Consider the following 41,930-nt stretch of genomic DNA (forward strand, 5'->3'; position numbering starts at 1 on the left):
CGCGGTGGCCCCCCGCGGGGGGCCCCCCCCCGTGCCCCGCCCACCCGACGGGTCCGTCAGTCGTTGGCGTGCAGGGCGGCGTTCAGCTCGATGCCCCGGCCGGTGCGCGGCCGCGCCTCCAACCCGCCGGTGACCGAGTTACGCCAGAACAGCAGGCCGTCGACGCCGGACAGCTCCCGGGCCTTGACCACCCGGCCGTCGGGGAGCGTGATCTTCGACGCGGCGGTGATGTAGCAGCCGGCCTCGACCACACAGTCGTCGCCGAGCGAGATCCCGACGCCGGCGTTCGCGCCGACCAGGCTCCGCTCGCCGATGCTGATCCTGTCGGTGCCGCCGCCGGAGAGGGTGCCCATGATCGACGCCCCGCCGCCGATGTCGGAGCCGTCGCCGACCAGCACGCCCTGCACGATCCGCCCCTCGACCATCGAGGTGCCGACGGTGCCGGCGTTGAAGTTCACGAAACCCTCGTGCATCACGGTGGTGCCGGCGGCCAGGTGCGCGCCCAGGCGGACCCGGTCGGCGTCGGCGATCCGCACCCCCGCGGGGACCACGTAGTCGGTCATCCGGGGGAACTTGTCCACCCCGTACACCGCCAGGTGCCGGCCGGCGGCCCGCTCGATCACCCGCAGCTCGTCCACCCGCTCCGGAGGGCAGGGCCCGGCGGACGTCCAGGCCACGTTGGCCAGCTTGCCGAAGATGCCGTCCAGGTTGAGCTGGTTGGGCTGCACCAGGCGGTGCGAGAGCAGGTGCAACCGGAGGTACGCGTCGGACGCGTCCTTGATCGGGTCGTCCAGCGACCCGATCACGGTGACCACCTGCACGGTACGCAGACCGGGCAGGGCCCGGTCACCGAGCGCGGCCGGTGGCAGGTCGAGCACGTCCGCCTTGTTCTCGCCGGCGATCAACGGCAGCTCGCCCAGGCCCAGCTTGCCGGTCGGGTACCAGGTATCGAGCACCTGCTCGTCTGCGGTGACCGTAGCCAGGCCGATGCCCCAGGCGGAATCTGCGGACGTCACTGTTACACCTCTCGGTCACGGCCGGGTCGACCTCGGCTCGCTCCTCGCGCTGACAGACCTGAAGGTACCGTGCGAACCATGGAGAACCCGCTGACCCCCGAGGTCCTCGCCGATCCGGTGCAGCTGACCCGCGCTCTGGTCGACATAGAGTCCGTGTCCCTCAACGAGAAGGCGATCGCCGACTGTGTCGAGGAGGTGCTGCGGGGCGTACCGCACCTGACCACCCACCGGCACGGCAACACGGTGATGGCGCGTACCGACCTCGGTCGGTCGCAGCGCGTCGTGTTGGCCGGGCACCTCGACACGGTGCCGCTGAACAACAACTTCCCGTCGACCATGCGTGGCGACCTGATGTACGGCTGCGGCACCTCGGACATGAAGTCCGGCACCGCGTACGCGCTGCACCTGGCGGTGACCCTGCCCAACCCGCGCTACGACGTGACGTACTTCTTCTACGAGGCGGAGGAGATCGAGTCCCGGTACAACGGCCTCAACCTCGTCGCCCAGGCGTTCCCGGAGTGGCTGCAGGCGGACTTCGCGGTACTGCTGGAGCCGACGTACGGCATCGTCGAGGCGGGCTGCCAGGGCACCATGCGCTCGGTGGTAACCACGACCGGCGTACGCGCCCACTCGGCCCGCTCCTGGCACGGGGTGAACGCCATCCACGCCGCCGGTGAGGTGCTGCGGCGCCTCCAGACGTACGAGGCGCGCCGGGTCACCATCGACGGCTGCGACTACCGCGAGGGCATGAACGCGGTGCGGATCAACGGCGGCGTGGCCGGCAACGTGGTCCCCGATCACTGTGAGGTCGAGGTCAACTACCGGTTCGCCCCGGATCGCACCCCGGCCGAGGCGGAGGCGCACCTGCGTGAGGTGTTCGATGGCTTCGAGGTGACGGTGACCGACACGGCTGCCGGTGCCGCGCCCGGGCTCGACGCGGCCCCGGCGAAGGAGTTCCTGGCGGCCGTCGGCGCCGCGCCGATCGGCAAGCTGGGCTGGACGGATGTGGCCCGGTTCGCGGCGATGGGCATCCCCGCGCTGAACTTCGGCCCCGGCGACCCGAACCTCGCCCACCACCCCGACGAGCACGTCGAGATCAGCAAGATCCGCGACGGCGCGGCAACCCTGCACCGCTGGCTGGCCCCAGCCTGACCCGCCCCGCGCCGGTGATCAAGAGGTTTGCGTCAGCCTGGCCCGTTGTCGGCGACGCAAACCTCTTGATCGGCTCCGGATGATGTGGGGGAGGTGGGGATTGGGTTCTGCTGGCGGGTGCGGCGGCGTTCGGCCACCACGTCTTGGATCCGTCGCTGCATCTGGCGACGGATCCGGATCATCTCGCTGTTGCTGATCACGCTGTCTCCTCCCCCGAAGGCGCGCGCCGGGGCATACCCGGTATGTGAATAGTAAGACGTACGGGAGAGCCGAATAGTTGCCCATGATCCCGAACTATTTCTCTGCGTCTGCGCCCCGCGTACCCGGCCGGTGCTGCTCCACTACGGTTGGCCCATGAGCCAGAGCAACGGGCGGGAGGCCGGTCGCGGTCCGGGACAGGAGCGGCACCGCGGTGCGGTCACCCTTCGCAGGGGGTCGATCCCGAGCAGCACCGCGGACCAGCGGTTGCTGGATTCACGGGGGCGGGGCGACTGGAAGACCAAGGACGCCTGGCGCGCGCTGCGCATCCTCGCCGAGTTCGTCGAGGGTTTCGACACCCTCGCCGACGTGCCGTCGGCGGTCAGCGTCTTCGGCTCCGCGCGCAGCGCGCCGGACAGCGCCGAGTGTCAGTTGGCCGAGCGGTTGGGCGGCGCGTTGGCCCGAGCCGGCTACGCGGTGATCACCGGAGGTGGGCCCGGGGTGATGGAGGCCGCCAACCGCGGTGCCAGCGAGGCCGGTGGGCTCTCCGTGGGGCTCGGCATCGAGCTTCCGTTCGAGCAGGGCATCAACGACTGGGTCGACCTGGCCATCGACTTCCGCTACTTCTTCGCCCGCAAGACGATGTTCGTCAAGTACGCCCAGGCGTTCGTCGTGCTGCCCGGTGGGTTCGGCACCATGGACGAGCTGTTCGAGGCGCTCACCCTTGTGCAGACCGGCAAGGTCACCCGCTTCCCGGTGGTGCTGATGGGGGTCGCCTACTGGCAGGGCCTGTTGGATTGGCTGCGCGACACGATGGCCGCCACCGGCAAGATCGGGCCGGTCGACCTGGACCTCATCTGCCTCACCGACGACGTCAACGAGGCGGTCAAGTACATCGTCGAGGCGGAGGCCGCGCTCTCCGCCGAGCAGGAGGCGGTCCGGGAGGAAGCCGTCGCCCGCACCGGCGCAGCCCAGCAGACCGCCGCCGAACAGGCCGCCGAGCAGCCCCGGGATCAGGACTGATGGCGGCGATCTGCGTCTTCTGCGCCTCCTCTCGTACCCTCGATCAGCGCTGGTTGGACCTGGCCGCCGAGACCGGCGCGGAGCTGGCCCGGCGCGGGCACACGCTGGTCAGCGGTGGTGGCTGCGTCGGCATGATGGGCGCGCTGGTGGACGGTGCCCGATCCGTCGGTGGGCGCACCGTCGGCGTGATCCCGCAGTCGCTTGTCGATCTGGAGGTCGCCGACCTGGCCTCGGACGAGCTGCTGGTGACCGACTCGATGGCCAGCCGCAAGACCCTGATGATCGACAAGTCGGACGCCTTCCTCACCCTGCCCGGCGGGCTGGGCACCCTGGACGAGCTGTTCGAGGTCTGGACCACCGCCACCCTCGCCCTGCACACCAAGCCGATGGTGTTGATCGACACCGACGGGTTCTACCGCCCGCTGCTGGACTGGCTTGACACGCTGGCCGACCAGACCTTCCTGAAGCCGGCCGGCCGTGACCTCCTGACGGTCGCCAGCACCGTCCCCGAGGCCCTGAACATCCTGGAATCCCACCTAACCTGACCACCACGCCCCGCCCGGCCCCATCCACCCGCGTCGATCATGAAGTTAGCGACGCCGCTGTCGGCGTGTCGCGCCGCTAACTTCATGATCGACCGGGGTGGATGGGGTGCGGTGTGGGGTTGGGGGTGGGGTTTGGGTGGGTGTCGTATGGGTCTGATGGGATGAGCTGATGCAGGCGTACCGGTTGGTGCGGCGGCCCGGAGGGTCGGCGCGGGGGGACGGGGCGACGGCTGACCGTGCTTCCGTGCCTGCCAGCGGCGGCACGGCCGGGGGCGTTGTCGGCGCGTCGGATGGGTCCGACGGCGTGGCCGGGCCCGAGCTGGCGACCGGCGGCAGCGGCTGGCGGGTCGATCGGGTGCAGGCCGAGGTGGTCGGGCACACCGACGGCCCGATGCTCGTGCTCGGTGGCCCGGGCACCGGCAAGACCAGCACGCTCGTCGAGGCGGTCGCCGCCCGGGTGGCCGAGGGCGTCGACCCCGAACGGATCCTCGTGCTGACCTTCGGCCGCCGAGGCGCCACCGCGCTGCGACAGCGCATCGAGGCCCGGATCGCGCAGGACGGCCACCGGGTGCTGCGCGAGCCGCTGGTGCGCACCTTCCCGGCGTACGCCTTCGGGCTGCTCCGCCGGGCCGCCGCCGAGCGGGGCGAACCGTCGCCCCGGCTGCTCACCGGCCCCGAGCAGGATCTGATCATCCGTGAGCTGCTGGACGTGGTGGGCGAGGAGCCCGAGGACGACCCGATCGGCTGGCCAACCGACCTGCGCCCCGCCCTGCGGACCAGGGCGTTCGCTGGCCAGCTGCGCGACCTGCTCATGCGCGCCGCCGAGCGCGGCGTGGGCCCGGTCGACCTGGCCCGGCTGGGTGAGAAGCTCGGCCGCGCCGACTGGCCGGCCGCCGCCCGCTTCCTCCGGGAGTACGTCGCCGTGCTCGCGCTGCGCGACGTCAGCAACCGGGGCTCCATCGCGTACGACCCGGCGGAGCTGGTCCGGGCGGCCACCGGGCTGCTGCGCGACGACGAGGAGTTGCTGGCCGCCGAGCGCCGTCGGCTCGCGCACGTCTACCTCGACGAGATGGCCGACACCGACCCCGCCCAGCTGGAGTTGCTCTCGGTCATCGCGGGCGGGGGCAAGTCCCTGGTCGCGTTCGCCGACCCGGACTCCTCCACGTACGCCTTCCGGGGCGCCGATCCGGCCGGGGTGGCGACGTTCCCGCACCGCTTCCGGACGGCTTCCGGTGCGCCGGCCGCGCAGGTGCTGCTGACCACCTCCTACCGGGCCGGGCCGGATCTACTCGCGGCGATCGCCCGGCTGGGTCGCCGGTTGCGGGGTCCGGCCGCGCACCGTCGGCTGCACCCTCTGCCGGACGCGCCACCCGGCGTGGTCGAGGTGCACACGTTCCGGTCGGCGACCAGCGAGGCCGCCTGGCTGGCCCACGCGCTGCGCTCGGCCCACCTGCTCGACGGCGTGCCCTGGTCACGGATGGCGGTGCTGGTGCGGTCGACCGCGTTGCAGCTGCCCACCCTGCGACGGGCCCTGCACGCCGCCGGCGTACCCACCGTGGTGCACGGGGAGGACCTGCCCCTGCACCTGCAACCGGCGGTCGCGCCGCTGCTGCTCCTGCTGCGCTGCGCGCTGGAGCCGGAACGACTCGACGAGGAGGCGGCCGTCGCGCTGCTGCACTCGCCGCTGGGTGGGGCCGACCCGCTGGCCGAGCGGCGGCTGCGGCAGGGCCTGCGTGCGCTCGCGTTGGCCGGCGGTGACCGACGCCCCTCCGGGGAGCTGATCGTCGAGGCGTTGCGCGATCCGGCAGAGCTGGCGGGCATCGAACGGCGCTGGGCGGAGCCGGCGCAGACGGTGGCCGGGCTGCTGGCCACCGCCCGGGATGCCGCCGCCCGGCCGGGTTCGACGGCCGAGGACGTGCTCTGGGCCGTCTGGAACGCCAGTGGTCTCGCCGAGCGGTGGGCCGGCGCGATCAACCAGGGGCGCCCGGAGGCCGGCGAGGGCGACCTGGCTCGGCGACGGCGGGCCGAGGCCGCCGACCGCGACCTGGACGCCGTGCTGGTCCTCTTCGACGCGGCGGCCCGGTTCACCGACCGACTGCCGGGCGCGCGGGCCGAGGTCTTCCTCGACCACGTGCTCGCCCAGGACCTGCCGGCCGACACCATCGCCCCGACCGCCGACCGGGGTGCGGCGGTACGTCTGCTCACCGCGCACGCCGCGAAGGGCCTGGAATGGGACCTGGTCGCGGTCGCTGGGGTACAGGAGGGGATCTGGCCGGACCTGCGGCTACGCGGCAGCCTGCTCGGCTCCGAGCGACTGGTCGACGTGCTGGCCGGCCGGTCGGTCGACGGCGCGACGGCGGCGAACGTGGTGGGTCAGACCTCGGCGTTGCTGGACGAGGAACGCAGGCTCTTCCACGTCGCCATCAGCCGGGCCCGGCACCGGCTGCTGGTCAGCGCCGTGGCGTCGGCCGCTGTCGGCGGTGACGATCACGAGGAGCAGCCGAGCCGGTTCCTGCACGAGCTGGGCCCGAGCACCCCACCCACGCCGCCGAGCAGGTCCGGGCCGCCGCCTGGTCCGCCGAGCACGTCCGGGCCGCCGCCCGGTCCGCCGAGCACCCCCGGGCCGCAGCCCGGTCTGCCGAGCACGTCCGGTCCGCCGCCCGGTCCGCGCAGTGAGCCGTCCTCCGGCGGCACCGGAGGCGGTGCGGCGGGCGAGAGCGGCGACGAGGAGCCGGACCGCCCTGGGGCACTGCCGGTGACCCGTCCACCACGGGCGCTCACCCTGCCGGCGTTGGTCGCGGAACTGCGTACCGCCATCACCGACCCGGCCGCCCCGGCGGCCCGGCAGCGCGCCGCGGCGGCCGAACTGGCCCGGCTCGCCGCCGCCGGGGTGCCCGGTGCGCACCCCGACGACTGGTGGGGGCTGCGCGTGCTCTCCGACGACCGGCCGCTCGTCGACGACGGCGAACCGGTGCGGGTCACCCCGTCGGCCATGGAGAGCGCGCTGCGGTGCAGCCTCCGCTGGCTGCTGGAACGGCACGGCGGCAGCGGCCCGACAAGCACCGCGCAGGGGGTGGGCAACCTGGTGCACGCCGCCGCGATGCTCGCCGAGGACGCCACCGCCGACCGGGGCGCGTTGCTCGACTACGTGGCCGCCCGGTTCGACGCGATCGAGCTGGCGGCCCGGTGGATGGCCGGGCCGGAGCGGGAACGCGCCGAGGCGATGGTCGACAAGTTGCTGCGCTGGCTGGCCACCAACCCGCGTCGGTTGCTCGCCATCGAGCACGAGTTCGCCGTCCGCCTGGATGACCCGAATCGGCCCGTCGAGCTGGCCGGTCGGGTCGACCGGCTGGAGGTCGACGAGGCCGGGCGGCTCGTGGTGATCGACCTGAAGACCGGCAAGTCCACAGCTGTCACCGGCAGCGACCTGGCGGAACACCCACAGCTGGGCGCCTACCAGGCGGCGGTGGAGGCGGGGGCGTTCGCCGAGTTCGGTGACGAGTCCGGGGGCGCCGCGCTGGTGCAGCTCGGGACCTCGGCCAAGGATGCCAGGGAGCAGAATCAGCCGGCGGCCAGCGAGGGGCCGGCGGCCGGTTGGGCGACCGCGCTGGTCCGGCGGACCGCCGATACGATGGCAGCCGCCACGTTCGCCGCGGTGGCCAACTCGAAGTGCCGGGTCTGCCCGGTGCGCACCAGCTGCCCGGTCTCCGGGCAGGGCCGCCAGGTCGTCGAGCCGCCCACCGTCCGGCGCACCCGTGAGGGCGAGGAGTGAGCTTGCGAGCCCCGCAGTCACGAACTGAGATGGGCACCGTGAGGGCGAGGAGTGCGCCGGTGTTGGGAACCGAGACGGCACGGTGAGTCAGCCCACCCTCTTCGGCGCGAGTCCCGCGCCGACGCCCCGGCTCGCGGACTCCGGCCCCCGGTACACACCTGTGGAGCTGGCCAAGCTGCTGCGGTTGCCGGCGCCCACCCGGGAGCAGGCCGCGATCATCGCCGCCCCGGTGGAGCCGCTGCTTGTGGTCGCGGGCGCCGGGTCGGGCAAGACCGAGACGATGGCCGCGCGGGTGGTCTGGCTGGTGGCCAACTCGTACGTGCGGCCGGAGCAGATCCTCGGGCTGACCTTCACCCGCAAGGCGGCCGGCGAGCTGGCCCATCGCGTACGGGCCCGGCTCGACCAGTTGATCCGCCGCCTCGGCCGGCAGGGACGGGACCCGCTGGACGATCCGCTCGCGGGTGAGCCCACCGTCTCCACCTACCACTCGTACGCGGGGCGGATCGTCACCGAGCACGGGCTGCGGGCCGGCTACGAGCCGTCCACCCGACTGCTCACCGAGGCGTCCCGCTGGCAGTTGGTCGACCTGCTGGTGCGCAACTACGACGGTGACATGTCCGAGGTGGACCGGATGCCGAGCACCATCACCGACGCGGTGTTGGCGCTCGCCGGGGAGTTGGACGAGCATCTGGTCGCGCCGGACGACCTGGCGGCCTGGACTGGTCGGTTCTTCGCCGAGGTGCAGTCCCGGCCGGGTCGGGTGTACGCCGACGTGCGCAAGGCGCTCACCCTCCAGCAGACCCGGTTGCGTCTCCTGCCGCTGGTGCGGGCGTACGCCCGGCGCAAGGAGGACTTCGAGGCGATGGACTTCGCCGACCAGCTCGCGCGGGCGGCCCGGGTGGCCCGGGACCACCCGGGGGTCGGTGTGATCGAGCGGGACCGCTTCCGGGTGGTGCTGCTCGACGAGTACCAGGACACCAGCCACGCCCAGGTGGTGTTGCTCAATGCCCTGTTCGGTGGGGGGCACCCGGTGACCGCGGTGGGTGACCCGTGCCAGTCCATCTACGGCTGGCGGGGGGCCAGCGCGGGCACCCTGGACCGGTTCCCCACCGAGTTCGCCCGCGCCGACGGTGAGCCGGCCCCGGCGCTGGGGCTCACCACGAGTTGGCGCAACCGTCCGGAGATCCTCCGGGTGGCGAACGCGCTCTCCACCCCGCTGCGGGCGGCGGGCGCCCGGGTGCCGGAGCTGCGCTCCGCGCTGACCGTCCGGGACCCGATCCCGCATCGCAGCCCGAGCGGTGCGGCCGGCGGTACGGTGCACTGCGCGATGCTGCCCACGTACGCCGACGAGGCCGACTGGATCGCCGACAGCGTGCTCGCCGCCTGGCGCGGGGCGGCCGGGATGCCGGGCGCGGCCCCGGAGCACATCCCGGTGGCGCGGCGCCCGACGACCGCCGTGCTGGTTCGGGTCCGCAGTCAGATCCCGGCGATCGAGTCGGCGCTGCGTGAGCGCGGCCTTCCGGTCGAGGTGGTCGGGCTGGGCGGCCTGCTGGACACCCCCGAGGTACGCGACGTGGTCTGCACGCTGCGGGTGCTGGCCGACCCGACCGACGGCGCCGCGCTGCTGCGGTTGCTCACCGGCGCCCGTTGGCGGATCGGGCCGCGTGACCTGGTGGCGTTGCACCGGCGGGCTCGGGCCATCGCGAACGCCCGGCGACAGGTGGCCGCCGACGACGCCGCCGAGATCAGCCCCGACCTGTTGGACGAGGCGACCCTGGTGGAGGCGTTGGCCGACCTCGGGCCGGCGCAGGCGTACTCGGCGGAGGGTTTCGCGCGGCTGCGCGCGTACGGCCGGGAGATGGCGCTGCTGCGCTACCGACTGGATCAGGCGCTGCCGGACCTGATCGCGGACATCGAGCGGACCATCGGCCTGGACGTGGAGGTCGCGGTGCGGGCCGGCCGGGACGGCGCCGGCGACGCGGGCCTGGCCCGCGGGCATCTGGACGCGCTCGGCGACGTGGCGGCCCGGTTCAGCGGGGAGACGCCCGGCGCGACCCTGTCCGGCTTCCTGTCCTACCTGGCCGCCGCCGAGGACGAGGAGCGTGGTCTCGCCCCGGGCGAGGTCGAGGTGGTGGAGGGCGCGGTGCAGGTGGTGACCGCGCACGCGGCCAAGGGCCTGGAGTGGGACGTGGTGTCGGTGGCCGGGCTCAGCCGTGGGCTGTGGCCGGGGCCGGTGCGCAACTCCGACCACTGGCTGGGTGGGCTGGGCGTGCTGCCGTTCCCGCTGCGTGGCGACGCCGACGGGCTGCCGGAGTTGGCGCTCGACGAGGCGGGGGACCAGCGGGCCGTGGCGCGGGCGTTGACCGACTTCACCGATGCGTGGCGGGCTCACGACGAGCGGGAGGAACGCCGGCTGACGTACGTGGCGGTGACCCGACCGCGTCGGCTGCTGCTCTGCTCCGGCTACTGGTGGGGGGAGGGCACGAAGCGACCGCGGGGTCCGTCGGTCTTCCTGCGTGAGGTGTACGACGCCTGCCTCGACGGCGGGCCGGGGCACCTTGTCGACGCGTGGGCGCCGGAGCCGACCCCCGACGCGACGAACCCCACGGCCGAGGTGGTGCTCCGCGCGGAGTGGCCGGCCGACCCGCTGGGCGGTCGCCGGCCGGCGTTGGCCGAGGCGGCCGGGTTGGTACGTCGCCTGATGGCCGACGGTCCGGCGGCGGTGCTCTCCGGGCCGGTCGGGCCGGTGCTTCCCGGGCCGGCGCCGGCGCACGGGTCGGAGGTCGAGTCGGTCGAGCCGGAGGTGGATCCGGAGGTGGATCCGGAGGTGGTGCGCTGGCAGCGCGAGGCGGACCTGCTGTTGGCGGAGCGTGCCGAGCTGACTCGGCTCTCTGGTGCGGTCGAGGTGGCTCTGCCCGGGGCGCTGAGCGTCACCCAGCTGGTCGCGTTGCGGCGCGATCCGGCGGCGCTGGCCCGTACGCTGCGTCGCCCGGTGCCGGCCGAACCCAACCCGTACGCCCGTCGAGGCACCGCCTTCCACGCCTGGTTGGAGCAGCGCTTCGGCGCCGACCGCCTGTTGGACCTGGACGAGTTGCCGGGCGCGGCCGACGCCGATGCCGCACCCGACGAGGCTCTGGTCGAGCTTCAGGAGCGATTCCTGGCCAGCGAGTGGGCCGACCGGTCACCGGTGGAGGTGGAGGTGCCGTTCGCCACGGTGATCGCTTCAGTGGTGGTGCGGGGGCGGATGGACGCGGTCTTCGCCCGGCCGGGTGGTCGGTTCGACGTGGTCGACTGGAAGACCGGCGCGCAGCCCACCGGGCCGGCGGCCGAGGTGGCCGCCGTGCAGCTGGCCGTGTACCGGCTGGCCTGGGCGGAGTTGGCCGGGGTGCCGGTCGACCGGGTGGGCGCGGCGTTCCACTACGTTCGGCACGGGGTGACCGTTCGGCCCGCCGACCTGCTGGATGTGACGGGCCTCACGGCCATGATCGCCCAGTTGCCCGAGGATTCTGCCCAACATTGACCACTGCGGGAAAAACCGTGGTAGGTTGACCGGGTTGCAGTTTTGGTTACCAGAGACTCTGTGTGCGCCTGGCGGGATTGTGGCCCCAGGCGCTCTTTGTTGTGTCCGGAGTTCTCCGGGCGGGGCGACCAGAAGCGACAGGCGATTCGCGCATCCCCGCGCGGAGCGCTCCTCTTCGGGCACGCAACAAGTGCGTGTCCGACGTTCCGTCAAGGAGACGAAACACATGGCTATTGGCACCGTGAAGTGGTTCAACGCTGACAAGGGCTTCGGCTTCATCACCCCGGACGGCGGCGGCGCCGACGTCTTCGCCCACTTCTCGGCGATCCAGTCCTCCGGCTACCGGAGCCTGGACGAGAACCAGCGGGTCGAGTTCGAGGTGACCCAGGGCCAGAAGGGCCCGCAGGCGGAGAACATCCGCCCGCTCTGATCTTCGGATCGGTCAGCATTGCCTGTCGCGCCCTCCGGGTGTGACGGTGACGGGACCGGCCCGCCCCGCTGCCGCCTGCCTACGCGGGCGGCGGCCCGGCGGCGGGCCGGCCTGTACTCCCTTTCGGTTCGTGCTTGTGAGTCCTGGCGGCCTTTTTCCGCTGGTGACAGCGCCGACTTCGGCGCCCTCCCTCGACACGTGCCGCGTCGAGGAAAGGCCTCCGCATGACCACAGTTATTCCGTCTTTCGCTCATACCGGTCTGGCACCGGCGCTGCTCACCGCGTTGACCGCGCAGGGCATCACCGAGCCGTTCCCGATCCAGTCGGCGACGCTGCCCGACTCGCTCGCCGGCCGGGACGTGCTGGGCCGGGGTCGTACCGGCTCCGGCAAGACCCTCGCCTTCGGGCTTCCGCTGCTGTCCCGCACCGCCGGCCGTAAGGCGCGGCCGGGTCGCCCGCTGGCCCTGGTGCTGGTGCCGACCCGCGAACTGGCCCAGCAGGTCACCACCGCCCTGGCTCCGTACGCCCGCGCCGTCGGGCTGCGCTGCGCCACAGTCGTGGGCGGGCTGTCATTGCAGCGGCAGGCGGACGCCCTGCGCGCCGGCGCCGAGGTGGTCGTCGCCACCCCCGGCCGGCTGCACGACCTGATCAACCGTGGCGACGCCCGACTCGACCAGGTCGAGATCACCGTGCTCGACGAGGCCGACCAGATGGCCGACATGGGGTTCCTGCCCCAGGTCACCAAGCTGCTGGAGCAGGTCGCGCCGCAGGGGCAGCGGATGCTCTTCTCCGCGACCCTGGACGGCGGCGTGGACCGGTTGGTCCGCCGCTTCCTGAGCAACCCGGTCACCCACTCGGTGGACCCGGGCACCGCGACGGTCACCGCGATGACCCACCACGTGCTGCACGTCGACGCCGTGGACAAGCCCGACGCGTTGACCCGGATCGCCGCCCGTGAGGGCCGCACCATCCTGTTCATGGGCACCAAGCACCGCGCCGACCGGCTGGCCCGCCAACTGCTCTCCAAGGGCGTACGCGCGGCCGCGCTGCACGGCGGCAAGTCCCAGCCGCAGCGCACCCGGATCCTGGAGCAGTTCCGCAACGGTCAGGTGACCGCCCTGGTCGCCACCGACGTGGCGGCCCGTGGCATCCACGTGGACGGCCTGGACATGGTGGTCAACGTGGACCCGCCGGCCGAGGCGAAGGACTACCTGCACCGGGGCGGCCGTACCGCCCGGGCCGGCGAGTCCGGCTCCGTGGTCACCCTGGTCCTGCCCGAGCAGCGCCGGGACGTGTCCCGGCTGATGGCCACCGCGGGCATCCGGCCGGAGTCGGTTCAGGTACGCCCGGGTGACGGGGCGCTGGCCCGGGTGACCGGTGCCCGCGAGCCGTCAGGTGTGCCGGTGACCATCGTCGCTCCGCCGGCGCCCGCCTCTCGGGTACGCACCTCCGGTGGCTCGGCCGCCGACGGTGGCGCCCGGCCGGCACACCGCGCGTCGGGCCGCTCCCGCCGCCCGCGTCGCCCCCGTACCGTCTGATCTTCTGCGCGTCGACCGTCCCGTCCCGCTTCCGCGGGGCGGGACGGTTTCGTCTGCGCGATGTGCCGGGCCGGTCGGCTGTCCGTGCGGCCCGAGCGGTCAGCCGGCCGCGCCGGTCGGCTCACTCTTCTGAGTCGGTAATCAGCCTCCGCTGGGTCGGCTGGCCGACTGCGCCCCGACCGGTCGTGGTCGAGGCTGACCGACGGGGGAAAGTCGGGCGGGGGGCCCGGCACGGAAGGGGTGACCATGGCGGGCGAAGCCGGCTCGGGCGCACTGCGTGAACTGATCCTGGTGGTCGCGGTCGCGCTCGCCGGGTTGTTGCTCGCCATGGTCGCGGCCTTCGCACCCTGGCACGCCACTCCGGCGGGTAACGCTCCCGCCGGCCTGGTGGAGTTGCACAGTCCCGGTGACCCGGGCCCCGGCCCGGCCGCCGCACACGTGGGCTGAGCAGTGACCGGCCTGTCGGCGCCGGCGGAGGGGCAGGCCCGGTCAGGGGCGGTACGAGATGTGGTCGGGTCGGCGGGGCGCCGGCCCGACCACACCGCCTTCGCCGTTCAAGAAGTGGTGGGGGCGTCAGTGAGCAGGTTGGCCAGTGTGGTGCTGTCGACCACCGTGGCGATCGCCCCGTGCACCGCCAGCCAGACGTCGGTGAGCCCCGCGGCCACTCCGTGATAGCCCGCCCGCTCGGCCGGCAGACCGCGCACCGTCGTGAGCGTGCCGCCGACCGCGCGCAACACGTCGCCGACGGTGATCTCGTCGGCTGGGCGGGTCAACGCGTACCCGCCGTCGGCGCCGCGATGGCTGTGCAGCAGGCCGGCCCGGCGCAGGTCTAGCAGGATGCCCTGCAGGAAGCTGAGCGGGATGTCCTGCACCTCGGCCAGGCTTGCCGCCTTGACCAGCTCACCGCCGTTGTCGCCGTCGCCACCACCACTGGCGGCGGCGACGGCGAGCATCGCCCGGAGCGCGTAGTCGCTGCGTGCGGAGACGTACACGGGTCAGCTGCCCACCTGGTCGAGCACGCCCCAGCGCCGCCGGATCGCCTTGTCCGCCGCGCCGAACGCGGCGTCCACGACCAGGCCGACGACCAGGATGACGATCATGGTGGAGAGCAGCCAGGGCGCGTCGGACAGCTCCCGGGAGTAGGTGAGCTGGGCGCCGAGCGACGTCTGTGAGATGCCGACCACGAGCAGCTCACCGGCCATCAGGCTGCGCCAGGAGAAGGCCCACCCCTGCTTCAGCCCGGCGACGATCGCCGGCAGGGCGGCCGGCGCGATGACGTACCGGTAGAGGTTGAGCCCGCGGGCACCCAGGTTGCGGCCGGCGCGCTTCAGCAGTGGCGGTACGTAGTCCACCCCGGAGATCACCCCGTTGGCGATGGACGGTGCCGCGCCGAGTACCACCACGAAGAAGATCGCCTTCTCGCTCAGCTCGAAGAGCAGGATAGCCAGCGGGAACCAGGCGATCGACGGCATGGTCTGCAACGCGGTGATCATCGAGCCGATGGCGGCGCGCAGCACCGTGGACCGGGCCACCGCCAGGCCCAGCAGCAGGCCGACGGCGACCGAGAAGACGTACCCGAGGGCGGCCCGGCGGAGCGTCGTGACGAGGCCCTCCCAGAGCTGCGGGCCCTGGGCCTGCTCGACCAGCTCGCGGCCCACCTCCAGCGGCCCCGGCAGCGAGTACGGCGGCTTCCAACCCGAGAGGACGACGAGCTGCCAGGCGGCGATGGCGATGGCCAGTGCGGCGAGCTTGGGCCAGGTGGCCGCCCAGATCCGGGCGCCCCGGGATACCTCCTTGTCCCGGCCCGCGATCTCCAGCGCGTCGAGGCCGGTGATCTCCGCGTCGCTGCGCGCCGAACTGGTCAGGGTGTCATTGGCCATGACGGCCCACCTCCGTACGGAGCCGCTCGGTGACCTCGGCGGCGATGGCGGCGACCTCGGGGGAGTCGATCCGGCGGGGGCGCGGGATGTCCACCTCGGTGGAGTAGATGATCCGACCGGGTCGGCTGGAGAGCAGGATGATCCGGTCGGCCAGCCGGGCCGCCTCGCGGACGTTGTGCGTCACGAAGAGCACCGAGAGCTTGCGTTCGGACCAGATCCGTTCCAGCTCGTCGTGCAGGATGTCCCGGGTCATCGCGTCCAGCGCGCCGAACGGCTCGTCCATCAGCAGCACCGGTGTGTCCAGCGCCAGCGTGCGGGCCAGCGCGACGCGCTGCCGCATCCCGCCGGAGAGCTCGTGTGGGCGCTTGCGGCCGAAGTCGGCCAGGTGCACCGTCCGCAGCAGCTCGGCCACCCGCTCGCGGCGTTGGGCCCGGGGGAGCCTGCGCAGCTTGAGGGGCACCTCCACGTTGGCGTCGACGGTCAGCCACGGAAAGAGCGCCGGCTCCTGGAACATCAGGCCCGGGTTGACGTCACCGGCCAGGGTGATCTGCCCACCGCTGACCCGGTCCAGCCCGGCCACCAGGTTGAGCAGCGTGCTCTTGCCGCAGCCGGACGCACCGACCAGACAGACGAACTCGCCGGGCGCGACGTCCAACGAGACGCCGTCCAGGGCCAGGACGGCGTTCGGCCCGCGTCCGTACACCTTGGTCACGCCGGAGAGCGCGACCGCGGTGGTCGCGCTCTGCGGCGTCGTCGTGGTCGACGTCATGGCTGGACGACCTCGGGCTTGCCCTGCGCCTTGAGCGCGTTGTTGAGGTACTTCAGGTCGTACAGGCCCTTGAGGTCCACCGGCTCGGTCAGTCCCACGTCGACGGCGTGGTCGAGCCCGGCCTTGAGGGAGGACGAGATCGGGTCGTTGGTGAACTCCAACGTCGGCCACGCCTGCTTGATCAGCTTCAGGTCCAGCGGCTTGCCGGTGATCTTGCCGATCGCGTCGGAGATCGCCTGCTGCGCCTCGTCGGGCTTGCTGTTGACGAACTCGTTGGCGGCCACCTGGCCGTCGACCAGCTTCTGCACCACGTCCGGGTGTGCCTTGAGGAACTTCGTGCTGACCAACAGGTTGGTGATGACGAACTTCTTGTCCGGCCACAGGTCGCGCTCGTCGACCAGCACCTTGCCGCCGGCGTTGACCAGGCGGGAGACGAACGGCTCGGGCACCCAGGCGCCGTCGATCGCGCCGCTGTTGAACGTCTCGACGGTCTGGGCGTTCTCCTGCGGCACGATCTTGACGTCACCACCACCCTCCTTGGTGGTGGTGAGGCCCTGCTGCTTGAGCCAGTAACGGATCGCCACGTCCTGGGTGTTGCCCAGCTGTGGGGTGGAGATCTTCTTGCCCTTCAGGTCCGGCACGCCGGTGATGCCGGGCTTGACCACCAGGGCCACTCCGCCGGAGGCCGCGCCGGAGATGACCCGGACGGCCTCACCCTTGGACTTGGAGAAGGCGTTCACGGTCGGGTTCGGACCGATGTAGGTGGCGTCCAGCGCACCGGAGAAGACCGCCTCGATGGCGGCCGGGCCGGCGTTGAAGGTCTTCGGGTCCAGCTTGACGTCGGTGCCGAGCTTCTCCGCGAAGATGCCCTTTTCCACGCCGACGACGGCCGGCGCGTGGGTGATGTTGGGAAAGTAGCCGAGGCGCAGCGTCACCGGGCCGGAGCTGTCGCCCGCGCCCTCGCTGTCGTCGCCGCACGCGGCGGTGCTGCCCAGGGTCGCCGCGCCGACCACGGCGAGGGTGGCCAGGGTGACCAACCGGCGCAGGGGGAGCCGTCTCATCGTCCATCCAATCCGCAGTATTCCTACTTACTTGGTAGGAAGACTGGGCCAGGCTGCGGGCAGCGTCAAGAGCCATCCACATGGCGGGATGACGAGTCTCATTCATGTCGGTATTTCCTACCAGCTTGCTAGGGTAATCGGCATTCGGTCACCGGCAGAGAGGCGACTTCGCGATGACCTTCCACTGGTTCCTGCCCACCTCCGGCGACGGCGACCAGGTCGGTGCGGCCACCGTCACCGCGGGGGCCGCGAGGCATGACCGGGCCGCGACGGTGGCCTATCTGGCCGAGGTCGGTCGGGCCGCCGAGGCGAACGGGTTCACCGCCGTCCTCACGCCGGTGGGCGCCGGCTGCCCCGACCCGTGGATCATCTGCGCGGCCGTCGCCCAGCACACCGAGCGGCTCGGGATGCTTGTCGCGGTCCGGGCCGGTTTCGCCCTGCCCACCCTGATCGCCCAGCAGGCCGAGGCGTTCCAGGCCATCTCCGGTGGCCGGTTGTCGCTCAACATCGTCACCGGAGGCGACCCGGCCGAGCAGCGGGCGTACGGCGACTTCCTCGGCCACGACGACCGCTACGCGCGCACCTGTGAGTTCGTCGAGGTGCTTCGCCGCGCCTGGGCCGGCGGGCCGTTCGACTACGCCGGCAGGCACTACCGGGTCGACGGCGGGGGCCTGGCCACCCCGCTCGCCACGCCGCCGCCTGTCTACTTCGGCGGCGCGTCCCCGACTGCCGAGGCGGTGGCCGCCCGTCAGGCCGACGTGTACCTGATGTGGGGTGAACCACCGACGTCTATCGCGGCCCGGGTCGCCCGGGTCCGGGCGCTCGCCGCCGAGCAGGGCCGTACCCTGCGCACCGGCCTGCGGCTGCACGTCATCGCCCGGCCGACAAGCGCCGAGGCGTGGGCCGAGGCCGACCGGCTGCTGGCCGGGATGAGCCCGGAGCGGATCGCCGCCGCGCAGGCCCGGTTCCGCCGGATGGACTCGGTGGGCCAGGCCCGGATGGCCGCGCTGAACGCCGGCCGCACCGACGGGCTCACCGTCGCACCGAACCTCTGGGCCGGCGTCGGCCTGGTCCGCGAGGGCGCCGGCACCGCGCTGGTCGGCAGCTACGCCGAGGTCGCGGCCCGAATCGACGAGTACGCCGCGCTCGGCGTCGACGAGTTCATCCTCTCCGGCTGGCCCCACCGTGAGGAGGCCGAGCGGGTCGGCGCCGAGGTGCTGCCCCTGGTGACGGCCCCGGTCGCGGCGGCTCCGGGAAGGTCGCGGGTGGCGGCGGTGTCGACGCGCTAGGGTCGACTCCGTGGCGGCGCGGAGATCCAGAATTCCAGCGACGAAGTATCCGGTCGAGCGGTTCACCCTCGACAACGGCCTGCGGGTGGTGCTCACCCCCGATCGCAGTGCCCCGGTGATCGGGGTGGCGGTGGTCTACGACGTCGGCATCCGCTCGGAGCCGGAGGGGCGCACCGGCTTCGCCCACCTCTTCGAGCACCTGATGTTCCAGGGCTCGGAAAACCTGGAGAAGCTGGCCCACTTCCGGCACGTGCAGGGGGCGGGTGGCACCTTCAACGGCTCCACCCACCTGGACTACACCGACTACTTCGAAACGCTGCCGAGCAACGCGCTGGAACGCGCGCTGTTCCTGGAGGCGGATCGGATGCGTGGCCCCCGGCTGACCGAGGAGAACCTGCGCAACCAGGTCGACGTGGTCAAGGAGGAGATCCGGGTCAACGTCCTCAACCGGCCGTACGGCGGCTTCCCCTGGCTGACCCTGCCGCCGGTCATGTTCGACACCTTCCCGAACGCCCACGACGGCTACGGCTCCTTCGACGACCTGGAGTCGGCGACCGTCGCCGACGCCGCGGACTTCTTCCGCCGCTACTACGCCAGCGGCAACGCCGTGTTGGCCGTCAGCGGCGACATCGACGTGGCCGAGGCGACCGAACTGGTCACCCGGCACTTCGGCGACGTGCCGGCCCGACCGGCACCGCAACGGCCCGACTTCACCGAGCCCGACCTGAGCGCCGAGCGGCGCACCTCGTACACCGATGCCCTGGCGCCGCTGCCCGCGGTGGCCGGCGCCTGGCGTGTGCCCGACCCGGTCACCGACTTCGCCGGCTACCTGCCGTACGTGGTGCTGGCCGAGGTGCTCACCGACGGCGACGCGTCGCGACTGGTCGAGCGGCTGGTGCAGCGGGACCGCACGGTGACCAGCCTCGGCGGCTACCTCGGTTTCATGGGCGACCCGTTCGACGTCCGCGATCCCACCGCGCTGCTGTTGCAGGCGCATCTGCCGCCCGGGGGCGACGTGGACAAGGTGCTGCGCACCATCGACGAGGAACTGGACCGGCTGGCGGCCGACGGGCTGACCGACGGTGAGCTGGCCCGCACCCAGGCCCGGATGGCGACCCACCTGCTGCGGGACACCGACGCGGTGCTCGGTCGGGCACTCCGGATGGCCGTGCTGGAGCAGCAACGCGGCGAACCGGGCCTGCTCAACGAGCTGCCCCGGCTGGTCGGCGAGGTCACCGAGGAGCAGGTCCGGGCCGCCGCGGCCACCCTGCGCCCGGAGCGTCGCGCCGCCATCGAGGTCATTGCCGGAGGGGCCCGATGACTACTACCACCACCACCGCTCCGGCCGGGCCGCGTACGCTGCCGCCGCTTGGTCCGACCCGCAAGCTCAAGGTGCCCAAGCAGGCCGAACGCACGCTGCGCAACGGCCTCACGGTGATCGCCGTACGCCGGCCCGCCGTGCCCCTTGTCGAACTGCGGCTCTGGGTGCCGTTCGGCCGGGTTCACCTGGCCCGCGGCGCGATGCTCTCGCAGACCATGCTCTCCGGCACCGAGTCGATGACCAGTGTGCAGATCGCCGCCGAGTTGCAGAAGGTGGGCGGCGGGCTCTCCGCGGGCGTCGACCCGGACCGGCTGATGCTCTCCGGCGCCGGCCTGGTCACCGGTCTCGACCGGATGCTGGAGCTGCTGGCCGAGGTGTTGACCGGCGCCAGCTACCCCAGTGACGAGGTGGCCACCGAGCGGGACCGGCTGGTCGACCGGATCCAGGTGGCGCAGAGTCAGCCGGCGCACCTGGCCCGGGAGGCGCTGCTGAAGCGGATCTACGGCCGGCACCCGTACGCGACGCAGACGCCGGAGCCCGGCCAGATCCGTGCCGTCCGGCCGGCGGCGTTGCGCACCCTGCACGCGGAGCGGGTCCATCCGGCCGGCGCGCAGTTGGTGCTGGTCGGTGACGTGCAGCCGGAGAAGGCACTGGACGCGGCCGAGCGGGCGCTCGCTGGCTGGTCGGGTGCCGGGCGTACGGCCGAACTGCCCGCGGCCCCGCCGCTGGAGCCGGGGCCGCTGCTGCTGGTCGACCGGCCGGGCTCGGTGCAGTCCTCGCTGCGGATCGCGCTGCCGGCGGTGCCGCGCACCGACCCTGACCATGCCCCGCTGCAACTGGCCAACCTGATCTTCGGCGGCTACTTCTCCTCCCGGTGGGTGGAGAACATCCGCGAGGACAAGGGCTACACGTACGGTCCGCACTCGGTGATCGAGCATTCCGTCGCCGGGTCGGTGCTGGTCGCCGCCGCCGACGTGGCCACCGAGGTCACCGGTCCGGCACTACTGGAGACGACGTACGAGTTGGGTCGGTTGGCGTCGCTGCCACCGAAGTCCGAGGAGTTGGAGCAGGCCCGGCAGTACGCCCTGGGCACCCTCCAGCTCGGCATGTCCACCCAGGCCGGGTTGGCGGCGTTGACAAGCGCGTATGCGGGCAACGGCCTGCGCCTGGACTTCCTCGCCGAGTACGCGGCGAGGTTGGCGAAGGCGAGCATCGACGACGTGGCGCGCGCTGGGGCCCGGTACCTGGCACCGGCTCGGGCGGCGATCGTGGTGCTCGGCGACGCGGAGCGGGTCACCCCGGGGCTGGCCGCGCTGACCACGGTTGACATCGAGCGAAAGGCGTGAGCGAGCGGAGCGAGCGAGCCTTGGGGCTCAGCAGCGGGCCGTCTCAGGCCGGCGCGGAGCGTAGCGGAGCGCTGGCGTGAGCGAGCGGAGCGAGCGAGCCTTGAGGCTCAGCAGCGGGCCGTCTCAGGCCGGCGCGGAGCGTAGCGGAGCGCTGGCGTGAGCGGGGAGGCGGCGCCGCCGTTGGCGCGTTCCACCCTGGATCGGGCGGCGCACCGGCGGGGTGACTCGCAGTGGTTGACCGAGGCGTGGTTGCGGGCCCGGGTGCTGTTGCTCGATTCGACAGACGAGGGTCGGACGCTGGCCCGCACCGAGACGTCGCCTCCGACGTTGGTGCTGTTCGGGGCGGGCGACGTGCCCGCCGGGTCCGAGTCGACGGCGATGTTCCTGGGTGTCGAGCCGGACGGGGTGCCGGTCTTCGCGGTCGACGCGCCGCTGCCGGCGATCCCGGGCACCCGGGCGGTTCACCTTCGGGAGGTGGGTCACCTGCTCGCCGACCGGGAGGCCGGCATCTTCACCACCGCGGTGGCGCTTGTCAACTGGCACACCCGACACGGTTACTCGACGAGCACCGGGGCACCGACCGTGATGGACGAGGCCGGTTGGTCCCGGGTGGACCGCAGTGGCGGGCGGATCTGGCCGCGTACCGACCCGGCGATGATCGTGCTCGTTCACGACGGTGTGGACGGAGCGGACGGCCGCTGCCTGCTCGGCAACAACGCCAGCTGGCGGGGCACCCCGGGCGGCCGTCGCTACTCCTGCCTGGCGGGCTACGTGGAGCCGGGCGAGTCGGCTGAGGCGGCCGTGCTGCGCGAGGTCCGCGAGGAGGTGGGCGTCGGGGTCGAGCGCATCGGGTACGTGGGCAGCCAGGCGTGGCCGTTCCCCGGCTCGCTGATGCTGGGCTTCCTGGCCACCGCGAACCCGACCGAGCCGGTGCGGGTCGACCCGTCCGAGATCGCGTACGCCAGGTGGTTCTCCCGCCGGGAGGTCGGGGCGGCGTTGGCCGGGCAGACGGTGGATGTGGGCGATGGGGCCCGGCTGCTCCTGCCGCCTCCGTCGTCGATCGCGCTGTTCCTCATTCACCGCTGGCTGGACGGCTGGGTGGACGGCGACCGTTGAGCACGGTCCCGACCCGTGGCCGCCGTTGCCGCGGCGGTCACGGGCCGGGAACACGGGCCGTCGTGGTCGGTGGGTGCGAGTAACGCGGCGGGGGAGCCGGTCCGACCACGACGGACGACCTGTGGAATCAGGTGCCGATGCGGCCCGGTCTGTGTCGGAAGGCGGGCCTCGGCTCGACCAGCGGGAGGACCTTGACCCGCTGCTTGCCGGCGCGGACCGCGCCGACCGTGGCCAGTGCGCGGGCCAGCAGCAGTGCGGCATCTCGGTCCTCGGCGTGCACGATCTGCCGCCGGGGCTCGGGCGCTGTCGTCTCGTCGCGAAGTCGGTGGCCGTCCGCCCATGCGGCGGCGATGTCCCCGTCGGCGACGGCGCGGATGTCGGTGCGAACGATCAGGAACCGCATGAGGGTCTCCGGATGAACCGCGACGGATGAGCCAGTGTGGAAGTTCCACGTACTCGAAGGCCATGTTACGCCCGGTGTTCGTCTCAGCAACTGAAACGCGCCTATCGGTTTCGAGCCTCGTCCGATCGGCGGATGGCTGCTCAGCGGGGGTGTGACGCGACGGGGCCGCCGGCTGTACGCCGACGGCCCCTCACCCGGTCACCGAATCAGTTCAGATCGAACTGGCCCTTCTTCGCTCCGGTGATGAAACCGAGCCATCCCGTGCGGTTGAACAGCAGCACCGGGCCGCCTCGGTCCTTGCTGTCGCGCAGGGCGACCGCCGACGGGCCGGTGGCGAGCGGGGCGACCTCCACGCAGTTGGAGGTCTGGCTGCGTGTGCTGGTACGCCACGGGGCGTCCGCCAGCGAGTGGGCGGAGACGGACGGCGTGTTGCGGATGTCGTTCATGGTTCTGCTCCTGATGTGCAGCGATCCGATGGGACGAGTGGTGCCGCACGTTCCGACGGAGGGTCCCCCGTGGATCACCGGTCCGTCAGTCGCCCCGAGTCCCGGCGGCGTTGGGTCGGCGCCGTTGCCGGCCCGAACGCCACTGTGGATGGGGGCGCCGCCTCGGTCAGCCGTCCCGTCGCCTCGATCAGCCAGGAGAGGGTGTCCGAGGCGTTAAGTGCCGCCGTGCATAGCCACTCGAACACCACTTTATAGCGATTTAGCGTGATTGCCTCGGTCGACATGACGTCGGTGAAGCCACCTTCGATGGTTAATGTCTCCGGATCGAGGGGATCGGCGAACCGATAGACCGAGAAAGCGGTCGGCGGAAGGTACCAATCGCCGATCTGGGTGTCCCGGGGCAGCACGTGCAGGGCCACGTTGGGCAGCAGGGCCAGCTCGCAGAGTTGGAGCAGCTGCTCGTGCAGCACCTCCGGCGGCCCGGCCCGGCGGCCGAGAGCGGCCTCCTCCAACACGGCTGTGTATTGCGGAGCGTGCGGCTCCCGGGTCAGCAGCGACTGGCGGGCCAGCCGCGCCTGCACCTCGATCTCCGGCTCGTCGCCGGGCTCCGGCTCGCCCGCGCTCGCGTTCACCTGCCGGGCCGACACGATCCGGAGCTGCGCGTACCCGGGGGTCTGCAACAGGCCCGGCACCAGCACCGGGTTGTACTCGGAGATCTCCGCGCAGCCCGCCTCCAACTCGGCCCAGCCGCGCTGTTGCTGCGTCATCACCGGGAAGTTCTTCAACCAGCCGCGCATGTCGCCGGCCTCGTTGGTGATGCCCAACAGCTCGTCGTGCAGCGCCTGGTCGGCGCCGTAGAGGTCGAGCAGGTCGGCGACGTCCTGCGGGTCGGGTCGGCTGCGGCCGTTCTCCAAGCGGGACAGTTTGGATGCGGACGCCCAACCGATACGCTCGATGACCTGATCGCCCGTGAGGCCCGCGGTCTCACGCAGGCGGCGCAGCTCGATGCCCAACCGGCGACGACGCAGGATCGGGCTGGGTGCGGCAGGAGGCACAGTGTCCTCTTTCCCGTCGACCGCCGCAGACGCGACGGTAACTGTATGAAATTCGCCCCCCACGGTCAGTATGGACGGCGCGACCGGTGTCGGAGGTTCCGGCGAGGGCGTGTCTTGCGAAAATCGCACCACGGGAATGCCGGATGACGACGGACCCGCGGTCGCGGCCCGTCGACCTCGCCCACCTGGGCACGCCATCCCGCCGGAGGGACCCCATGCGCACGATCCTGCGCCGACCCGACTTCCGCCTGCTCTTCGGCGGCCTGCTGGCCAGCATGACCGCCGAGTCGATCCTGCTGCTCGCACTCGCCATCTGGGTCAAGGATCTGACCGGCTCGAACGGGTTGGCCGGTGCCACGATCTTCGCGGTCATCGCGCCGATGACGCTGGCGCCGCTGGTCGGCTGGGTCGTCGACCGTTACCCGCGCCGGCCGTTCTTCGTGGCGGCGAACGTGCTGACCGCGGCCCTGCTCGCCCCGCTGTTCACCGTCCGCGACGCGGGCGACGTCTGGGTCGTCTATCTGGTGGCCGCCCTGTACGGACTCTCGTCCATCTCGCTCGGCGCGGCGCTCAGCGGGCTCATCCGCGAGTTGGTGCCGGTCGAGCTGCTGGCCGAGGCGAACGGCGTGCTCCAGACCGTACGTCAAGGGATACGACTGGTCGGCCCGTTGGCGGGCGCGGCGCTCTACGCGGCGCTCGGCGGGTGGGCGCTGGCCGGAATCGGCATGGTCGGATTTCTGACCGCGGCGGCGGTGGTGACCGCGCTGCCCACCCCGCGACAGGTGCCGGCCGCCGTACGGCTGCGGTGGCCGGCCGAACTGGGCGCCGGCCTGCGGCACCTGGCCGGCGAGCCGGCACTGCGGCGAGCCCTGCTCGGCTACGGGTTCGGGTCACTGGTGATGGGATTCAGCGAGTCGCTCATCTTCGCCTACGTCGACCAGGGGCTGAACCGGGACGCCGCGTTCGTGGGGGTGCTGGTCACCGTGCAGGGCGTGGGTGGGTTGCTCGGTGGGCTCTGCTCACCGACGCTGGTCCGCCGGCTCGGCGAGGTCGGCACGATGGCCGCCGGGGTGGCCTTCTTCTCTCCGGCCGCGCTCGCGCTCGCGTACCCCGATCTGCGGCTCGGGTTCGCGGCGGTGCTGCTGGCCGGCGTCTCGCTTCCGCTGACGATGGTGGGGTTGCACACGCTCATCCAGCGCCGTACCCCGCCCCCGCTGGTCGGCCGGGTAGCCGCCGCCACCCAGGCGGTGGTCAGCGGGCCGCAGGCGTTCTCCATCGGGGCGGGTGCCCTGCTGGTCGGCTTCCTGGACTACCGGCTGCTGTTCGCGCTGGTCGGGATGGCCACCCTGGCCGCCGGGGCCTACCTGTGGCGGGGCCGGCACCTGAGCGCGCCGGCCGGGGCCCGACCGCCGACGCCACCCACCCGCCCGACGCTCCCGCCGCCCCGCCGGCCGGTCGAGGACACCGACCTTCCCGAGCTGCCGGCACCCACCGACCGTCGCCACCGTGACCCGTACCCGAACACGACGAGCGGCCGCCCCGGGTGGGGCGGCCGCTCGTCGAGAACGAACCGGCAGATCAGGCGTTGAGCGACTCCAAGTGCTGCTTGACCTGGGTGATCGAGGGATTCGTCAGGGCACTGCCGTCGGCGAAGCGCAGCGTCGGCACCGTCTGGTTACCGCCGTTGACGCTCATCACGAACTCCGCGGCCTCCGGGTCCTGCTCGATGTCGACCACCTCGTACCCGATGCCCTCCCGGTCGAGCTGCGACTTCAGCCGGTGGCAGTAGCCGCACCAGGGGGTGGAATACATCGTCAGCATGGTCGGATCCTCCAACTGCTCCGGCCGCGGCTTGCGGATCAAGCCGAGGCTGTTCGCTGCAACGCTAGAGGGAGCTGAGATGATTCCTGGTTGTGGTGGTTCACTCAGCGTCGGAACAGGTGCTCGCCGGGCTGGACCCGGAGCAGCGCTCCGCCGTGACCGCACCCGCCGGGCCGGTCTGCATCCTGGCCGGCGCCGGCACCGGCAAGACCCGGGCGATCACCTCCCGAATCGCCCACCGGGCACTCTCCGGGGAGATCTCCCCCCGGCACGTGCTCGCGGTCACCTTCACTGCCCGCGCCGCCGCCGAGATGCGACACCGTCTCACTCTGCTCGGGGCGCACGGTGTGCAGGCGCGGACCTTCCACGCGGCCGCGCTGCGGCAGGTGCGGTACTTCGCGCCCCGGCTGCTGTCCGGCCGCGCCATGCCCGAGCTGCTGGACAGCAAGGTGCGACTGGTCACCCTCGCCGCCGCCCGGGTCGGCCTGCGTACCGACCGGGCCGCCGCCCGTGACCTGGCCGGGGAGATCGAGTGGGCGAAGTCGTCGCTTGTCGAGCCGACGGACTACGTGGTGGCCGCGGCCCGGGCACTGCGCGACACACCGCACGAGCCGGCGAAGGTCGCCGACGTGTTCACCGCGTACGAGCAGCTCAAGCGCTCGAACGGTGTGATCGACTTCGAGGACATGCTGCGGGCCGCGGTGTGGGGCATCGAGGAGCACCCGGACGTCGGCGAGCAGATCCGCACCCAGTACCGCCACTTCGTGGTGGACGAGTACCAGGACGTCAACCCCCTCCAGCAGCGGTTGCTCGAAGCCTGGTTGGCCGGCCGCAACGACCTGACAGTGGTCGGCGACGCCAGCCAGACGATCTACTCCTTCACCGGGGCGACCTCCGCGTACCTGGTCGACTTCCCCCGCCGGCACCGCAACGCCACAGTGGTCCGGCTGGTCCGCGACTACCGCTCCACCCCGCAGGTGGTCGGGCTGGCCAACGCGGTGATCTCCCAGGCCCGGGGCACCGAAGCGCGGTTGCGGCTGGAGTTGAGCGGGCAGCGCCCGCCCGGCCCCGAGCCGGACCTGCGGATCTTCACCGACGAGCCGGCCGAGGCGAACGCGGTGGCCGCGCGCTGCCGGTCGCTGATCGACGCGGGCACGCCGGCGAAGGAGATCGCCGTGCTGTTCCGCGTCAACGCGCAGTCCGAGGCGTACGAGAAGGCGCTCACCGAGGCCGCGGTGCCGTACGTCGTGCAGGGCGCGGAGCGGTTCTTCGAACGGGTCGAGGTGCGCCAGGCGATGGTCGCCCTGCGGTCGGCCACCCGCTCGATCCCCGGGGAGACACCGTTGCCGGCCGCCGTCGTCGAGGCGCTCACCGCCGTCGGCTGGGCCCCGGACGCGCCCCCGGCCGGTGGCGCGGCCCGCGAGCGCTGGGAGGCGCTGTCCGCGCTGGTCCAGCTCTCCGAGGAGTACGCGGCCACCCCCGAGGTCGTGCCGATCGGCGAGGCCGCCTCGGTGGAGCGCCCGGTCACCCTCACCGACTTCACCGAGGAGTTGGCGCGCCGGGCCGCCCAGCAGCACGTGCCGACGGTGGACGGCGTGACGTTGGCGTCCCTGCACTCGGCCAAGGGGTTGGAGTGGGACGCGGTCTTCCTGGTCGGCCTCGCCGAGGGCACCCTGCCCACCACGTACGCCAAGACCGTCGAGCAGGTCGAGGAGGAGCGCCGACTGCTCTACGTCGGGATCACCCGCGCCCGGGAGTGGCTCTGGCTGTCGTACGCCGCCGCGCGCTCGCCGGGCGGACGAGCCCGGCGGCCGTCGCGGTTCCTTCCCCAGCTGGACCGCTCCGGCGGCACCGAACGGGCGACCGGCGGCACCGGTCCGGCCAGCCGCCCCGAGCGGCGGCGAACCCAGATCGTCTCCTGCCGGATCTGCGGCGCCACCCTGCTCGCCGGCCCCGACCGCAAGCTCGGCCGCTGCCCGACCTGCCCGTCCGATATCGACGATGAGCTGCACGAACGGCTGCGCGAGTGGCGGCAGCGGGTGGCCGGTGCGCAGAAGGTCCCGGCGTACGTGGTCTTCACCGACGCGACGCTCGTCGCGTTGGCCGAGCGGCGACCCGGCCGGTCGGAGGAGCTGATCGCCATCGCCGGTATCGGCCCCCGCAAGCTGGGCCTCTATGGCGAGTCGGTGCTGGCCCTCGTCGCCGGTGCCGGGGTGGACGATGTCTGCCCGGAGAAAACTTTCGAAATCTCGTCGTAAATTCGTTTGCCCTCGCCCCGGCGCGAGGAATAGCCTCAGAACACACCACGCGAGCGGCGCCATTCCGGCTGCTCACGGGGCCGGTCCAGTCGATTCGAGGAACGTGAGGGAGGTGGCACCCGTGGAGATCTTCACCTATGAGCGTCTGACGGCGATGCCGTCTGTCCACGCTCCGCTGTCGGCTGTCCGGGTGGCCCTTATGGCTGCACGACCGTCGGTTCCACAGGTGCACCAGGTTCAGGCCGAGCTGATCCTGACCGTCGCGCCCGCTGGAGTCGAGGGGACCAGTGGCTTCACGGGCAATGGCATCCAGGTCGCCAAGAAGCGCATGGATGTCCGCGGCGTTCCACCTCGAGGTAAACCGGTCTGACCATCAGACTCCGGCTCACCTCGAGGCCGCGGAACCCGCTTACCGGGATCCGCGGCCTCAGTTTTTTGCCCGCCGTAAGTACGTCGGAATGCGATCCACGAGATCGAAGTGAGAGAGAGGTGACCGGGAGATGAGTCTGGCGTTGGCCCCCCTCGACATGAGCGTCGAGATGGAGGCGAACCTGCCCTGCCGGAAGTTCGACCCCGACCTGTGGTTCTCCGATTCGCCCACCGAGCTCGAGCTGGCCAAGTCGCTCTGCGGGGACTGCCCGCTGCGTGTCGAGTGCCTGGCCGGAGCCGTTGAGCGAGCGGAGCCCTGGGGCGTCTGGGGCGGCGAGATCTTCGAGCGTGGCGCGGTTGTCCCGCGTAAGCGGCCCCGTGGCCGTCCGCGTAAGGAGGACGTCGCACGTGACGCCGAGCTTCGGGTCGAGGCCGAGGCGCGCCTGGCAGCCAGTGGGCTGTCCGAGGTGCGTGGCGCGGTCCGGCTGGCAGCCTGACATGTTCCCGACCCGTACCAACTACGCCGGTGTCACACCGGCAGTGAGTGAGAAAACGATGTTGAACGTTCCGAGTGGAGCCTTCGAGATGCAACTACTCCACGAAGCGTTGACCCGGGCTCGAATGCGCCGGCCTCAGGCCGGTCGTACCACCACGAGCACTGAGGCAGCCCGATCCGCCCGTACCGTCGCCATGACCGGCCGCAACCAGGCGGCTCGCGACCTGGGCATTCTCTAGTACCACCCCACCTGGAAGGGCGGGTGCCGACCGGCACCCGCCCTTCCGCATGTCGTCTCTTGACGCCCTCAGGCGACCGGGGCGAAGCCGGGCAGCCAGCGCTCCAGAATGCTCCGGTAGGGGGCCTTCGCCTCCAACTGGCAGAGCACCCCGATCGATCCGAGCGTCACCCGGTGGATCAGCAGGTACGACGGTGGCAGGTTGAGTTGCCTGCTCAGCTGGTACGTGGGGGAGCGAGGGCTGGCCAGTCGGCCCGCCTCGCCCCGTAGCCAGGCCCGGGTGAACCGGAAGCCGTCCGCCGCGATGGGTTCCAGCATCGGGCGGATGAAGTCGAGCACCCCCTCGGCGTCGATCTCCTCGGCCGAGCCGATGAACCCCTCCGACCGCAGCCCCGCCACGACCTCGTCGGCGTCGCCGCGCAGGGCCATCGCCGCGATCCGGCCGATCGGCTCCGGAGTGCCCTCCGGCATCCGGGCCACCGCACCGAAGTCGATCACCCCGAGCCGACCGTCGGGCAGCAGCCGGAAGTTTCCCGGGTGCGGGTCGGCGTGCAGCAGCCCAGCCCGCTGCGGCGCGGAAAGGTGCAGGGTGGCCATCAACCGGCCCGCCTCGTCCCGATCCTCCTCGGTGCCCTCGCGGATGATGTCGGCCAGCGGGGTGCCCGTCACCCACTCGGTGACCAGCACCCGAGGCGAGGCGTTGACCACCTCCGGGATGAAGATCTCCGGGTCGTCGGCGTACGCGGCCGCGAAGGTGCGCTGCGACTCGGCCTCCAGCTCGTAGTCCAACTCCTCGGTGATCCGTTCGCGCAGCTCGGCCAGGAGCGGCTTGACGTCCAGGCCGGGCTGGATGGCTCGGAACATCCCGCCCAGTCGGGAGAGCTGCTTGAGGTCGGCGAGCAGGGCGTCGCCGGCCCCCGGATACTGGATCTTGACCGCTACGTCGCGGCCGTTCGGAGCGCCCGACTCGTCGAACCCCGGCTCGCGCCAGCGCGCCCGGTGCACCTGGCCGATGCTCGCGGCGGCGGCCGGGACGTCGTTGAACTCGACGAACAGGTCCCGCCAGTCGGGGCCGAGTTGCTCTGCCAGCACCTTGTGCACGCTGGCGACCGGCAGCGGTGGCGCCGCCTCCTGCAACTTCGTCAGCGCCTGCCGGTAGGGCGCGGCGATCTCCTCCGGCAACGCGGCCTCGAAGACCGACAGCGCCTGGCCGAACTTCATCGCCCCACCCTTGAGCTGGCCCAGCACGCTGAACAGCTGCTCGGCGGTGCGCTGCTGGATCTCCGCGGAGATCACGTCGGAGGCGAGCCCGGTGACGCGCTTTCCCATGCCGAGAACGGTCCGGCCGGCGAAGCCGAGCGGCAGGGCGGCGAGCTTGGCGGTGCGGGACACGGCGCGGCGCGGGATGTCGGTCACTCGGTCATTGTTACCGACCGGAGGGCCCCGCTGCTGCTCTGCGGCCGGGCTGGTGCGGACACTCGGCCCTGCGAGCACCCGCAGGCCGGGTGTGGCGGCCAACCCCGACGACGGAAACGGCCGGTGCCGGTGATCTCCATGGCACCACCCAGCGTCTCCGGCTGGCCCCCGTCCAGCTGCGTCAGCGCCTCGGTCAGCGCGTACCCGCAGGCGACGAGCAGCGTGCCGGTCGTTCCGGCGGCCAGCGGGTCGGCGGCGGCGAGTTGTGCGGCGAGCCGCGGCCAGTCCGGGTCGCGGTCGGCCCGGTGCAGCTCGACGCAGTGCAGGCAGGGCCCGGCGGGCGGGCGGACCAGCGGCCCGATCACCGGGACGCCCTCGCGCAGCGTGACCAGCAGGTGCGGCTGCCGGCGCTGGGCGAGACCGGCGGCGAGCAGCGCGGGAGGCCGGTCCGTACCGAGCTGGATCACCAGGTCGACCCGCCCGGCGCGGCTCGGCTGCGTGTTGGTGCCCGGTGCGACGCGGTTGACCGCGGCCCGCACCGTCGGTGCCAGCGGGCGACCCAGTTCGGTGGCGGCGATGCCCGTGCCGACCAGGTCGACGGCGCGCACCAGGCCGCTGAGCTGGGGAATCACCTGCCCCACCCCGGACTGGGCCAATGCCACCGTCAGCGGCCCGCCGAGCGCCCCGCCGCCGGTGAGTAGGACGCGGGCCGCCCGCCGCCGACGCAGGACCTGCGCGGGCGTGCCCGGCAGTCGAGCGGCGGCCAGGGCCAGCGCGACGGCCTCCGCCGCGAGCCGGGCACGGACCGGGCCGGTCAGGTCGCGGGGGAGCAGGCTGTGCGCGGGCACCAACAGGCCGGCGCCCCGCAGGGTGTCGAGCAGGGTACGCGCGTCGTCGGCGCTGACCTGGGCGGCCGCCGCCTGGGCCAGCACGGCGCGCTCGCTGCGGGTGCCGTCGAGTAGGTCGAGCAGGTGGGCGGCGCGGGGGTTGGCCAATTCCAGCAGGACGGCCGGTGCGGGGCCAACGCCGAGCTGGAGGGTGTGCCGGTCCCGCCAGAGCCGGTTGAGGCCGGGCAGCAGGGTGGGGCGGGGCAGTACGGTGCGGCTCATGGTCACGAATCGTGACCGCATCTTCGCGCTCGGTCGATCGTTGTCCACAGGCCGCCAGGCCGCTGTCCAGCGCTATCCACAGGTTTTGACGAGTTTTCCACAGCCCGCCATCACGCTTGTCGCCCACCCGACACGGCTACCGATGCCGGTGGCAGCGCACTCCCGATCGGCGACGGGGGTGGGATGGCCACCGGCCACCCCACCCCCGTTCACCCATTCGGGTCAGACCTTGGCCTTGCCCAGGATGCGGTTCACTGTTGTTCCGCATACCGGACACTTGCCCTTGGCCATGTTCATTCCGGTCTTCGAGACCTCGACGTGTCCCTCGAAGTCCCGCTTCTCCTTGCACTTCACGCAGTAACCGTTGTAGGTCGTCTGGGCCTGGTCGGCCACGGTGCCCTCCTCGTCTCGTCCGCCGGTCAATGCCGTTCCGGCGGGGTGCCCGGCGGCGGGCCACACGGGGCGCCGGCGCTGGGTCTCACTCCGCGGCCACCTTCGTGACCGCTGGTCCGCGGACCCTACCCAGGTCTGGGCGGTTCCATGTCAGCTGTGCATCGACACTGTGAGCAAGTCGACGTCGAGAGTGTGCATGGCGAAATAGGTCGGATAAGTCAGTTTGGCGGGGACACGCCGACCAAACCCTGACAGCCACCCGTGCGAGTGCCCCTGCGGAGGCATCCGGGAGGCTGATCACCTACGGTGGGGACGTGCCGCGTACCGGCGCCATCGCCGTTCACCAAGGGTGACGAGATGGCGCGATGGCGCTTCGGTCAAGAAATTTTCGGGACGGCTGGCGACCAATCACCATTTTCTGGGCGCGTGTCGTGCGGTTGACTCTTGCGGACCCCTGGTCAGTGGGCATTAGCTTTCCTTCGTGACACGTAGTCGAGGCTGCGCGGGCCACTGATGGCGGGGACGCGCAAGCCGGTCGTCGAGGTGCGGCGCAGTCAGCGTCGACGACGCACGGTGTCCGCGTACCGTGACGGTGAGCGAGTGGTCGTCCTGATCCCCGACCAGTTCTCCCGCGCCGAGGAGAGCGAGTGGGTCGACCGGATGCTCGCCCGCCTCGCCGCCCGGGAGGGCCGCCTCGCCCGCTCGGACGCCGAGCTGCTGGCCCGCGCCAACCGGCTCATCGACCTCTACCTCCCCGGGTACGCCACGAAAGCGGTGCCGGCGAGCGTCCGGTGGGTCACCAACCAGAACGGCCGGTGGGGCTCCTGCACGCCGGCCGACCGCAGCATCCGCATCTCGCACCGCGTCCAGGAGATGCCCGAATGGGTGATCGACTACGTGTTGCTCCACGAACTGGCCCACCTCATCGTGCCCAGCCACAACGCCCGGTTCTGGGCGTTGGTCGGTCGCTATCCCAAGGCGGAACGAGCCCGCGGCTACCTCGAAGGAGTCGCCGCCGCCTCCTGCGCGCCGCTCCCCACCTGATCGACACACTCACCTGACCCGCCGAGCTCCTGACCGCCGAGCCCCGTGGCACCGATCGCCCTAGATCGACTCGGTTTCCTGAATACCGCGCTGTCGGTGGTCCTGGGACCCCGCGACTTCATTGAAGTCGAGTCGATCATGTGGTCGGGGTGCGTCTGGGGGGTGGGTCGGGTGGTCGGGTCGGGGGGTCGGGTCGGGGGGTCGGGTCGGGGGGCCTGGCGGGTCCGGGTTGGTCTTCGCGGGTTGGCCTTGCTGCCGTGCCCCGAGATCGACTCGGTTTCCTGAATACCGTGCTGTCGGAGGTGCTGGGACCCCGCGACTTCATTGAAGTCGAGTCGATCATGATTCGTGCCCGCGCCAGGGTGTCCAGGTCGGGCGAATAGTCCCGATATTGGGTCGGATGGCGCTCAAGTGAGTGCGGGCGGCCTCGGCCGGGGCCGTGTGGGTCGGGCCGGGTGTGGCGGTGTTGCCCAGCGGGTGGGGTGCGGGTGGGTGCGACGGCTGTGCCGGCCGGGTGGAGCGCAGGTCGGGTCGGGGTGGAGCGCAGGTCGGGTTGAGGTGGAGCGCAGGTCGGGTTGAGGTGGAGCGCAGGTCGGGTTGAGGTGGAGCGCAGGTCGGGCCGGGGTGGAGCGCAGGTCGGGTTGAGGTGGGACGGCTGTGCCGGGCGGGTGTGGGGCGCGACTGCGACGACGAGGAGGGGGTGATGGAGAGCGGGGGGCAGGTGGGGCAGCCGTGCGCGACGGGGCGCTAGGGTCGGGGGATGGCGCGACGAGTGGTGGTGGCGTTGCTCGGGCCGGTGCACTGGTCGCCACCGGGCGTCGACCTGGCGGAGTGGCGAGCGGCTCTCGCAGAAGACGTCATCGACCTGCTCGCCACGCTCAACGAGGTGGAGATCGCGGTCGCGGTGACCCCGGCCGACCGGGCTCTGGCAGATGCCTTGGTGTGGCCGGGCACGGCCGTGTACGAGGTGGCCGAGCCGACGCCGAATGCCGTGTTCGCCGCGCTGGAGGGGTACGACCAGGCGGCCGTGCTGGTAAGCGACGTGCCTGACCTGCCCGCACTGACCGTCGGCAAGCTGCTCCGCCCGCTCACCACCCGACCGGTCGCAGTGGCTCCGGTCGAGGGCGGCGGCCCGGGTCTGCTCGGGGTCGCGGTACGACTGCCCGCGCCGGACTGGCTACCGACGCTGGAGTTGGACACGGCGACGCCGGCTGAGGCGCGCGCCAATGCCCCCCGCCCGGGCGACGTGGCGGTCACCGCCGGCTGGCGACGACTGCGCGGCCCGGCTGACCTGGCCACGCTGGACCCGGCCTTCGAGGGTTGGGACGCGACCCGCGCCCTTCTCTCAGGGTCGGGCCATCCCGCCTGAACCGCCAGCCTGCCAGCCAACAGGACCCGAGTCATCGCGCCGGCGCGGTCACCCCGCGAGTCCGACCGGCCCCGCTCTGTCCGACCGGCCCCGGGCTGCCTGTTCGGCCCCGCGCTAGCCTGTTCGGCCCCGCGCTAGCCTGTTCGGCCCCGCGCTAGCCTGTTCGGCCCCGCGCTAGCCTGTTCGGCCCCGCGCTAGCCGACCGTCTGACCAGCCCACCCTGCCGAACGCGCCCGGGTGCCCGCTGTCGATCATGCGGGCACCCGGGCGCGGGTCGTCGATGCGCGGACGTCAGGACTTGGCGTCGCCCTCGCCGTCGGTCTCGTCCGACGGACCGGACTCACCGGACTCACCGGACTGACCCGACTGACCCGACTGACCTGGGGCTTTCTCCTCCACCCCGCCAGGGGCGGTGAAGTCGAAGCTGTCCAGCTCGCTGAGGTCCATGTCGTTCATCGCGAAGGCGACCGGGTCGGCGAAGTCGTCGTCCGACGGGAGCAGGTCCGGGTGGCCCCACACGGCGTCGCGGCCTTCGATGCCACGGTGTTGGGTGAGCGCGGCCCAGAGCGCCGCGGCCTCGCGCAGGCGGCGGGGGCGTAGTTCCAGACCGACCAGCGCGGCGAAGGTCTGCTCGGCGGGACCGCCGGCGGCCCGGCGACGGCGGAACGCTTCGCCCAACCGGACGACGTTGGGCAGCCGGTCGCTGGCGGCGTTGTCCACGACGTGGCACACCCAGCCCTCGACCAGGGCGAGTGCGGTTTCCAGGCGGGCCAGTGAGGCCTTCTGCGCCGGGGTGTCCTCCGGGGTGAAGATGCCCTCCAGGGCGATCGCCTGCATCGACTCGGGGTCGGTCGGGTCGACCCGGCCCATCGCCTCCTCGATTGCCTCCCGGTTGACCCGGATGCCCGAGGCGTACATCTCGACGGCGCTGAGCACATGCCCACGCAGCCACGGGACGTGCTGGAACAGCCGCTGGTGTGCGGCCTCGCGCAGCGCCACGTAGAGGCGGACCTCGTCCTCGGGGAGTTCGAGGCCCTCGCCGTACGCCCGGATGTTGGCCGGGATCAGCGCGGCCGTGCCGGCCGGGCCGAGCGGTAGCCCGATGTCGCCGGCGGAGAGCACCTCCGCGGCGAGCGAACCGAGGGCCTGGCCGAGCTGACCGCCGAAGAGCGCGCCACCGAGGGAGGCCACCATCGACTGCATCGGGCCGAGCTGGGCGCGCGCCTCCGGTGGCACCAGGTCGCCCATCGCGCCGACCATCCGGCTGGCGACCGGGTCGCACAGCTTGCGCCACACGTCAAGCGTCTTGAAGATCCACTCGTTGCGGTTCCACGCAACGGGGTTCTGGATGCCGGAGGGCCACGCCGAGGCGGGCTCCAGCCACAGGTCGGCGAGGCGCAGCGCCTCCTCGACCGCGTTGCGCTCGTACATCGACACCGCCGGGTCACCGGCGGCCGCGAGCTGGCTGGCTGCTACCTGCCGGGCCAGGTCCCAGTTGACCGGACCGCTGCCCGGCGCGGAGAGCAGGTGCTGCAACTGCGACATGAACTGCTGCATCTGCGCGGGATCGTTGGGGTCTGGTGGCTGCCCACCCGGGAGCGCGAAACCGAACGGAATATCAGGCACGACATCTACGGTACGCGGACCGCGCCCCAGGTAGCCGCCGCTGGCGTTGCGCTGAGGGCGAAGTCGCGTGGCGCATCCGGCGGGTGACCCGCGACCGGTCGGTACGCTCTGCGGCATGAGACGTCGTGGCCTGACGGTCCTGCTCGGTGCCCTGTTCACCGCCCTGCTGAGCATCGGGGTGCTCCGGGTGCCGATTCCGTACGTGGTGCTGGGCCCGGGTCCGACGGTCAACACCCTCGGCACGACCGACGGTAAGGAGGTCATCCAGGTCTCCGGTCGGGAGACCTCGACCTCGGCCGGCCAGTTGCGGTTGACCACGGTGGGGGTGCAGCCCACGGTGCGGTTGCGGGGGGCGATCGCGGGCTGGTTCTCCGACGACGAGGCGGTGGTGCCGCGCGAGCTGGTCTACCCGCCGGGGGAGTCGACGGAGCAGGTGGAGCAGCGCAACGCCGAGGACTTCAAGGCGTCGCAGACCAGCGCGGAGACCGCCGCGCTGCGGGAGTTGGGCTTTCCGGTGCAGGTGGTGATCAAGACGGTGGCCGGGGACGGCCCGGCGGCCGGGGCGCTGAAGGCCGGTGATCTGATCACCTCGGTCGACGGCCAGCCGGTACCGGTGGCCGCGAAGGTCACCGAGCTGGTCCGGGCCAGGCCGGCGGGCACGGCGTTGTCGATCGGCTACACCCGTGACGGCGCGCCGGCGACCGCGACGGTGACCAGTCAGGAGCAGGACGGTCGACCGCGGATCGGTGTCGAGATCGATCAGCAGCAGCCGCACCCGTTCACGCTCGGCATCGACCTGGGGGACATCGGCGGGCCGAGCGCCGGTCTGATGTTCGCCCTGGGGATCGTGGACAAGCTGACCCCGGCCGACCTCACCGGCGGCCAGGTCATTGCCGGCACCGGCACCATCGACGACGAGGGCACGGTCGGCCCGATCGGCGGCATCGCCCAGAAGTTGGTCGGCGCGAAGCGCGCCGGGGCCAAGGTCTTCCTGGTGCCGGCGGACAACTGCGCCGAGGCGGTCCGCAATCCGCAGCCCGATCTGCCGCTGTTGCGGGTGGGCTCGTTGGACGAGGCGATGACCGCGCTGGAGACGTTGCGTGCGGGCGGTCAGCCGACGCGTTGCTGACCGGTGTGACCGTGCCCCGCCACGCTCAGGAACACCCCGTACTCTGGGTGCCTGGTCGGAGCCGATCATATCGAGCGTGCGGAGCCAACAGTGGTCATGCGTAGCAGCAGCCCCCTCCCGAGGATGAGCCGGCGCGGGCGCGTCACCATCGCGGTCCTGGTCGGGGTGTTCGTGCTCTTCACCCTGCTCGGTTGGGGTGTCCAGGCGTGGACCGACTGGCTCTGGTTCGACGAGGTCCGCTACACCGAGGTCTTCACCGGCGTCCTGCTCACCCGGTTGGTGCTCTTCCTCGCCATCGGCCTCGGCATGGCGGTGATCGTCGGCGGCAACCTGTGGCTGGCCTACCGGTTGCGCCCGCGACTGCGCCCGCACTCGGTGGAGCAGGCGACCCTGGAGCGCTACCGGATGGCGCTCAGCCCGCGTCTCGGCACCTGGATCTCGCTTGCCGCCGCGGTGGTCGGGCTGTTCGCCGGCCTCTCCGCGCAGAACCGGTGGAACCAGTGGCTGCTCTTCCGCAACGGCGGTGACTTCGGCATCAAGGACCCGGAGTTCGGGGTCGACATCGGCTTCTACGTGTTCCAGTTGCCGTTCTGGCGTTACCTGCTCGGGGTCGCCTTCACCGCTGTGGTGCTGGCCGTGATCGGCGCGTTGGCGGTGCACTACCTCTTCGGTGGGGTCCGCCTGCAGGGCGTCGGTGACCGGATGAGCAACGCGGCACGCGCGCACCTGAGCACTCTGGTCGCGGTCTTCGTGCTGTTGAAGGCCATCGCGTACGTGCTGGACCGGCGGGCGATGCTGCTGGAGTACAACGAGGGCGCCAAGTTGTACGGCGCCGGCTACGCCGACGTCAACGCGTTGCTCCCGGCGAAGGAGATCCTCGCCTACATCTCGATCGTGGTGGCGATCGCGATCATCGTGTTCTCCAACGCCTGGATGCGGAACCTGGTCTGGCCGGGGATCTCGCTGGCGCTGCTCGGCGTGTCCGCGGTGGCCATCGGCGGCATCTACCCCTGGGCGGTGCAGACCTTCGAGGTCAAGCCGAGCGCCAAGGACAAGGAAGCGCCGTACATCCAGCGCAGCATCGACGCGACGCGGGCGGCGTTCGGGTTGGGGGCCACCGAGACGACCCCGTACGCGGCGAACAACCTCACCCCACCGGGGAACCTGGCCACCGACACCTCGGTGGTGTCGAACGTGCGGCTGCTCGACCCGCAGTTGGTCAGCGAGACGTACACCCAGCTCCAGCAGGTGCGTGGCTTCTACGACTTCGGCCCGAAGCTGGACATCGACAGGTACGGGGTGAACGGCAAGGTCTCCGACTACGTGGTCGGCGTCCGCGAGATCAACTACGGCGAGTTGACCGACCAGCAGAACACCTGGATCAACAGGCACACCGTCTACACCCACGGGTACGGGCTGGTGGCCGCGCCGGCCAACCAGGTGGTCTGCGGCGGGCAACCGTTCTTCGTCTCCGGCTTCCTCGGCGAGAAGACCCAGGAGGCGTGCTCCTCGCAGACCGAGCAGATCCCGGCCAAGCAGCCGCGCATCTACTACGGCGAGCGGATGGCGGCCGACGACTACGCCATCGTCGGGCAGGCCGACCCGAACAAGAAGGCCGAGTTCGACAGGCCGGTCGGTGAGGGCGGCGGCGAGTCCTACACCTACACCGGTGAGGGTGGTGTGGAGATCGGCTCCTTCACCCGGCGACTGCTGTACGCCATCAAGGAGCAGGAGTCGAACTTCCTGCTCTCCGAGGCGGTCAACAAGGACTCCAAGCTGCTGTACGTGCGCAACCCGCGCGACCGGGTGGAGAAGGTCGCGCCGTTCCTCACCCTGGACGGCGACCCGTACCCGGCGGTGGTCGACGGTCGGGTGCAGTGGATCGTGGACGGCTACACCACGGCGGCCTCGTACCCGTACGCCGAGAAGGTCAACCTGCAGACCGAGACCACCGACGAGTTGACCAACCGGGGCACCTTCCAGCTGGCCCGGGAGGACGTCAACTACATGCGCAACTCGGTGAAGGCCACCGTCGACGCGTACGACGGCACGGTGAAGCTGTACGAGTACGACGACACCGACCCGGTGCTCAAGGCGTGGAACAAGGCGTTCGGTGGTGACCTGGTGCTGCCGAAGGCGGATATCCCGGTCGAGTTGACCGAGCACCTGCGCTACCCGGCGGACATGTTCAAGGTGCAGCGCAACCTGCTCACCAAGTTCCACGTGACCAACCCGGGTGACTTCTACTCCGCACAGGACTTCTGGCAGGTGCCCAACGTGCCGGACGCTCCGGACAGCGGTCAGAAGCAGCCCCCGTACTACCTGTTCACCCAGTTCCCCGGTCAGGAGAGCCCTCGGTTCCAGCTCACCTCGGCGGTCACCCCGAACGGCCGGCAGAACCTCGCCGCGCTGATCTCCGGGTCGTACGTGGAGGGGCAGCCCCGACTGGAGGTGCTGGAGTTGCCGGATCAGACCCGGATCTCCGGCCCGGTGCAGGTGCACCAGCAGATGACCAACAACGCGAACATCCGTCAGCAGCTCAACCTGCTCTCCAGCAACCAGGCGCAGGTGCAGTACGGCAACCTGCTCTCGTTGCCGTTCGCCGACGGCATGCTCTACGTCGAGCCGGTCTACGTGAAGAGCAACCAGCAGGACGCGTATCCGCTGTTGCAGAAGGTGCTGCTCTCGTACGGTGACGGTGGCTCCTTCGTGGCGCTCGCCGACAACATCAACGACGGCATCAAGCAGTTGGTCGAGCAGGGTAAGAAGGCCGGGCAGGGCACGTCGCCGCCGCCGACGACCGGGGGTAACCCGACGACCCCGACGCCGACGCCTTCGGGGACGCCGGCACCGACGCCGACGCCGACGGGGACCCCGAGCCCCGGTACCCCACCGCCGGCCGGTGACCTGGCTGCCGCCGCGGACCGGGTGCAGACCGCGATCACCGAGGTCCGGGCCGCGCAGACGTCTGGCGACTTCGAGCGGTACGGGCGTGCGCTGAAGGCCCTCGACGAGGCGCTCACCGCGTTCCAGCAGGCGCAGCAGGCCGCTGGTGCGCCGGGTGCGACCCCGAGCGCCGGCGGCTGACCCGCCACCGGCGGGAGTACGTCTCGGAGCCCCCGTCGTCGGACCGCGCAGGTCCGACGGCGGGGGCTCCGCCGTGTCCGGAGTTGTGCCCGCTGTCACCTCGCGGACAGGCGCGGCTGGGCCGCAACCTGCGACGGCGGTCCGCCGTCCTCATTTGCAACGGGGTGGATGAGGGGGAGCAGTTGTGAGGGATGGGCAAAGCTTCGATGACTTCTACCGCAGCACGACGCGGCGGATGATGCGGTACGGCTACGCGGTGGTCGGCGACTACAACGAGGCGCAGGACCTGGTGCAGGAGGCGTACGCCCGGGCCTGGCGGCAGTGGGGCAGGTTGTCGGCGCATCCGGCGCCGGAGGCGTGGCTGCGGCTGGTGGTGTCCCGGTTGGCGACCGACCGCTGGCGGCGGCTGCGCGGTCTGCGGGGCGCGTTGCGGTTGGCCGGCCCTCCGCCGTCGGTGTCTCCGCCCAACGAGGACAGCGTGCTGCTGGTCCAGGCTCTGCGTCAGCTGCCGGCTACCCACCGGCGAGCGTTGGCGCTGCACTACCTCTTCGACATGCCGGTCGAGGAGATCGCCGAAGAGATCGGCGTACCCGTGGGCACGGTGAAGTCGTGGCTTTCCCGCGGGCGGGCCCGACTCGCCGCGTTGCTGCCCGATCTGGCTGTCGTGGAATTGGAGGCCACTGATGTCGCGTGAACTGTCCGAGCTGTATAGGTCCCTTGCCGCCGACGCTGACGCCCGCGATCTGGGCCTTCCTGATGTCCTCCGGCACCAGGCGGACCGTCGGGCCCGATTCCGTGCGGCCGGGAGCACCCTTGCCGTGGGGCTGGTGGTGGTGGGCGTGGTGATCGGTGCCCAGGTGATCACCCCGCCGCCGGCGTCCGTACCCGCGCCGGCCGGGACGCCGACGCCGGCGGTGTCGCCGTCTCCGAGCGCGACAGGCGGTTCGCCAGCACCGTCCGCCCCGCCGACGACGCCCGGCCGCTCTCCGGGTACGGCGGTGACGGTTCCGGGTGGCACCGGCACGCAGCAGCCCAGGACGCCGACCAGCATCCCGGATCGGGCGTTCTTCCCGCTGGCGCCGGCCAACCAGAAGGACATCGCGCCGGAGTTCCGGGACGTGGCTGCGCTGCCGGGCCTGTGTGGCGCGGACATCCCGAGCGAGGCGGTCGTGCAGCGCCGAACCCGGATCCTGATCTACAAGCTGCCGCAGACCCCCGAGGGGTACGTCCCGGACGGCAGCTACACGCACTCCATCACGATCTACCGGGCCGGGCGCGCCGACGACGTGCTGAAGGAGTTGCGGCAGGCGGTGCGGGACTGCCCCGAGCAGAAGTTGCCGGGCGACAGTCAGGTGCGCAGCCGGCAGCGGCTGCTTCCCGACAGTGGGTACGGCGACGAGTCGGTGCTGTTCGAGATGCGCAGCGCCGGTCAGGACGTCAACGGCGACCCGACAGGTGTGGAGGACGTTCGGCTGATCCGGGCGATCCGGGTCGGCGACGTGGTGACAATCCTCTGGGAGCAGGGCTGGGAGAACACCTCCAGCCAGCGGGCGCAGGTCGACGCGGACAGCCGCCGCGCGGTCGCCGCCATCCGGAGGTGGCTTGACTGACCTGGTGGTGCCGGACCGCGATCCGGTGGATTCGGATGTCGTTTTGCGGGGCCCGGGGGTGGTGCGCTACGGTTAGCGAGCCGAC

Annotated in this window: 36 protein-coding genes; 22 read left to right on the top strand and 14 right to left on the bottom strand. The window is 71.8% G+C overall.

Annotated features, from left to right (window positions below; all coding sequences use genetic code 11):
* Nucleotides 1-56: 56 nt before the first annotated feature.
* On the bottom strand, nucleotides 57-1,016 hold the full coding sequence (gene dapD, locus ACLQ3B_RS19995) for a 2,3,4,5-tetrahydropyridine-2,6-dicarboxylate N-succinyltransferase (protein ID WP_425782235.1): 960 nt from the start codon (nucleotides 1,014-1,016) through the stop codon (nucleotides 57-59).
* 78 nt (nucleotides 1,017-1,094) lie between these two features.
* Here dapD and dapE point away from each other — a divergent pair, with 78 nt between their 5' ends.
* Nucleotides 1,095-2,168: a succinyl-diaminopimelate desuccinylase gene (gene dapE, locus ACLQ3B_RS20000; RefSeq protein WP_425782236.1), complete on the top strand. Its 1,074-nt coding sequence runs from the start codon at nucleotides 1,095-1,097 to the stop codon at nucleotides 2,166-2,168.
* A 32-nt stretch (nucleotides 2,169-2,200) separates the two neighbouring features.
* On the opposite strand, the gene ACLQ3B_RS20005 is transcribed toward dapE, so the two are convergent.
* Nucleotides 2,201-2,368, bottom strand: coding sequence for a hypothetical protein (locus ACLQ3B_RS20005; protein WP_425782237.1), 168 nt, complete (start codon nucleotides 2,366-2,368; stop codon nucleotides 2,201-2,203).
* A gap of 154 nt (nucleotides 2,369-2,522) precedes the next feature.
* Here ACLQ3B_RS20005 and ACLQ3B_RS20010 point away from each other — a divergent pair, with 154 nt between their 5' ends.
* The 7 genes from ACLQ3B_RS20010 to ACLQ3B_RS20040 all read left to right on the top strand — a co-directional run bounded on the left by ACLQ3B_RS20010 (nucleotide 2,523) and on the right by ACLQ3B_RS20040 (nucleotide 13,641).
* Nucleotides 2,523-3,389 carry a TIGR00730 family Rossman fold protein gene (locus tag ACLQ3B_RS20010; protein WP_425782238.1) on the top strand — a complete coding sequence of 289 codons (867 nt, stop codon included), beginning with the start codon at nucleotides 2,523-2,525 and terminating at the stop codon, nucleotides 3,387-3,389.
* Entirely contained in the window at nucleotides 3,389-3,934 is a 546-nt protein-coding gene (locus ACLQ3B_RS20015) for a TIGR00730 family Rossman fold protein (RefSeq protein ID WP_425782239.1), read from the top strand. Before ACLQ3B_RS20010 ends, ACLQ3B_RS20015 begins: the two co-directional genes overlap by 1 nt.
* Before the next feature lie 169 nt (nucleotides 3,935-4,103).
* Nucleotides 4,104-7,706 (top strand): ATP-dependent helicase, encoded by a 3,603-nt coding sequence (locus tag ACLQ3B_RS20020; protein WP_425782240.1) that lies wholly within the window; start codon nucleotides 4,104-4,106, stop codon nucleotides 7,704-7,706.
* An 82-nt stretch (nucleotides 7,707-7,788) separates the two neighbouring features.
* Entirely contained in the window at nucleotides 7,789-11,226 is a 3,438-nt protein-coding gene (locus ACLQ3B_RS20025; protein WP_425782241.1) for an ATP-dependent helicase, read from the top strand.
* Nucleotides 11,227-11,452: 226 nt separating this feature from the next.
* Nucleotides 11,453-11,656, top strand: a complete 204-nt coding sequence (gene cspE, locus ACLQ3B_RS20030; RefSeq protein ID WP_007464836.1) for a transcription antiterminator/RNA stability regulator CspE — start codon at nucleotides 11,453-11,455, stop codon at nucleotides 11,654-11,656.
* Nucleotides 11,657-11,880: 224 nt separating this feature from the next.
* Entirely contained in the window at nucleotides 11,881-13,194 is a 1,314-nt protein-coding gene (locus tag ACLQ3B_RS20035; protein ID WP_425782242.1) for a DEAD/DEAH box helicase, read from the top strand.
* A gap of 246 nt (nucleotides 13,195-13,440) precedes the next feature.
* Nucleotides 13,441-13,641 carry a hypothetical protein gene (locus tag ACLQ3B_RS20040; protein ID WP_425782243.1) on the top strand — a complete coding sequence of 67 codons (201 nt, stop codon included), beginning with the start codon at nucleotides 13,441-13,443 and terminating at the stop codon, nucleotides 13,639-13,641.
* A 107-nt stretch (nucleotides 13,642-13,748) separates the two neighbouring features.
* Here ACLQ3B_RS20040 and ACLQ3B_RS20045 read toward each other — a convergent pair whose 3' ends face one another.
* Genes ACLQ3B_RS20045 through ACLQ3B_RS20060 form a run of 4 tightly spaced genes read right to left on the bottom strand, consistent with a single transcriptional unit; the run spans nucleotide 13,749 to nucleotide 16,904 of the window.
* Nucleotides 13,749-14,186: an RrF2 family transcriptional regulator gene (locus tag ACLQ3B_RS20045; protein WP_425782244.1), complete on the bottom strand. Its 438-nt coding sequence runs from the start codon at nucleotides 14,184-14,186 to the stop codon at nucleotides 13,749-13,751.
* Between the two features lie 3 nt (nucleotides 14,187-14,189).
* Complete coding sequence (locus ACLQ3B_RS20050; protein WP_425782245.1) at nucleotides 14,190-15,074, bottom strand: ABC transporter permease; 885 nt, start codon at nucleotides 15,072-15,074, stop codon at nucleotides 14,190-14,192.
* On the bottom strand, nucleotides 15,064-15,843 hold the full coding sequence (locus ACLQ3B_RS20055; RefSeq protein WP_425782246.1) for an ABC transporter ATP-binding protein: 780 nt from the start codon (nucleotides 15,841-15,843) through the stop codon (nucleotides 15,064-15,066). The genes ACLQ3B_RS20050 and ACLQ3B_RS20055 overlap by 11 nt, the downstream gene beginning before the upstream one ends.
* Nucleotides 15,840-16,904, bottom strand: a complete 1,065-nt coding sequence (locus ACLQ3B_RS20060; RefSeq protein ID WP_425782247.1) for an ABC transporter substrate-binding protein — start codon at nucleotides 16,902-16,904, stop codon at nucleotides 15,840-15,842. Before ACLQ3B_RS20060 ends, ACLQ3B_RS20055 begins: the two co-directional genes overlap by 4 nt.
* A 173-nt stretch (nucleotides 16,905-17,077) precedes the next feature.
* Here ACLQ3B_RS20060 and ACLQ3B_RS20065 point away from each other — a divergent pair, with 173 nt between their 5' ends.
* The 4 genes from ACLQ3B_RS20065 (at nucleotide 17,078) to nudC (ending at nucleotide 21,976) form a co-directional block, all read left to right on the top strand.
* The gene (locus ACLQ3B_RS20065; RefSeq protein ID WP_425782248.1) at nucleotides 17,078-18,193 is read left to right on the top strand and encodes an LLM class flavin-dependent oxidoreductase; all 1,116 of its coding nucleotides are present in this window, start codon (nucleotides 17,078-17,080) and stop codon (nucleotides 18,191-18,193) included.
* Nucleotides 18,194-18,203: 10 nt separating this feature from the next.
* A complete protein-coding gene (locus ACLQ3B_RS20070; RefSeq protein ID WP_425782249.1) occupies nucleotides 18,204-19,514 on the top strand; it encodes a M16 family metallopeptidase in 1,311 nt (436 codons plus the stop codon).
* Nucleotides 19,511-20,860 (top strand): M16 family metallopeptidase, encoded by a 1,350-nt coding sequence (locus ACLQ3B_RS20075; protein WP_425782250.1) that lies wholly within the window; start codon nucleotides 19,511-19,513, stop codon nucleotides 20,858-20,860. Before ACLQ3B_RS20070 ends, ACLQ3B_RS20075 begins: the two co-directional genes overlap by 4 nt.
* 156 nt (nucleotides 20,861-21,016) lie before the next feature.
* Nucleotides 21,017-21,976, top strand: a complete 960-nt coding sequence (nudC, locus tag ACLQ3B_RS20080; RefSeq protein WP_425782251.1) for an NAD(+) diphosphatase — start codon at nucleotides 21,017-21,019, stop codon at nucleotides 21,974-21,976.
* A gap of 127 nt (nucleotides 21,977-22,103) precedes the next feature.
* Here nudC and ACLQ3B_RS20085 read toward each other — a convergent pair whose 3' ends face one another.
* The 3 genes from ACLQ3B_RS20085 to ACLQ3B_RS20095 all read right to left on the bottom strand — a co-directional run bounded on the left by ACLQ3B_RS20085 (nucleotide 22,104) and on the right by ACLQ3B_RS20095 (nucleotide 23,880).
* Nucleotides 22,104-22,379, bottom strand: coding sequence for a hypothetical protein (locus tag ACLQ3B_RS20085; protein WP_425782252.1), 276 nt, complete (start codon nucleotides 22,377-22,379; stop codon nucleotides 22,104-22,106).
* A gap of 206 nt (nucleotides 22,380-22,585) precedes the next feature.
* Complete coding sequence (locus ACLQ3B_RS20090; protein ID WP_124822952.1) at nucleotides 22,586-22,825, bottom strand: DUF397 domain-containing protein; 240 nt, start codon at nucleotides 22,823-22,825, stop codon at nucleotides 22,586-22,588.
* A 74-nt stretch (nucleotides 22,826-22,899) separates the two neighbouring features.
* Nucleotides 22,900-23,880, bottom strand: coding sequence for a helix-turn-helix domain-containing protein (locus tag ACLQ3B_RS20095; protein WP_425782253.1), 981 nt, complete (start codon nucleotides 23,878-23,880; stop codon nucleotides 22,900-22,902).
* Between the two features lie 215 nt (nucleotides 23,881-24,095).
* Here ACLQ3B_RS20095 and ACLQ3B_RS20100 point away from each other — a divergent pair, with 215 nt between their 5' ends.
* Nucleotides 24,096-25,469, top strand: a complete 1,374-nt coding sequence (locus tag ACLQ3B_RS20100) for an MFS transporter (RefSeq protein WP_425782254.1) — start codon at nucleotides 24,096-24,098, stop codon at nucleotides 25,467-25,469.
* On the opposite strand, the gene ACLQ3B_RS20105 is transcribed toward ACLQ3B_RS20100, so the two are convergent.
* Nucleotides 25,459-25,701: a mycoredoxin gene (locus tag ACLQ3B_RS20105; protein WP_425782255.1), complete on the bottom strand. Its 243-nt coding sequence runs from the start codon at nucleotides 25,699-25,701 to the stop codon at nucleotides 25,459-25,461. The genes ACLQ3B_RS20100 and ACLQ3B_RS20105 overlap by 11 nt on opposite strands.
* A 92-nt stretch (nucleotides 25,702-25,793) precedes the next feature.
* Here ACLQ3B_RS20105 and ACLQ3B_RS20110 point away from each other — a divergent pair, with 92 nt between their 5' ends.
* The 3 genes from ACLQ3B_RS20110 to ACLQ3B_RS20120 all read left to right on the top strand — a co-directional run bounded on the left by ACLQ3B_RS20110 (nucleotide 25,794) and on the right by ACLQ3B_RS20120 (nucleotide 28,825).
* Nucleotides 25,794-27,959, top strand: coding sequence for an ATP-dependent DNA helicase UvrD2 (locus ACLQ3B_RS20110; protein ID WP_425782256.1), 2,166 nt, complete (start codon nucleotides 25,794-25,796; stop codon nucleotides 27,957-27,959).
* Between the two features lie 121 nt (nucleotides 27,960-28,080).
* Nucleotides 28,081-28,329 carry a hypothetical protein gene (locus tag ACLQ3B_RS20115; protein WP_425782257.1) on the top strand — a complete coding sequence of 83 codons (249 nt, stop codon included), beginning with the start codon at nucleotides 28,081-28,083 and terminating at the stop codon, nucleotides 28,327-28,329.
* A gap of 130 nt (nucleotides 28,330-28,459) precedes the next feature.
* Complete coding sequence (locus ACLQ3B_RS20120; RefSeq protein WP_030490434.1) at nucleotides 28,460-28,825, top strand: WhiB family transcriptional regulator; 366 nt, start codon at nucleotides 28,460-28,462, stop codon at nucleotides 28,823-28,825.
* Between the two features lie 306 nt (nucleotides 28,826-29,131).
* Here ACLQ3B_RS20120 and ACLQ3B_RS20125 read toward each other — a convergent pair whose 3' ends face one another.
* The 3 genes from ACLQ3B_RS20125 to ACLQ3B_RS20135 form a co-directional block, all read right to left on the bottom strand.
* On the bottom strand, nucleotides 29,132-30,478 hold the full coding sequence (locus ACLQ3B_RS20125) for an ABC1 kinase family protein (RefSeq protein WP_425782258.1): 1,347 nt from the start codon (nucleotides 30,476-30,478) through the stop codon (nucleotides 29,132-29,134).
* Entirely contained in the window at nucleotides 30,475-31,587 is a 1,113-nt protein-coding gene (locus tag ACLQ3B_RS20130; protein ID WP_425782259.1) for a TOMM precursor leader peptide-binding protein, read from the bottom strand. The genes ACLQ3B_RS20125 and ACLQ3B_RS20130 overlap by 4 nt, the downstream gene beginning before the upstream one ends.
* A 222-nt stretch (nucleotides 31,588-31,809) precedes the next feature.
* Nucleotides 31,810-31,980, bottom strand: a complete 171-nt coding sequence (locus tag ACLQ3B_RS20135) for a DUF5679 domain-containing protein (RefSeq protein WP_167457767.1) — start codon at nucleotides 31,978-31,980, stop codon at nucleotides 31,810-31,812.
* Nucleotides 31,981-32,493: 513 nt separating this feature from the next.
* Between ACLQ3B_RS20135 and ACLQ3B_RS20140 the strand changes: the two genes are divergently transcribed.
* Both ACLQ3B_RS20140 and ACLQ3B_RS20145 read left to right on the top strand, forming a co-directional pair.
* A complete protein-coding gene (locus tag ACLQ3B_RS20140) occupies nucleotides 32,494-33,024 on the top strand; it encodes a M48 metallopeptidase family protein (RefSeq protein WP_196919625.1) in 531 nt (176 codons plus the stop codon).
* A gap of 760 nt (nucleotides 33,025-33,784) precedes the next feature.
* Nucleotides 33,785-34,393, top strand: a complete 609-nt coding sequence (locus ACLQ3B_RS20145) for a hypothetical protein (RefSeq protein WP_425782260.1) — start codon at nucleotides 33,785-33,787, stop codon at nucleotides 34,391-34,393.
* 291 nt (nucleotides 34,394-34,684) lie between these two features.
* Here the strand turns inward: ACLQ3B_RS20145 and ACLQ3B_RS20150 are convergent, their stop codons facing one another.
* On the bottom strand, nucleotides 34,685-36,019 hold the full coding sequence (locus ACLQ3B_RS20150) for a zinc-dependent metalloprotease (RefSeq protein ID WP_425782261.1): 1,335 nt from the start codon (nucleotides 36,017-36,019) through the stop codon (nucleotides 34,685-34,687).
* Between the two features lie 115 nt (nucleotides 36,020-36,134).
* Between ACLQ3B_RS20150 and ACLQ3B_RS20155 the strand changes: the two genes are divergently transcribed.
* The 4 genes from ACLQ3B_RS20155 (at nucleotide 36,135) to ACLQ3B_RS20170 (ending at nucleotide 41,845) form a co-directional block, all read left to right on the top strand.
* The gene (locus tag ACLQ3B_RS20155; protein WP_425782262.1) at nucleotides 36,135-37,148 is read left to right on the top strand and encodes a YlbL family protein; all 1,014 of its coding nucleotides are present in this window, start codon (nucleotides 36,135-36,137) and stop codon (nucleotides 37,146-37,148) included.
* A gap of 96 nt (nucleotides 37,149-37,244) precedes the next feature.
* A complete protein-coding gene (locus ACLQ3B_RS20160; RefSeq protein ID WP_425782263.1) occupies nucleotides 37,245-40,235 on the top strand; it encodes a UPF0182 family protein in 2,991 nt (996 codons plus the stop codon).
* Between the two features lie 184 nt (nucleotides 40,236-40,419).
* A complete protein-coding gene (locus tag ACLQ3B_RS20165) occupies nucleotides 40,420-40,929 on the top strand; it encodes a SigE family RNA polymerase sigma factor (protein ID WP_412099396.1) in 510 nt (169 codons plus the stop codon).
* Nucleotides 40,919-41,845 carry a hypothetical protein gene (locus ACLQ3B_RS20170; protein ID WP_425782264.1) on the top strand — a complete coding sequence of 309 codons (927 nt, stop codon included), beginning with the start codon at nucleotides 40,919-40,921 and terminating at the stop codon, nucleotides 41,843-41,845. Before ACLQ3B_RS20165 ends, ACLQ3B_RS20170 begins: the two co-directional genes overlap by 11 nt.
* Nucleotides 41,846-41,930: the final 85 nt, after the last annotated feature.

The organism is Micromonospora sp. DT53 (genome assembly GCF_049841535.1).
In the GTDB taxonomy this organism is placed as follows: Bacteria; Actinomycetota; Actinomycetes; order Mycobacteriales; family Micromonosporaceae; genus Micromonospora.

Coding starts and splice junctions, on each gene's coding strand:
- dapE (WP_425782236.1), top strand. CDS start 1,095: ATGGAGAACCCGCTGACCCCCGAGGTCCTCGCCGATCCGGTGCAGCTG.
- ACLQ3B_RS20010 (WP_425782238.1), top strand. CDS start 2,523: ATGAGCCAGAGCAACGGGCGGGAGGCCGGTCGCGGTCCGGGACAGGAG.
- ACLQ3B_RS20015 (WP_425782239.1), top strand. CDS start 3,389: ATGGCGGCGATCTGCGTCTTCTGCGCCTCCTCTCGTACCCTCGATCAG.
- ACLQ3B_RS20020 (WP_425782240.1), top strand. CDS start 4,104: ATGCAGGCGTACCGGTTGGTGCGGCGGCCCGGAGGGTCGGCGCGGGGG.
- cspE (WP_007464836.1), top strand. CDS start 11,453: ATGGCTATTGGCACCGTGAAGTGGTTCAACGCTGACAAGGGCTTCGGC.
- ACLQ3B_RS20035 (WP_425782242.1), top strand. CDS start 11,881: ATGACCACAGTTATTCCGTCTTTCGCTCATACCGGTCTGGCACCGGCG.
- ACLQ3B_RS20040 (WP_425782243.1), top strand. CDS start 13,441: ATGGCGGGCGAAGCCGGCTCGGGCGCACTGCGTGAACTGATCCTGGTG.
- ACLQ3B_RS20050 (WP_425782245.1), bottom strand. CDS start 15,074: ATGGCCAATGACACCCTGACCAGTTCGGCGCGCAGCGACGCGGAGATC.
- ACLQ3B_RS20055 (WP_425782246.1), bottom strand. CDS start 15,843: ATGACGTCGACCACGACGACGCCGCAGAGCGCGACCACCGCGGTCGCG.
- ACLQ3B_RS20060 (WP_425782247.1), bottom strand. CDS start 16,904: ATGAGACGGCTCCCCCTGCGCCGGTTGGTCACCCTGGCCACCCTCGCC.
- ACLQ3B_RS20065 (WP_425782248.1), top strand. CDS start 17,078: ATGACCTTCCACTGGTTCCTGCCCACCTCCGGCGACGGCGACCAGGTC.
- ACLQ3B_RS20075 (WP_425782250.1), top strand. CDS start 19,511: ATGACTACTACCACCACCACCGCTCCGGCCGGGCCGCGTACGCTGCCG.
- ACLQ3B_RS20085 (WP_425782252.1), bottom strand. CDS start 22,379: ATGCGGTTCCTGATCGTTCGCACCGACATCCGCGCCGTCGCCGACGGG.
- ACLQ3B_RS20090 (WP_124822952.1), bottom strand. CDS start 22,825: ATGAACGACATCCGCAACACGCCGTCCGTCTCCGCCCACTCGCTGGCG.
- ACLQ3B_RS20100 (WP_425782254.1), top strand. CDS start 24,096: ATGCGCACGATCCTGCGCCGACCCGACTTCCGCCTGCTCTTCGGCGGC.
- ACLQ3B_RS20105 (WP_425782255.1), bottom strand. CDS start 25,701: ATGCTGACGATGTATTCCACCCCCTGGTGCGGCTACTGCCACCGGCTG.
- ACLQ3B_RS20120 (WP_030490434.1), top strand. CDS start 28,460: ATGAGTCTGGCGTTGGCCCCCCTCGACATGAGCGTCGAGATGGAGGCG.
- ACLQ3B_RS20130 (WP_425782259.1), bottom strand. CDS start 31,587: ATGAGCCGCACCGTACTGCCCCGCCCCACCCTGCTGCCCGGCCTCAAC.
- ACLQ3B_RS20140 (WP_196919625.1), top strand. CDS start 32,494: ATGGCGGGGACGCGCAAGCCGGTCGTCGAGGTGCGGCGCAGTCAGCGT.
- ACLQ3B_RS20145 (WP_425782260.1), top strand. CDS start 33,785: ATGGCGCGACGAGTGGTGGTGGCGTTGCTCGGGCCGGTGCACTGGTCG.
- ACLQ3B_RS20155 (WP_425782262.1), top strand. CDS start 36,135: ATGAGACGTCGTGGCCTGACGGTCCTGCTCGGTGCCCTGTTCACCGCC.
- ACLQ3B_RS20160 (WP_425782263.1), top strand. CDS start 37,245: ATGCGTAGCAGCAGCCCCCTCCCGAGGATGAGCCGGCGCGGGCGCGTC.
- ACLQ3B_RS20170 (WP_425782264.1), top strand. CDS start 40,919: ATGTCGCGTGAACTGTCCGAGCTGTATAGGTCCCTTGCCGCCGACGCT.